We start from the raw sequence: 57,671 nt of genomic DNA, 5'->3' as shown, positions 1-57,671 counted from the left end.
CGCAACGAGACGCTGCGGGATGCGCTGCGGGACATGCTGGGAAAGCCGTTCGGATCGGCGAACGTCGTGTACGTACCCACGGCATCGGTCGCCGAGTCAGGGGACCACGGGTGGTTCGTCGCGGACATGAACCGGCTGTACGGCCTCGGCTGGCGGGAGTTCGACGTCCTGGAGCTGAACGGCCTGCCCCGGCAGACGGTGCTCGACCGGCTGCTCCACGCCGACGTCGTCTACGTCGAGGGCGGCAGCCACTACCACCTCGCGCGCAGCATCACCGGCAACGGCCTGGCCGACGGCTTCCTGGAGGCGCTGGAGAGCCGGGTCTATGTCGGGGTCAGCGCCGGATCGATGATCTTCAGCCGTCATCTCACCGGGCACTCCGCCGACGTCATCGGGGACACCAAGGACCTCCACGTGCTCGGCGCGACGACGGTGGAGCCGCCGTTCGGTCTCTTCGACTGGTATCTCAAGCCCCACCTGTACTCGCCGGATTTCCCCGAGCGGGACGACGCCTGGGCCGATCGCATCGTCGCGCGGGCGGACTTCCCGCTCTACTTCATCGACGACGAGACGGCCGTTCGCGTCCGGGACGGCAAGGTGGATGTCATTACTGAAGGCCGCTGGCGGTTCCATCCGTAACTGCCCACCGCCGACTCGAAGACCGCCCTCACACCTCCCGGTGTGCGATACCCAACAGGCTCGCGGCAGCCCGCAAGTCGGCTGTGTGATGGCCGAGCGCGAGGGACCAGTGGTGGCCCACGCCCGTCGCGCTCCACGCGTCCACCCACTCGCCGGGATCGCGGCCGAAGTCGACGCGGCTGGTGGTGTTGCCGATGGCGAGGAGGGGCCCGGGTACGACGGTGCCTTCGGACGTGATGAACGACAGCGTGCCGTCGGCGTCCTGGCCGAGGCCGACGAGGGTGACCGGGCCGTGCTGGACGTCGAACTCCACGCTGACGCCCCAGCCGCGCTTGCCGTGATAGACGCCCAGCCCGCGCAGCAGCGGGTCGCGGGCGCCGACGGCGAGGTGGGCGGGGCCGTCGTGGCCCATCTCCACCACGCCGGCCTCGAAGTCGAGGGCCTGGATCTCGGTGAAGGAACCTCCGGCGCCGATGCTCTGCGTCGCCAACTGGGCGAGACTGGTGCGGAGTTCGTACTCGCCTGCGGCCGGCACGCCCCGGGCGGTGAGCAGGGAGGCGCCCAGGATCATGCCGGCGCCGAGCCGTTCGTGCAGCTCGCCGTCGAGACCGCGGTGGTAGTAGGCGAGGGTGTCGAGACCGAAGTCCTCGACGAGCCGGTCGAGGGCGACCGACACCGTCGCCCCCCACGCGAGGTCCTCGTTCACCACGCTGTCGTCCACGGCGAAGATCCGCCGGGCGAGAGCCGTGCGCTCTCGGGTCTCGGCCTCGCTCACCTCCTCCACCCGATGCCGCAGATCGTCGAACTCCAGCACCTCGACGTGCGAGCCGAACGTCGCCGGAAGCAGCGTGAGATCGGTCGACACGTCGAGCATGCCCGGATACAGATGGCCCATCAGACCGTGCCGGGCGTGCCGGAGCGCGGCCCGCACCCGTGCGGCCCGGATCCACTGCTCGATGCGCCGCCACGCCGACTCCTGGCGCAGCCAGCCCGACACCGACCGGAAGGGGATGCCGGCCCGGCGGAAGACGTTGCCGACCTCGGGCACCGGGCACTGCCCGCAGTAGGCGAGCCAGGCGCCGGTGTCGAAGGAGGCGTGGTCCATCCGTTCGGACGGCTGGAGGTCGATGACCAGGACGGGGGTGTGCGAGCGCTGGGCGATCGGCAGCACCATCGACGAGGTCAGGTACGTCGTCAGGAACAGGACGATCAAGTCGCAGTCCGCCAGCCTGAGTTGCTCGGCCGCGACCGCTCCCTCCGCCGCGTCGGAGATGAAGCCGACGTCGGTCACCTCCGCGTCCATCCGCTGGAAGCGCTCGGCGACATACGCGGACGACTCCCTCAACTGCGGGAGGAGATCCGGGAATTGCGGCCAGTAGGCGCCGAGTCCGCCCGCCACGAGTCCGATCCGGGTGCGGCGCCGGGGCACCGGTGGAAGCAACTCGCGCAGGGCGGCGGCGCGTTCCGCGCTCACGGTCGTGGATTCGGTCGTAGCCATGGGCGGTGTTCCTTCCGAGGGCAGGCGTCGGCGCCGGTGTGGATTCAGGTCCGGGCCACGCCCAGACCCGGTGCCTGGGCGGTCACCGTGCCGGGGGAACGCCGGATGAGCACGTGGATGACGTACACGCCCGCGACCCCCGACGCCGCCATGCACAGGGTGATCAACCAGAGCAGGAGCGACGCGCTGTAGTCCATCAGGGCGGGCGTGACGAACGCGACGCCCGCGAAGACCCCGCGCGACAGGGCGTAGGTGAGGCCCTGGGTGGTGCCGCGGGTGTCGGGGGGCAGCGTGAGCTGCGACCAGACCTTGTAACTGGCCTCCCCGGCAAAGGGGTTGGAGATCTGGTACAGCACGAAGAAGACCAGCATGCCGACCAGCGCGCCGGCCGTGAGGGAGGCGATGCAGAAGGCGATGACCTGCACGACCGTGAACACGTAGAACAGCCGGTCGCGCCAGGGGGTGTCGGCGATCCGGACGAAGACGAAGGTCAGCACCAACGCGATCGGCAGGAACGCCAGGTTGATGCCGGTGGCCAGGCTCTGGGAGGCACCGCTGACCGTGACCAGCAGGTAAGTGCCGAACTGGCCGAAGGTGTTGGCGCCGATGCCCCAGGTGACGTAGTAGGCGAAGGTCGCGATCATCGGCAGCAGCGCGGCGCGGTTCCACACGTTCTTGAGTTCGATGCCGTGCGGGACGGCCTCGTCCGCCACGGCGGTGTCCGCCGGCTCGGCGGCCAGCTTGAGCCGGGAACGGAGCAGCCAGGTGACCAGGGCCGCGACGACCAGATGGCCGGTGATGAACCGTGCCCCGGTCAGACCCGTGTCCGACAACAGGTAGCCGAGGAAGATGACGACGACGATGCCCAGCACCCACATGACCTGGGTGAACGACACGAGACGCGCCCGGCCCTCGGCGGGTGCGGCATCCGAGACCACGGCGAGGGACGTCGGCAGATCGGCACCGGCCGCAAGACCCGCGACGAGCACGCCGACGAAGAGCGCGATGTCGTTCGGCGCCAGCGTGATGACGATCGCGCCCACCGCGTAGCAGAGGATGTCCAGGTTGTAGACACGGCGGCGCCCGAACAGGTCGGCGAGCCGTCCACCGACGAGGGAACCGACGGCGATGCAGCCGGTGACGATCGCGCTGATCGCCCCGGCCATCCACACGCCCATGTGGTAACTGTCGCGGTAGATGGCCAGGTTGACGGCGATGCTGACGATGAGCGCGGCGTCGAGGTAGGAGGCCATGCCCGAGAGGGCCGCGACCTTCCACAGGTATTTCGGGATGGGCGGTTCCGCGTGTTCCGTGGCAGGTGGGATTCGGATCATGATGCGGCTCCTCGCGGCTCTGGGCCGGGGTCGCAGTGAATATAGGGTTCGAAAAACGTTCCAACAAGTCCTCTTGCGCCATTCGGCGTGAAGAAGTGCCGACTGCCTTCCCGCGGCTCGGAACCGATGCCAACATCGCAGGTGGCAGACGATCGAGCCGACGTAAAACGTTTTTGATCCGTGTGGGTGACCGAGCCGTACTCGGAAGGACCGCCGTCGTGATCTCTCCCGCGCTGCAACAGCTCTTCGACGCCCCGCCCCGGGACTTCGGCCCCACCCCGCTGTGGTGGTGGTCGGGCGCCAAGGTCACCCGCGAGCGCCTCGACCGGCAGCTGCGCAGGTTCGCGGACGGCGGCGTCCACAACCTCGTCGTCATCAACCTGGCCCCGGCAGGCCCGAGTTTCGGCGCCCGCACCGACGACCCGCCGTGGTTCGGCGAGGAGTGGTGGGACCGCTTCACCGACACCTGCCGCATCGCCCGGGACATCGGCACCCGCCTGTGGTTCTACGACCAGATCGGGTTCTCCGGCGCCAACGTCCAAGGCGGCGTCACCCGACGGCACGCGGACGCCACCGGCAGGGCACTCCGCTCCCGCAGCGCCACCGTCACCCACGGCACGGTCGCACTGCGCGGCGCCGAAACCCTCGTCGCCGCCTACGACTTGGCGGGCCGCCGCCTGCCCGTGGCCCTGGACTCCGACCCCCTCCGGATCCCGGCCGCCGACGGGACGGACGTACAGCTCGTCCTCGCCGTCCCCACGGCCTTCGACTACCTCGACCCGCACGCCGTGGCGCTGTTGCTGGACACCGTCCACCACGAGTACGACCGGCGCGTCCCCGAGTACCTGGGCAACGTCATCGCGGGCAGCTTCCAGGACGAACTGCCCGGCACGAACTCCTGGAGCCACCGCTTCCCCGACGAGTTCCGTGCCCGGCGCGGCTACGACCTCCTCGACCACCTGCCCGCCCTGTTCGGCCCGGCGACCGCCCGCGCGGCGAAGATCCGCGCCGACTACTACGCCGTCCGCGCCGAACTCACCGAAGAGGCCCTCTTCAAGCCGCTCGCCGCCTGGCACGACGAACGCGGCATGCTGATCGGAGCCGACCAGAGCAACCCCGCGCGGGCGGGCTTCCCGGCCCAGTCGACGCAGATCTACACCGACTACTTCCGCACCCACCGCTGGTACGGCGCCGTCGGCAGCGACCACCACGGCGACTCCAAGGTCCACTCCTCCATGGCCCACCTCTACGGCCACGAGCGCGTCTGGATCGAGGCGTTCCACTCCTCCGGCTGGGGCGGCACCCTCGCGGACACCTACGACTGGCTCCTGCCGTTCCTGCGCAGCGGCGCCAACCTGTACAACCCGCACGCCAGTTACTTCGGCACCGCGGGCGGCTGGTTCGAGTGGGCACCGCCGTCCACCGACTGGCGCCAGCCCTACTGGCGGCAGTACCCGGCGTTCTCCCGCGCCGTCGCCCGGATCTGCTCGATCATGTCCTGGGGCACCTACAGCGCCCACGTCGCGGTCCTGCACCCCACCGCCACCATGCAGGCCCTCATCCCGCTCGACGCACCGGTCAAGCACTTCGGCGACGGCCGCCTGGGCGACGACCATGCCGACGTCGACGCAACACAGCGCGACTACCTGGACCTGTGCGGCACGAACAACTGGCTCGGCCCGCACGTCGGTTCACTGGACCGGCACCGCATCGCCTTCGACGTCATCGACGACGCCTCCGTGCAGCGCGCCACGGCCACCGACGGAGCCCTGCGTGTCACGGACCTGGCCTACCGCGCCGTCCTGCTGCCTTCGGCGAGCGTCCTGGAGGAGGAGACGGCACGCCGACTGACCCAACTCCTCGACACCGGAGGCCGGGTGGTGGTCGTGGGCCGTGCGCCCGAGTCGGCGGCGGGGCTGTCAGGCGACGACTCCGTCGTCGCGGCGCTGCTGAAGCACCCACGGCTGGAGCGGACGAACGACGCCGAAGCCGGAGCGGTCGCGGTGGCCGACATCGCCGGACACGCGACGGGCGATGTGCCACTGCTGGTCAGGCGCAAGGGAGTTGATGCGGTGGCCCTGGTGACGGGAGCCTTCCCCGACGCGCGCACGCAGCCGGCCGACGCCAACCACGAGGCGGATCCCGAGCGTTACGCCCGCCACTCGACCGTCACCGTGCACGCCGTGGTGACCGAGGCCGAGATCTGGAACCCGGCGACCGGCGCCCGCGGACCTGCCCACGTCACGGTCTCCGGCGGCCTCTCGACCATCGAGGTGCCGCTGGACGGCGCCCCCGCCGCTCTCGTCGTGTGGCGAGAAGGCACCCGGTCCACGCCCCGGACGGTCGCTTCGCCGTCGTTGTCGGAGCGGACGATCGACCTGTCGAGCGGCTGGGAGGGCCGCCTGGTCCCCACCATGGACAACACCTGGGGCGACCTGGCGCTCCCCGCCGGCTCGTCCGTCGCCGAACCCCGGATCTGGACCATGGGCTGGACCGAGACCGACCCGGCCGACGCGAACTGGTCGCAGACACGGGCGACTTACGGCAACCGGGTCCGTGTCCTGCCTCCGACTCCCCTCGCCGAGGCCCCCGTTCCGCTGGACGGGCCCGGCGCCGAACTGGTCCTCGCCGGAGAACTGCCCCTCACCCCCTCCGACGCGAACTGGGGCGTCTCGCTGTACTCGTCGAGCCGTGGAATCCCGGACCCGGACGGTCTGCTCGGCAACAAGGGGCTGGTCACCGAGGAGTTCGTGCGTGTCCCCGTGCCCGGGCCCGGAACGGTCGCCCGGGTCCGTTCGATCGTGGAGACGGACCACCGCGGACCCGCCGATCTGCACATCGGCGCCGCGGCAGCCAAGCGGGTGTGGTGGAACGGCGAGCGGCTGGACATCGGCATCGGGTACATCGCCACCGCCCGGGTGGACGTCCGACGGTCGCGCAACGTGCTGGAGTACGAACTGGGGGAGGCCCAGGACCGGCCGTTGCTGATCTCGGGTAACGCCGGTACCCCGTTGGGCAGTTACTTCTGCCTGACCCGACCGGACGGGTTCGGGCCGCGCCCGCAGTTCATGTGCCTGCCCGACGACGTACGACCTCACGGTGGCGTGACCTACCGAGGGCGACTCCGTGCCTCTGGCCGGGCGGTGCTCGTCGTGGGCGCCGCGGTGGGCGTCACCGTGCTGCTCGACGGGACGGTCGTCGCGCGTCAGGAGAAGGTGGAGTACTACGAGTCCGACTGGGGCGCGGTACCGATGTTCTTCCGCCACCAACTCGCCCTCGGTGAGGGCGAACACGTACTGGAGGTGGTGGCCGACGCCGTCCACCCACGGGAGGCGGTGTTCGTCGACTGCGTGGCCGGCGCGAACTCCTTGGTGAGCGGTGCCGGTTGGGAGGCCGAGACAGGGGAGTGGCACGGTTGCACCCTCGAACACGACGGCCGGTGGGGGGAGTTGCAGCACTGCTACGCGGCCGTACGACCGCATCCGTTGCCCGACACCGAGTGGCTCACCGGTGCGCCGGTGCTCGGCACCGCCGTACTGCCGCTGCGCTCCACGGACACCGTCCGCGAACGCGCCCAGCGCTTCCGCTTCACCGTGCCTCCGGGCACCGTATCGCTGGACCTGCCACTGGAGTTGCCTGCGAGGGTACGGGTCGGCGACGGTGCCGAAAGGATGCTCGACGGTCAGGTCCTGGCGCTGGATCACCCCCTCCCGGAGCCCGCGCAGATCGAGGTCGTGACCGCGCCGACGGCTGTACTGCGGGGCGGCTCCGCCTGGCGCGGACCGGTGCGCGTCCGCACCGTAGCGGCTCAACTGCCGCTGGGGGACTGGCGGTTGATGGGGCTGGGTGGCTGGAGCGGTGGTGTCACGTACTCGCGCGAGGTGGCGGTACCGGCCGGACCTGACCCGGTGCTGGATCTCGGGCGGGTGCGTGGCAGTGTGTCGGTCGCTGTCGACGGGGAGTGTGTCGGGGAGGCGTTCTGTCCGCCTTTCCGATGCGAACTCCCGGGTGCCGCAGGGCGGATGGTCCGCATCGATGTGACCGTCAACAACACCCTCGCCCCCTATCTCGCCGAAGCCACCCCCACCGCCTGGGCGTTCCCGTCCCAGCTCTCGTCGGGACTGATGGGACCCGTGACGCTACGCGTCCCGGTCTGACAGCGGCCGGGTGGAGTCCCGAAGGACGAGGTCGGGCGCGAACACCCTTGTCTCATGGGCGTGTTCGGCGCGGGCCTCCACCTCGTCCAGCAGCATCCCTACGGCGGCCCTGCCCAGCTCCTCGACGGGTTGCCGGACCGTCGTCAGGGTCGTCCCCACGAAGCTCGCGATGTCGAGATCGCCGTAGCCGACCACCTGAATCTCCTCGGGTATTCGCACCCCTCGCTCGCCCAGTCCACGGCACACACCCGCGGCGAGGAAGTCGTTGGTGCAGAAGACCCCGTCGGGGAGTTCATCGAGAGAGCGGGCGATCTCCAGGCCGTAGGACACCGTCATTTCGTCCGCGACGACCTGGCGCAGGCGCGCCTCGCGGCGGGTGCGTACGGCCTGGCGGGCGCCCTGGTAGCGGTCGGCGCACTGCACGATGTCGCGTTCGCCGTTCACGACGAGGAGGTCGCGTGCCCCGCAGTCCAGGAGATGTTGTACGGCGATGCGGCCGCCGGCGATGTCGTCGACGGAGACGGAACAGCCGTCCTGGGCCGAGAGCGCGCGGTCCGCGAGGACCAGGGGGATGCCGCGTTCGCGCAGGCGGGTGAGGCGGGTGGGATCGGCACCGAGTGGTACCACCACGGCCCCGACCGCCCGTTGCTCGATCAGCATCGTGAAGTAGCCCTGCTCCCGCTCGGGAGCGTCTCCGCTGTCGCAGAGCACGAGGGAGTAGCCGTGGTCGTAGGCCGCGTCCGCGGCGCCCCGCGCGATGCGTGAGTAGAACGAGTTGGCCACATCGGGCAGGACCAGGCCGATCGAGGACGAGTGCCCGGTGCGCAGGCCGGCGGCTCCCGGGTGGGGCACGTAGTCGAGTGCGGCGACCGCGTCACGGACCCGCGCGGCGGTGCGCGCGTTGACCCGCTCGGGCCGGTTCAGGACATTCGACACCGTGGACACCGAGACCCCCGCGGCGGCTGCGACATCCTGGATACGGGCGGGGCGAACCCGAATGGCGCCCACCCCCTCGCTGTGACAGCCGTGCGACCAGGCACGACGCGGTTCTCATGGGCGGCGTCAGTGTACCCCGGTGGTCGTTGGAACGTTTTCTGCCGGGTGGCTCGGGGCGGGGGCATGTGGTGCCCAACTGGCCTGTGATCAGCAGGGTTAGCATGGGGTTGTGGCTGAGGGTTCCGGAGCCGATGTCCCGACGGAGGGTGGCCGCCCGCGGAGGCGCGATGCGGCCCTCAACCGGGAGAAGGTCCTTCGTGCCGCGAGGGAGGTTTCCGGTCGGCACGGGCTGGGGGTCACGCTCGATGACGTGGCCCGGCACACGGGGGTCGGGGTCGGGACCGTGTACCGGCGCTTCCCCGACAAGGAGACCCTCGTGCGAGCCCTGTTCGAGCAGGATCTCGGGATGCGGCATGCGGCATGCGGCAGGCGTCCGCGGAGAGGTCGCTCGCTCATCTTCCGACATCCCCGTCGTCGTGCAGATGCTCAGAGCCGCCAGCCAGTTCACCCAGGGCAAGCGGCCCGATATCCGGCGCCGCTATTCGGCCGGCCTCCACGCTGGAGTAGGACGGCGCCGCTTCGGCGGCGACTGATGGCAGGCCGGCAACAGGGTGCGGGCGGCTTCAGCCGCGTGCCTTCGGTGCGCAGGTCTCGGGCATCGTGCCTGGTGGGGAGCGGTGCCTGCCGCTGCGTCAGGAGTGGCCGGGCGGGCGAAGGGTGATCGTCCGGGTTAGTCGAGTCGCGGGGCTTCCCGGGCCGCAACGGGGGGTGGAGGTGTCCTCGGGAGTCGCGCGGAGGCCGCTGGCCATCAGCCCGAGTCCGAACTCGAAGCGGTCGTCGGAGCTGAGGAGCTCCTCGACGGGGGTGGGAACAGTTGGGGGGTACGTCTCGCGCACGCCGGGGACCGTGAGCCTGTCGAGGGCGTCGTCGGTCAGGGCCCGCTCTTCCAGGACTTCCCCGAGGACCTAGCGGAAGACAGTGGACGTGGACGTGGCCCGGAGGGCGGTGACCCCGTTGCAGCCCGCGCGCCGCAGGACGTCGACGAGGCGGAGGACGCGTGGTTGACGCGTGCGGCCCAGTCGGGTGAAGTCGCCGCGCTGGGGCTGCTGTTGGAGCGTCACGGGCGGGGATGCGCGCTGTCGCGTCGAGCGTTCTGGGGTCGGGCGTGGACGCCGACGACGTGATGCAGGACGCGGCTCTCACGGCGTTGCCGCGGATCGGTGACGTCCGTGAACCGGAGGCGGTGGGCGCGTGGCTGCGGATGATCGTGCGCAACGGCAGTCGGCTGGTGCTGCGGCAAGCTGAAGCGGTCCGGCCGGTGGGCGATCTGCCCCGGGAGTCAACGCGCTTGGGCCCGGAGCAGTGGTCGGAGCGGAACGCGTCGCGCGACTGGGTCCGGGAGGCTGTGGACGGGCTGCCCCCGGCGTTGCGCATGCCGTTGGTGCTGCGCCACCTCACCACCGGGGTCACCTCGTACGAACGGATCGTGGACGTCTTCGGGGCTCCGGTGGGCACGGTGCGCAGCCGACTGAGCCGGGGCCGGGCCCGGATGGCGTCCGCCCTTGCCGCCACGGCGGACCCTCCGCACGGGGATGCCGAACTGCGCTTGTGTGCCACGCGAGTTGAAGCACGTGCGCTGCTGGCCGCCGCCCGGCAGAGGCCGGTTCGGCAGGCGGCCGACAGCACGGTGGCCTCCTGAGGGCTGTGGCCCAGGAGGGGACCGGATCAGGCTTCCGTGCCGGACTCCTCGAAGTAGTGGCCCTCCTCGATGTCCGGGACCAGCGCGGGGTGCGTCGGCCGCCACTCCATGCGCCGCTGCGTCAGCGCGCTCGACGCCGGGTTGTCGAGCGCGACCAGCGGGGCGAGGAAGCCGACGAAGTGCTGGCCCGCCTCCTCGGGGGTCATGCTGATGGCGGGGACCTTCAACTGGCGGCCGATGGCCTGCGCGATCTCCCGGAACGGCACCCCCTCCTCGCCGACCGCGTGGAGGGGCGTGCCGGCCGGGGCCGATTCCAGGGCCAGTCGGTACAGGGTCGCCGCGTCGAGACGGTGCACCGACGGCCACCGGTTCGCGCCGTCGCCGACGAAGGCGGACACACCCGTCGTGCGCGCGACGCCGATGAGGGTCGAGATGAATCCGCGGGCGTCCCCCCGGCCGTGCACGGTGGGCGCCAGCCGTACCGAGGACGACCGCACTCCGCGCTCGCCCAGGGCGAGGACGGACAGCTCGACCGGGAGCCGTAGGGCTGTGACGAGGTTGGGCACGGCGGGGGTGTCCTCGGTGAGCAGCTCTCCCGGTGTACGGCCGATGACCCCGGAGGTGACCACGAAGGGTTTGCCCGTGCCCTCCAGCTCGGCGCCGATCGCGTCCACCGCGTTCAGCTCGGCCTTCGCGCGTGCCGCCGAGTCGGTGGTCTCGGAGATGTGCTGGTTCGCGGCGTAGATCACGCCGTCCGCCGCCGCCGCTCCGGCACGGAGGCTGTCGCCGTCGTCGATGTCACCGCGCTGCACGTCGACGCCGGCTCGCGTCAATGTGTCGGCGGCCGAGTCCGAGCGGGCGAGGCCGAGGACCTGATGCCCCGCTTCGAGAAGTTCGCGGACGACCGCGGATCCGATGTAACCCGTCGCGCCGGTAACGAAAACACGCACTGTGGAGATCCCCCAGGTCGGTTCGAGTCAACCCGGCGGCAGCGGCCGACGGGTTCGTGAACCACGCTAGGAAGGGCCCCTGCGGGTGTCCAACGCCTGTGTCGTATACGGCGATACGTCTGAGGCATCACCCCAGACGGCACGGTGCCGGGACCCGTACCCACGGGTCCTGACGCCGTGCCGTCCACGCGAACCGTGGGATCGTCACCGCGGGGCCGGCCGCCCAACGCACCGACAGGACAGGTCAGTTGATTTTGTAGCTGTCCCCGTAGACCTTCCAGGACAGCGGTGTGTTGAGGTCGAGGTTGCCGTTGCGGAGGAAGACGCGCTGTTCGGTGTCGACACGGGTGGTGTCGCTGTGGGCCTCCTCCTGCTTCATGGCCCATACGCGCGCGTCGAGGAAGGCGTTGAGATACGTCGTCTCGTTGCCGCCCTGGGCCGGCGGCTTGGCCGAACGCAGGGCGCGGGCACGGATGTTGCGGAAGCTGGTGGGGTCGTCGCCGTCGCCGTGCATGACGATGGCGTCGTAGTAGGTGAACTGGCCCAGGACGCGCAGCCCGTCGGTCTTGCCCTGGCTGACGGCCGGGTTGAAGTACACGCGGTCGCGTTCGTCGTTCTGCGCCTGCTGGAACGCCGTGTCCTTCGCGGCCGTGCGCCAGTCCTTGGGGAAGTTCGGGTCGAGGCCGGAGTGCGAGTCGGTGCCGTTCACCGAGCGGAGCGCGGGCAGGTACTTGGCGAGGACGTTGCCTGGCTTGCGGGTCGTGTAGAGCTGGACGAGGTCGAGCATGTCGCCGGTGCCGGAGCAGAATCCGATGATGCCGGCGGTGTAGCCGCGGCCGTCGCCTATGTCCTCGATGTACTTGTACTGGGCCTTCCAGTCGAGCGAGGAGTTCTCCGCGCTCGACACCAGCTTCATGGCGATCTCCTTCTTCGCCGGGTCGTCGAGGCCGATCGCGGCGGCGGCCGTCGTCGCTGCCGAGGCCTGCGAGGTGCGCAGCAGAGGTGCCGCCGCGACCGACACGCCGAGGAGCGCGAGGAGGGTGCGGCGAGAGGGGCTCGCCGGCTCGGAGGTCGCAGGGTCGTGGAACGGGTGGACCACGGGGACTCCAAAGGGTGGTGGGGGGTGGGGAGTTGGTCGTACCGCCGAACTGATAGGAAACTTAACTATCAGAGGTTCGGCGAGGAAGGCACCCATCGGGAGCCAAGTTCGTAGCTATGAACGATAGTCGCGTGTCTGTACGAGGGTGATGCTTGACGGTTTGCCCGCCCTTGTCGGCCGGTCGCGGTGTCCGGTGCCGCGCGGGTGCCGTCGTATTTCGCGGATGTTGCGCGAAGTCTTGACGCGCCCCGCGTCGTTGCGTAGATATGACTGCGCAGTCATGACAGCGCAGTCATACACCGGACTGGAGCTAGGATTCGACTGCCGGAGATCGGGAGACACCATGACACCAGTGGCAGGACGCGGCGCGGGAGCCGCGCCGCGCAGTGTGGACGTGGCGCGCCTGGCGGGCGTGTCGCAGAAGACGGTGTCCCGGGTCATGAACGACGAGCCGTACGTCTCCGAGGACGTACGCCGTCGTGTCCTGGCGGCGGCCGAGGAACTCGGCTACCGCTCGAACAACGCCGCCCGCGCGCTCGCCTCCGGACGCACCCGGTCCATCGGCGTCGTGACGCTCGGCACCGCCCTGTACGGCCCCGCCTCGCTGCTCATGGGCGTCGAGCGGGCCGTACGGGACACCGGCTACGCGCTCCGTGTCGTCAACACGATGGAGGGCGAGTCGGCGGGCATCGCCGGAGCCGTCGACTCGCTCCTGGACCAGGGCGTGGACGGCATCGTCATCTCCGAGCCGATCGACGAGGAAGACGGTGCGGAACTGTCCGCACGGGTCGATGTGCCGGTCCTCGTCCTCGGCGCGCCGCCGCCGTTCGTCGCCCCTCATGTCGTGACGGCCGGGATCGTCTCCAGCCAGATGGCGCAGGCGGCCACCGAGCATTTGTTGGAGCTGGGCCACACCACCGTCCACCACCTGGCGGGGCCCCAGCGTTGGTACTCGGCCCGGGACCGTCTCGCGGGCTGGCGTGCCGCGCTCGCCGCGTACGGCCGGGCGGAACCACCGGTCGTGCGGGGTGACTGGTCGGCCGCGTCCGGTTATGCGGCCGGTCGTCGGCTGGTCGCCGATTCCGGTGTCACCGCGGTGTTCGCGGCCAACGACGACATGGCGATCGGTCTGATTCGCGCGCTGACGGAGGCCGGGCGGCGCGTCCCGGAGGATGTCAGCGTGGTCGGCTTCGACGACACGCCGGTCGCCGCGTATGTGACGCCGCCGTTGACGACTGTGCGTCAGCCGTTTGACGCGATGGCTCAGGACGGACTGAAGCTCCTGGTGCATGCCATCGAGAACCCTCAGTCGGAACCGTTGCCGATGGCTGATCCGCCGGTCGAACTCGTTGTCCGCGCGTCGACGGCGGCGCCGGCGCTCCGCTAGATCCGCAGTTCGTATTCCGCGCGCCGGTGGGGGCTGGTCGCGCCCACGCGGCGGAGCCGCATATCGATACAGCCCCGCGCCCCTGGAGGGGCGCTCACCTCACCGTCTGTTCCAGCACGCCGTCGCCCGGTGTGCCGGTTCCTCACACCCTTCCGCAGGAGTTCACCATGTCCGGAACCTTCTCCAACTCGCCCTCGTCCCTGAGCCGTCGGGGCTTCCTCGCCGCCACCGGCGCCGTGTCGCTGGCCGCCACTCTGTCCGCCTGCGGCGGTGACAGCGGTGGTACGAGCGGCTCGTCCAGCAAGCCGGTCGGTCAGGCCGACATCGACAAGGCCATGAAGACGCCGACCGAACTCACCTTCTGGACCTGGGTCCCGAACATCGACAAGGAGGTCGCGCTCTTCGAGAAGAAGTACCCGGCCGTCAAGGTCAAGGTCGTCAACGCCGGTCAGGGCACGCCCCAGTACACCAAGCTGCGCACCGCGCTGAAGGCGAACAGCGGCGCACCGGACATGGTGCAGATCGAGTTCCAGGCGATCCCGACGTTCACCATCACCGACAGCCTGCTGGACCTGCGTCCCTACGGCGCTTCCGCGCTCAAGTCGACGTTCGTGGACTGGACTTGGGGCCAGGTCAGCGGCAGCGGCGGGGAGGTCTGGGCGATCCCGCAGGACACCGGCCCGATGGGCATGCTGTACCGCAAGGACATCTTCGACCAGCACGGCATCCAAGTCCCCACCACCTGGGACGAGTTCGCAGCCGCCGCACGCAAGCTGCACAAGGCCGACCCGAACGTCTACCTCACCAACCTCGCAGCCAACCAAGTCGCCGCCTGGCACGGCCTGTTGTGGCAGGCGGGCGCCAAGCCGTACGTCACCTCCGGCAAGAGCGACATCACCGTCAGCGTCGACGACGCGGTCTCCCAGAAGCTCGGCCAGTACTGGGGCACCCTCGCCAAGGACGGCGTGATCGGTGTCGAGCCGGACTTCACCGACTCCTGGTACGCGGCCCTCAACAAGGGCAAGTACGCGACCTGGCTCACCGGCGCCTGGGGCCCGGCCTTCCTCTCCGGCTCCGCCAAGGCCACCTCCGGCAAGTGGCGTGCCGCCCCGCTTCCGCAGTGGGACGCGGCCAAGCCCAGCTCCGGCAACTGGGGCGGCTCGACCACCGCGGTCATCCGCTCCACCAAGAACCCCATCCAGGCAGCTGTGTTCGCGCAGTTCCTCAACAGCGACCCCGCCAGCGCCAAGATGTTCGCCACCGAGCAGTTCTTCTTCCCGGCGACCAAGACCCTGCTCTCCGAGGCCAGTTTCCTCGCTGACGCGCCCGCCTTCTACGGCGGCCAGAAGGTCAACCAGGTCTTCGCCGACATCAGCGCCCAGGTCGACCCCGCCTTCCAGTGGCCGCCGTTCCTCGACCGGGTGGCCACCGACTGGACCGAGACCGTCGGCAAGTCCCTCGCCGACAAGACGGACACCGTCCGCGCGCTCGGTTCCTGGCAGTCGCGCATCACGACCTTCGCCAAGAGCCAGGGCTTCACGGTCAAGGGAGGCTGACGATGGCCACCACCACAGCGACGGTGCGTCCCAAGGCCCCACCCCGCCGACGTCAACTCGGCACCACGGGAGTCCTGTTCATCGCCCCCTTCATGGTGCTGTTCCTGCTGCTCTTCCTCGCCCCGCTCGGCTACGCCGCCTACCTGAGCCTCTTCCAGGAGAAGCTCATCGGTGGCTCGACATTCGTCGGCCTGGACAACTACGTGACCGCCCTCAAGGACCCCCAACTCCTCAAGGGCATAGGACGCGTGGCCCTGTTCTTCGTCATCCAGGTCCCCGTGATGCTGCTGCTCGCCCTGTGCTTCGCCCTCGCCCTGGACAGCGGCCTGCTCCGCCTGGCCCGGGTGATCCGGCTGGGCATCTTCGTCCCGTACGCCGTCCCCAGCGTGATCGCGACCCTCATGTGGGGCTACCTCTACGGCCCCGACTTCGGCCCCTTCGCCCAGATCAGCCGTCACCTCCATCTGCCGGCCCCGCACTTCCTCTCCGGCAGCTGGATGCTCGGCAGCCTCGCCAACATCGTGACCTGGGAGTTCGTCGGCTACAACATGATCATCCTGTACGCCGCGCTGCGCACCATCCCCGCCGAGCTGTACGAGGCCGCCGCCATGGACGGCGCCGGCGCCTGGCGGATCGCCTGGTCCGTCAAACTCCCCGCGCTGCGCCCGGCGTTGACCCTCACCCTGCTGTTCTCGGTGATCGGCAGCTTCCAGCTCTTCAACGAGCCGAACCTGCTGATGAAGGTCGCCCCGGACGTCATCTCCAGCTCCTACACCGCCAACCTCTACGCCTACTCCGTCGCCTTCATCAGCCAGCAGACCAACTACGCGGCCACCGTGTCCTTCATCCTCGGACTGGTCATCGTGATCGTGTCGTACGCCTTCCTGCTCACGGCGAACCGCAGGAGGACCGCATGACCACCGTGACGCCCACCGCCTCAACCACCGTGACGGCGAAGCGAGTTGCCGCCGGGACGCGCGCTCCGCGCCGTTCGTCGGTACACCGCCGCAGCACCCCGCTGACCATCGCCATGCTGGCCGTCCTGGCGTACTTCCTGCTGCCCCTGTTCTGGCTGCTGATCGCCTCGACGAAGAGCACCCAGGACCTGTTCAACAGCTTCGGCCTCTGGTTCTCCCACGCGCCCCGACTCCTGTCGAACATCGAGGCCACCTTCACCCAGGACGACGGGGTGTTCGGCCGCTGGCTGCTCAACACGGTCCTCTACGCCGGAGTCAGCGCCCTCGGCGCCGCACTCCTCGCGGCAGCCGCCGGCTACGGCTTCGCCAAGTACCGCTTCCGCGGCCACGGCGCGGCCTTCAACCTCGTGCTGGGCGCCATCATGATCCCGACCACCGCCCTGGCGATCCCCACCTACCTCCTCTTCGCCAAGGCGGGCCTGGTGAACACCCCTTGGGCGGTCATCCTGCCCTCCCTGATCAGCCCCTTCGGCCTCTACCTCATGCGGATCTACGCCGAGGACGCCGTCCCCGACAGCCTCATCGAGGCCGCCCGCATGGACGGTGCCGGAGAGCTCCGGATCTTCACCACGATCGCGCTGCGGCTCCTCGCCCCCGGCCTGGTGACCGTCGTCCTCTTCACGCTCGTCGCCACCTGGAACAACTACTTCCTGCCGCTGATCATGCTCAACGACCCGAACCTGTACCCCATCACGGTCGGGCTCGCCTCCTGGTCCGACCGGGCGCAGAACGGCGGCGCGGGAGCAAGCAGCGACATGCTCGCCCTCGTCGTCACCGGCTCCCTGATCTCGATCGTCCCGCTCGTCGCGGCCTTCCTGCTGCTCCAGCGGTACTGGCAGAGCGGCCTGGCCACCGGTGGCGTCAAGCAGTAACACCCACCGAGCATCCCCCCAACACCCCCTGTATTCCGGAGGTTTGTCCATGGCGGATCTGCCCGCCCGCGTTCTGTTCGGCGCCGCCTACTACCACGAGTACCACCCCGCCTACGGCCCGGACGTACGACCCGACGAGCAGCTCAAGACCGACCTCGACCTGATGGCCGAAGCACACTTCACCGTGATCAGGATCGGCGAGTCGGTCTGGTCGACCTGGGAACCGGAGAACGGCCGCTTCGAACTCGACTGGCTGCGACCGGTGTTGGACGGCGCCCACGAACGCGGCATCTCCGTCATCCTCGGCACCCCCACGTACGCCGTACCGCCGTGGCTGGCCCGCCAGTACCCGGAGATCACCGGCGAACGGCGCACCGGCGAACGCATCGGCTGGGGCGCCCGGCAGGAGGTCGACTTCACCCACCCCGCGTTCCGCTTCCACGCGGAGCGGATCATCCGGAAGATCGTCGCCCGGTACGCCGACCACCCGGCGGTCATCGGCTTCCAGGTCGACAACGAACCGGGCCTGGAACTGTTCCACAACCACGGCGTCTTCCAGCGCTTCACCGACCACCTGCGCGCCAAGTACGGGGACGTCGAGACCCTCAACCGCGAATGGGGCCTGGTGTATTGGTCCCACCGCCTGTCCACCTGGGCCGACCTGTGGACGCCCGACGGCAACGTACAGCCCCAATACGACGTCGCCTGGCGGGAGTTCCAGGCCCGCCAGTGCACCGAGTTCATCGGCTGGCAGGCCGACATCGTCCGCGAGTACGCCCGCCCGGAGCACTTCGTCACCACCTGTATCTCCTACACCCGCCCGGCAGTCGAGGACGACGAACTCACCGACCGCCTCGACATCGCCACCGGCAACCCGTACTACGACATGCAGGACGGCCTGCTCCTGCCCGACCCGACCCCGGACACCCACCAGCAGCAGTGGAAGACCACCGGCGTCTGGTCCCTCTACCAGACCGCCGACTGGATGTTCTCCTCCCGTCAGGAGCCGTTCCTGGTCACCGAGACCAACGCCTCCTCCATCGGCTTCGCCTGGGACAACCGCCCCGCCTACGACGGCCAGTGGCGCCAGGCCGCGTGGGCCCTCGTCGGCCGCGGTGCCCGCATGATCGAGTACTGGCAGTGGCAGACCCTGCGCTTCGGCGCGGAGACCTACTGGGGCGGAGTCCTCCCGCACAGCGGCCGACCGGGCCGCACCTACGCCGAACTCGCCCGACTGGGGGAGGAGTTCGAGGTCGTAGGTCCGCTCGTCGCGGGGCTCGAACCGGACGCCGACATCACGATCGTCTACTCCACTCCCAGCAAGTGGCTGATGCAGAAGCACCCGCCCCTCGCGACCCCGGACGGCGAACCGGACCCGGCCGCCTACCACCGCATCCTCGACCCGTTCTACCGTGGCGCGTTCGACGCGGGGCGGCAGGTCCGGGTCGTCCACGCCCGCCAACTGCACGACCCGCGCGGCGAACGGGACGGGACGACCCCGGAGGAGGCCGTCAGCCGCCACCCCGTTCTCGTCGTCCCCGCGCTGTACCTCGCCGACGACTCCACGCTCGACTGGTTCGCCGCCTACGCGCAGGCCGGCGGCCACCTGGTCCTCGGCCCCCGCACCGGTTACGCCGACCTCGAGGCACGGGCCCGGCACGAGTCGGCGCCCGCCCGTCTCACCGGCGCCGCGGGAGTGTCGTACGACGAATTCAGCAATCTCACTGGATCCGTGCCCGTCCGGCCCGTGCCCGGCAGTCCTCTCCCGTTGCCGGAGACCGCGACGGCGACGCACTGGGCGGACGGCCTGACCGTCGCCGACGCCGAGGTCCTCGCGACCTACGAGCACCCGCACTTCGGCCGCTGGCCCGCCGTGACCACCCGCCGTCACGGGGAGGGCCGGGTCACGTACGTCGGTACCGTCCCCGGTCGCGACCTCGCCCGCGCCCTGGCCGAGTGGCTGGTGCCGGTCGCCCGCAGCGGGTGGGGCGACCTGCCGGTGTCCGTCACGGCGACGAGCGGTACGTCGCCCGACGGCCGCCGGGTGCACATCGTCCACAACTGGAGCTGGGAGCCCGCCGGTTCAGCGGTGCCGGTCGACCTCACCGACGCCGTGAACGGCACGCGCCTCCCCGCCGGCACGGTGCTGGAGCTCGGCCCGTGGGACGTACGCGTACTCGTTTCCCCGAACGACCCGAAGGAGTAACTGTGCGAAGAAGCAGAGCAGTACAGGCGTTGGGCACGTTCGTCGGTGCTGCCGCGATGCTGGCGATACCCATGGCGGCCGGCGCGCAGGCGTACAACCCGACGGGCGGAATCCTCTACCAGCTGGGCGGCGACCCGTGCTTGAAGGGGCGGGGCAACTGCGCCGTCTACCCGAAGTCCGCGCAGCTGCCGAGCGGGCGTCTGGTCGCGTCGTTCGAGAAGTCCACCGTCGTACCGGCGACGGGCAGCGCCGACGGACAGACGCTCCCGGTCTACAAGAGCGACGACCGCGGAACGAGCTGGCAGCCGCTGTCGGAAGTGAAGGCTCCCGCGTACCTGTCCAAGGATCCCAAGTACGCGAAATACACGAGCAATTGGACCAACCCCTACCTCTACACGCTTCCGCAGGACGTCGGGAGACTGAAGCGGGGCACGCTGCTCCTGGCGAGTGTCGTGTCCGGCGACGACCAGTACTACAAGGAACACAAAGCGGCCGACCCCACCTGGACGCCCTCCAATGACGGTGACCGTGGCGACCTGGCCATCGCGCTCTACTCCAGCACCGACGAGGGCGCGTCCTGGAAGGTCGTCAACGTCATCGCGACGGGCGGCTGGCAGGGCGGCAGCGCGGGCGCGATCGGCCAGAACGTCGCCACGGCCAACACACACCAGCAGGTGGACCCCGTCTGGGAGCCGTACTTGATGGTCTACAAGGGGCAACTCGTCTGCTATTACTCCGACGAGAACGACTACACCGGCTTCGACGCGACCACCGGTGTCCCGACACTCGACCCCGCCAACACCACCGCCACGGACTCGCACGGCCAGATCCTCGCCCACCGGACCTGGAACGGGCGCAGCGCCGAGTGGAGTGGACCCGTCGTCGACATCGCGGGGCTGACCCAGGACATGGGCGGCGGCAAGACGGAGATCGGGGGCGGTCGGCCCGGCATGGCGAACGTCGTGCGGACCACGGACGGCAAGTGGCTGCTCACGTACGAGTATTGGGGCGGCGGAGCCAACATCCGGTACGTGCTCGCCGCCAACCCGCTCGAGTTCTACCGGGGTTCGCCGACCGGCGACGCCGTCACCTCGCTGCCGGTCGACACTGGTTCCCGCCCTCTCGCGACGGGCGGCAGCCCGGTCGTCATCGGGTTGCCCGGAGGACGCCTGGTCTACAACGCGGCGGGCAGCGGCGACGTCTGGGTCAACGAGAGCGGTCGTGGCGACGGAGTCTGGAAGGAGTACCAGACGACCTCGCGCGCCGGCTACAGCCGCGACCTCCAGTACGTCGAGGGCACCGGCCGGATCGCGATCCTCAACAACCAGGACACCTCGACGATCGCCTACGCCGAGGTCGACCTCGGCCGATCGAGCGGAGCCTACCGGCAGTTGGTGAACCGGAAGACCGGCCAGGTGATCGGCACCGGCGGCAGGACGAACGACGCGAACATCGGCAACGGGGACGTTCCCGATGTCGTCCTGGAGGACCGCGGCTCCGCCTCGAACCCGGACACCCAGTACTGGCACGTGGTGACCGAGCCGAACGGCGGAGTGACCCTGCTGAACAAGTCGGGCGGACGTGCGGCGGCGATCTGGACCGGCAACGCGACGGTCGGGCAGCGGATCGGCCAGTGGGTCGACAACAGTGCCACCGGCAGCTGGAACCTGATCAAGACCGGTGAGGGGTTCTACGCGTTGCAGTCGGTCAAGAACACCGGTCTGTATCTGACCGGTACGTCCGCCGGGGCGCCGCTGACCCTGCAGAACGCGGTGACGGACGGCTCGCAGGACTGGACGCTCGTCCCCTAGGCTCCGGCCCATGAGGGTCCGTCACAAGGCGCGTGTCGTTCTGCTCGACGAGGGTCATCTGGTGTTCCTGAGGCGCGGCTGGCCGGGCGGTGATCCCTACTGCACGACCGTAGGCGGGAACGTCGAGCCCGAGGACGCGGACCTCGAAGCGGCGCTGTGCCGGGAGGCGATGGAGGAGATCGGTGCCACGATCGGTCCCGCCACCGAGTTCCTGACCCTGACCGAACCGCGCGGGACGACCACCGTCGTGCAGCACTACTTCCTCGCCGCCCTGCTGGACATGGACCTGGACCGCCGCCACGGTCCCGAACTCGACGACCCCGACACCGGTGACTTCGAACCGGTCAGGGTCGCGCTGAGCCGTCCGGCCGTGGCGGCACTCAACCTGCAACCGGCCGAGCTGGCCGCATACGTGCTCGCGCATGTCGAGGAGTGGGGGTGATGGAAGGGCCGGGTCACGGCGTCAGTACGACCTTGCCGGCGACCGTGCCGGACTCGGCCAGGCGTACGGCGTCGGCGACACGGGTGAGCGGCAGTTGGGCGGCGATCCGGGCGTGGACCTCGCCGCGCTGGAGGGCCGCGAAGACCTGGGTGAGGTCGGCGCGCAGCTGAGCGCGGAACCGGTTCTTGCTCAGGGCGCGGCCGGCCCAGACGTTGAAGAAGTAGGCGTGGCGGCCGTTGGGCAGCGCGTTCCACGTCCAGACCCGGCCCAGCAGCTTGAGCACGGGCAACTGCTTCGAGCCCTCGTCGTCGCGGGTGGAGGCGCTGCCGTAGGCGACGAGCGTGCCGCCCGGTGCGAGGAGGTGCCAGGACTGGATGATGCCGGGGCCGCCGACATGGTCGAAGACGGCGTCCACCCCGCGAGGGGCGAGCGCGCGGACCTGTGCGGCGAGGTCGGGGGCGCGGTAGTCGACGGGCTCGACGCCCTGGTCGCGCAGCGTGTCGTGGTGGCGCGGGGATGCCGTGCCGATCACGCGCACGCCCGCCGCGTGGGCGAGTTGGACCAGGACGGTGCCGACGCCGCCGTTGGCGCCGTGCACCAGGATCGTGTCGCCGGCGCGGACGCGGGCCTTGCGGTGCAGCATCTGCCAGGCGGTGATGCCGTTGACGACCACCGTCTCGGCCTCGGCCGCGCTGATCCCCTCGGGCACCGGCACCACGTCGGCCGCGTCGACGCGCACATGGCTGGCCCAGGCGCCGACCTTGACCAGCGCGGCCACCCGGGTGCCGACCAGGCCGGGCTCGACGCCCGCGCCGATGGTGAGGACGGTGCCGACCAGGTCGTAGCCGGGGACGAACGGGAACAGCGGCTGGTCGTAGTACTTGCCCCGCCGCATCTGCTGCTCCGCGAAGGAGACCCCGGTCGCCTCCATCCGGATCACGACCTGGCCGGGGCCCGTGACGGGGACGGCTCCGTGCCGGACCTCCAGGCCCTCCGGCTCCACCTTGCCGGGCAGGACGACCTCGACGAGTGAGTCGGCGGTGTTGTCGGTGCTGTCTGTGTTGTTCATGGCGACCTCCATCGGCGTCCGTTGCTGTCCGCAGTGAGCTATGTGCTTTCGTGTTCGTTATAAGTTCTAACTCACGCCAGAAGGGGTCGTCAAGAGCGTTCGTGATACCTTCTAACTGAAGCTTGAGTGTGTAGTCCTGTGAGGGTGGAAGGCGGCCGGCCATGACGGAAACGGGCACGAAAACCCCGCGTGAGCGCTATCGCGACCAGGTGCGCGCGGAGGTCAAGGAACACGCGTGGGAGCAGATCGCGACGGCGGGCGCCTCCGCGCTCTCCCTCAACGCGATCGCCAAGCGCATGGGCATGAGCGGACCCGCCCTCTACCGCTACTTCGCCAGCCGCGACGACCTGATCACCGAGCTCATCCGGGACGCGTACCGAAGCCTCGCCGACACCGTCCGCACGGCCGCCGAGTCCGGCGCCGACCTGCTCGGCCTGGCCCGCGCCCTGCGCGGCTGGGCCCTCGACGACCCCCAGCGGTACTTCCTCATCTACGGCACACCCGTCCCCGGCTACCACGCGCCGGACGACGTCACCGGGATCGCGTCCGAGATCATGGCGGCCCTGCTGGACGCCTCGGCGGCGCTGCCGTCGGACGGCCCCACGGCACCCTTCGCCGCGCATCTCGAAAACCATCGGGACTGGGCGGGCGACCACCCCGCTCCGCCCGCCGCCCTCCACCGCGCCCTGACCTTCTGGACCCGCCTGCACGGCGTCCTGTCCCTGGAACTCGCGGGACACTTCACGGGCACCGGCTTCGACCCCGCCCTGCTGTTCGAGTCCGAACTGGCGGGCCTGGCCGAGTAGTTGGCACGGCGAGGCCGATCGGCCTGTCACGTACTGGAATTGGAGCCCCGAGGGCCGCCCGGATCAGGGCCGTAAGCGCCTTCGAAGGGCCCTCGGGCACCTTCCGGAGGCGGTGCGCGGCAGCCGGGCCACCCGCTTCCCGGCACGCCGCCGCCCGCCCGTCTACGGTCTTGTCGAAACGTCTCTGACCTGGTGTTTTCCCGGATTCCACCTAGGCTGTGGAGATCAACCGGATGTCATGGGAGGGGTCTTCGTGAGCGCGGAAGGCATGGAGTACGACGCTGCCCGGATCGAGGTGCTCGACGGGGTGCGGGTCGTCAGGAAACGGCCCGGAATGTATGTCGGGTCGACCGGTGAACGCGGCCCGCGGCACATGGTGTTGGAGGTCGTCGGCCGGGCCGTGAACGAGGTTCTGGCGGGCCGTGCCGGCTCCGTCGAGGTCACGCTCACGGCGGACGGCGGCGTACGGGTCGCGGACGACGGAAGCGGGGGTTCGTCCGAGGCCGACGGGGACACCGGCGGCCCGGACCTCGAAGCCCAATTGACCAGTCTCCAGGACGAGTTCGAGACCCGTGGTCGGCACATCGCTGCCGCGTACCCTTTCGGCGTGGGGCTCTTCGTCGTGAACGCCCTGTCGAGTCGGATGACGGCCGAGGTGCGGGGCGAGGGGGCCCGCCGGGTGTACGCGTACGCGCGCGGTGTCGCCGTCGAACCGCCCGCTGCCGTAGGGCCGGCGACCGGATGCGGCACGGCCATCTCCTTCTGGCCCGACACCGAGATCTTCGAGACGACGTCGTGCTCGTTCACCGAACTGGCGGAGCTCTTCCGGCAGGTCGCCTTCCTCAACCGGAGCCTGAAAATCTCCCTGACCGACGAACGCCCCGCGGACGGACCCCGGTCGGTGCTGTACCAATTCCCGGACGGAGTACGGGACTTCGTGGCAGCCCTCGGCGCGGAGAGGGGTGCGGCCCTCGATCCACACGTCATCGGTTTCGAGCGGGAGGACCCGAGAATGGCGGGGACGATGGAGGTGGCCCTGCTGTGGAACGGCGCCCACAAGGATTCCCACGAGGACTCCCACGAGGAGTCGATACGCGGCTTCGCCAACAGCCGGGCCACTTCTGAGGGCGGCACGCACGTGGACGGCTTCCGGGACGGAGTCGCGGCAGCGGTCACCGCGTACGCGCGGAAACGGGGGCTGTTGGCTTCGGCGGACCCCGATCTCCGCGCCGACCGGATCGGAGAGGGCCTCACCGCGGTGGTGTCGGTGAAGCTCGACCGTCCCGAATTCCTCGGCTGCACGCGCGGGCTGCTGGGCAACACCGACGTGCGGGTCTGCGTGGCGGAGGCCGTTCAGGAGTACCTCGCCGACTGGTTCGAGGAACAGCCGGAGCGGGCGGCGGAGGTCGTCGACCGTGTCGTCGGGGGCAACCACCAGGACTGAACAGCCCCGGACGGTCTGTCAGGACGGCCCGTACTCGCAGCGGTGCCGCCGCCCGCACGTGGCCCGCGGCACGTCCCGACAGGTGGGGGAGTGCTGACCCGACCGGCTGGTCCTCGCGTCCGGACGGTGTGGCGGCACGGGAGCGGAGGCCGTGTTGGGGAGACTCGCGGTCCGGCGCCGCGCGGGCGGCGGGTTCCCTGTCTGGCTGGAGAAACGTGGTGCGACTTCCCCTGCTTCGGGCCGTGCTGGCGGCCTCGGTGCTCGTGGCGACCGGGGCGGCCGCCGCCCCGGTCCGGGCGGACGGGACGTCCCGGCCCCGGGCCGTCGACGACCTCGCGCGGTACGTCAACCCCTTCGTCGGCACCGCCCCCGGCGGCCCCGACTTCGGACACGGCGGCGGCGCCGGCAACACGTTCCCCGGGGCCTCGGCGCCGCTCGGCGGGGTGCAGTGGAGCCCCGACACGGTGACGTACCAGCACGGCGGCTACTCCTACGGCGACAACCGCATCCGGGGCTTCAGCCTCGCGCACATCTCCGGAGCCGGCTGCGCCGCCTACGGCAACGTGCCCTTCATGCCCACCCAGGAGACCGTACCGCCGGCGTACGCCACGTTCTCGCACGCCAACGAGCAGGCGGCGCCCGGCAGTTACCACGTCACCTTCGACAACGGCATCGGCACCGACCTGACCGCCACCCAGCACTCGGGCATCGCCCGCTTCACCTACCCGGCGACCGACACGCGCCCCGCCGCGCTGAGCATCGACGCAGCGAAGGCGTTCACGGCGGCGACCGGATCGGTCGACATCGGCACTGACACGCTGTCCGGGTACAGCGACAGCGGTGCCTTCTGCAAGTCCAAGAACCGATACCGGCTCTACTTCCACGCCACCTTCGACCAGCCCTTCGCCCAGAGCTCCCACCCCGACGGCAAGGCGGGCGCGGCCATGGTCACCTTCGCGCCCGGCGTGCGCACGGTGACCGCCCGGGTCGGCGTCTCCTTCGTCGACGTCGAGGGCGCCCGCCGCAACGCGCTCACCGAGCAGGAGGCACGGTCGTACGACACGATCCAGCAGGCCGTGCGCGCCGACTGGAACCAGTGGCTCAACCGCGTCACCGTCGGCGGCGGCACGGACGCCCAGCGCCGTGTCTTCTACACCGCGCTCTATCACGCGCTCCTGCACCCCAGCGTCTTCAGTGACACCGACGGCCGCTACACCGGCATGGACGGGCTCGTCCACCGCACCCGCGCCGGGCACGTCCAGTACGCGAACTTCTCCGGCTGGGACGTCTACCGCTGCCAGGTCCAGCTCCTGGCCCTGCTCGCGCCGCGCGAGGCCTCCGACATCGCCCAGTCCGTCCTCAACCAGGGCCTGCAGGCAGGCTACTTCGACCGCTGGACCCTCGCGAACGGCGGCAGCGGCGTCATGGTCGGCGACCCGCTGCCCGCCGTCGCGTCCGCGATCCACGCCTTCGGCGGCACCGACTTCGACGCCGCCACCCTGCTGCGCACGGCCCTCGCGGACCGCCAGGACGACCGCCAGCGCCCCGGCCACCAGCAGTACGACACCCTCGGCTACGTCCCCGCCGGCACCAAGGGCGTCTGGGGCTCGGTCTCCACCACCCTCGAATACGCCGTCGCCGACTACGCGCTCGCCCAACTCGCCCACCGGCTGGGCGACTCGACCGCGTACGCCACCCTGCTGCGCGCCTCCGGGAACTGGCGCAACCTCTTCAACCCCGCCACCGGTTACCTCCAGCCGCGCGCCGCCGACGGTACCTGGCCGGCTTTCACTCCGGCCCAGAAGACGGAGTACGTGGAGGGCAACGCGGCCCAGTACACCTGGATGGTTCCGCAGGACCTGCCGGGCCTGTTCGCGGCGATGGGCGGTGACGCCGCCGTCACCGCCCGCCTCGACACCTTCTTCAGCAGCCTCAACGCGGGCGCCGGTGAGCCCTACGCCTACCTCGGCAACGAGCCCTCGTTCGGCACCCCTTGGGCGTACACCCACGTCGGCCACACCGACCGTGCCGGGGCCGTCGCACACCGCGCCCTGTCCACGCTGTTCAGCGACGCCCCCGGCGGACTCGTCGGCAACGACGACCTCGGCGCCATGTCGTCCTGGGCGGTGTGGGCGAGCCTCGGCCTGTACCCCGAGGTCCCCGGCAGCGCCCAACTCGCGCGCAGCGCACCGCTGTTCCCCACGGCCACTGTCCACCGGGGCGACGGCACCTCGCTCACGGTCGGTTCGGCCGCGCCCAAGCACTCACTCCGGTAGCTGACTTCGTACGGGACGGGCCGCGGGGCCGGGGGCAGCCGTCACCTCGGTCGGCGCCAGTGCGCCGTGCGGCCCGTCGCACTCCACCACCACACGTACCGGCGCGCCGCACGCGGTGTGCCGGACGTCCAGGACCGGTCCCTCGGGGTCGGCGGCGTACGTCTCGCCCCACTGCCGCAGCGCCATGAGGATGGGCCACAGATCGCGGCCCTTGCTGGTCAGGCGGTACTCGTGCCGGGTCCGGCTCCCCGCCTGCTGGTAGGGCACGGTCGTCAGGACACCGGCCGCGACCAGCTTGCGGAGCCGGTCGGCGAGCACCGCGTCCGAGAGCCCGATATGGCGCCGGAAGTCGTCGAAGCGCCGGACCCTGATGAAGGCGTCCCGCAGGATCAGCAGCGTCCATTTCTCGCCGACGAGATCGAGCGCGCTCTGGACCGGGCAGTTCTCCGTGCTCACGTCGAGCCATTCCATGCGGCCACCTTAGCCACCTGGCTCTGTCATTGACAGCCAGCTGTCGCCGGACCTAATTTTCATCTAGCTTTGATGGAAGAAGTCAGCCGGGAGGTGGCGCCGTATGGGTCGGTCACGCACGTACGAGTGGGAGGACCCGGGGGTCTCGGCAGCCGCCGTAGGACAGGCCACGGGGCTGGAGTTCCTGCGGGAAGTGATGGCCGGACGCCTGCCCGCACCGCCGATCGGCGCCACCGTGAACTTCGCCCTCGACGAGGTGGAGTACGGGCACGCGGTGTTTTCCCTGATACCGGGGGAGGAGCACTACAACCCCATCGGCAGCGTGCACGGCGGGGTCTTCGCCACCCTGCTCGACTCGGCGGCCGGGTGCGCGGTGCAGTCGACTCTGCCGCAGGGCATGGGATACACGTCGCTCGACCTGAGCGTGCGGTTCCTGCGCCCGGTCACCGCCGACACCGGGCGGATCCGCGCCGTCGGCACCGTCCTGAACGCGGGCCGGCGCACCGCGCTCGCCCAGGCCGAGCTGTTCGACGGGAAGGACCGGCTCCTCGCGCACGCCACGAGCAGCTGCCTGCTGTTTCCCGTCGCGGGTGCCTGACCCGCGACGTCCGAAATCCGCCTGTCCCCCGCGCAGGCGGATCCGTACCGTCAACTCCCCTGATCCTCACGGTCGCAGGCGTCGGCGGAACGCTGTGAAGTTTGCCGGGCGCCGTGACCGTGGTGGTATGGGGAGAAGTACGTACGTGGGTGTGGGTACGTGAAAGTGACGCACGCGGGATCGTGAGGGCGTATGACGGGCGGGCCGGCCGGGGCGTACGAACGCATGCTGGCGGTGGCGGTGGCCGCTCTGCACGAGCGGGATCCCGAGCGGCTGTGGCCGTTGGTCGCCGCGGCCCTGCCGGGCCTGTGCGGGGGAGAGGCGCTGATCTACAAACTCGGCGAGTGGACGGACCGGACCGGCGCGATGGGTCTCTCGCCCGCCGCCGCGGCGCACTTCGGGCGGATCGACGACCTCGGGGACGAGGCGATGACGGTGCTCCGCCGGGGCTACCCCTTCGCGGACCACTACGCCACGGCCGGTGCCGTCCGCCTCCCCGGCACCGCGCACCGGATGGCCGGGAGGGGCTGGGCGCACAGCAGGACCGCGGGCACGATCAGCCGGTTGATGGACGCCGACCACGTTCTCGCGATCCCGCTGCCGGGCACGGCCACCCCGGTCACCGGCTGCCTCGTCTACCGCGCCGGATCCGACTTCACCGAGGACCACGTCCGGGCCGCCGAGCAGATGCAGCCCCTGCTGGCCGGCGTGGAACAGCAACGGCAACTCCTTGAGCAGTGGCGCGCGACCACCGCCCCGCCCGAGGCGACGGAGGCGACGGCGGACTCCCGGCTCACGCCCCGCCAGGTCACCGTCCTCCTCCTGCTCGCCGACGCCCTCACGGCCGCCGCCATCGCCCACCGCCTGGGCATCTCCGTACGCACGGTGCACAAGCACGTCGAGAGCCTGTACCGGAAGCTGGGGACGCGGGACCGGGTGAGTACGGTGTTGCGGGCGCAGGAGATCGGGTTGTTGCCGCGGCGGTCGGGGCGTTGAGGTTCTGGGGCGCCCGGTGGCCGGGAGCCGGTCGGTGTGCGTCTCGGGCGGGGCGCCGAGGTGCCGGGCCGTTGGCTCGCGGCCGGTCGATGTCCGTGTCGGGCGGGGTGGTGAGACCTCGGGCTGCTGCCTCACGGCCCGGCGGTACGCGCGCCCAACGGGACACGGAACCCCGCCCACTGCCCCGAATCCCCTCGATGTCCGATGATCGTCCTGGACACCCGGGTCCCCGAGGCCCGCACTCGGCACCGACAGGAGCTCACTTCCGTGGCCTACGACATCACCGCCCTGCGCGCCCTGTTCCCCGCCCTGAGCGGCGGCACCGCCTACTTCGACGGTCCCGGCGGCACCCAGACCCCCCGACCGGTCATCGAGGCGATCACGCGGGCGCTGGCGAACCCGCTGTCGAACCGCGGCCGGGTGACCGCCGGAGAGCGCAACGCCGACACCATCGTCACCGGAGCCCGCGAGGCCATGGCCGACCTCCTCGGCGCGCGGCCCTCGGGGATCGTCTTCGGCCGCAGCGCCACCCAGCTCACCTACGACTTCGCCCGCACCCTCGCCGCGACCTGGTCGGTCGGGGACGAGGTCGTCGTCACCCGCCTCGACCACGACGCCAACATCCGCCCCTGGATCCAGGCCGCCGAGCGGGTCGGCGCCACCGTCCGCTGGGCGGACTTCGACCCGGCGACCGGCGAACTCACTCTCGACCACCTCCGCGCCGCCCTGTCCGACCGCACCCGGCTCGTCGCCGTCACCGCCGCCTCCAACCTCATCGGCACCCGGCCCGCGGTCAGCGAGATGTCCCGCCTGGCCCACGAGGCGGGCGCCCTGGTCCACGTCGACGGCGTCCACTACACCGCGCACGCCCTGGTCGACATCGGGCAGCTCGGGGCGGACTTCTACGTCTGCTCGCCGTACAAGTTCCTCGGCCCGCACCACGGCGTCCTCGCCGCCCGGCCCGAGCTGCTCGCCACCCTGCGGCCGGACAAACTCCTGCCGTCCTCCGACGAGGTACCCGAGCGCTTCGAACTCGGCACCCTGCCCTATGAGTTGCTCGCGGGCACGAGTGCCGCCGTCGACGTCCTCGCCGGCCTCGACACCGAGGCCACCGGCAGTCGCCGCGAGCGCCTGACAGCCGGCCTCGCGGCACTCCACCGGCACGAGGAGACCCTGCGCACGCGCATCGACCAGGGACTCGCCGGCCTGGACGGGATCACGGTCCACTCGAACGCGGCCGACCGCACACCCACCGTGCTGCTCACCTTCGACGAGTCCTACGGCGCACACGGCACACAGGACGCCTCCCGGTTCCTGGCCGAACGCGACGTGCACGCACCCTCCGGCTCCTTCTACGCCATCGAAGCCTCCCGCCACCTCGGCCTGGGCGACACCGGCGGCCTGCGCATCGGCCTCGCGCCCTACACCAGCACCGAGGACGTCGACCGTCTCCTGGCCGGACTGGCGCTGTTCCTGAAGCAGCCACGTCAGTCCTGCTAGAGGTGGCCTCGGAGACGGGCGGCGAGGAGGTGAACGGCGACGACGTGGACGAGCCGCGGATGAGGGAAAAAAGATGTATGCAATGACGGGTTAATGATGGATTCCGCTCTTCAACATTGCCCCGCACTCCCTCTACCGTTGCGCCCATGTGAACGGCCTGGCCGTCGGCTGATCAGTACCGCGTCAGCCTGGACGGCTTCTGGAGGGAGAAGGCAATGGCGCCTGCGGAACTGCTGATCGGAAGCCGATGGCAGGCATCCCGTCTGTTGGGTATGACGCGCCGGGCGACGACCTTCACCTTGCCCCTCGCCCCGCAACCCCCACTGAACCCCGGAAAGGCCACAGCATGACCACCTCCCCCCTGAACAGGATCGCCGGTGCTCCCATCTCCTGGGGTGTGTGCGAAGTGCCGGGCTGGGGCTACCAGTTGACGCCCGAGCGGGTGCTGAACGAGATGCGCGAGGTCGGTCTGGCCGCCACCGAGTTCGGCCCCGAGGGCTTCCTGCCCGCCGCGCCGGACGCCATGGCCCGGACACTCGCCGACCACGACCTGCACGCCGTCGGCGGCTTCACCCCGCTGCTGCTGCACGTGCCCGGCCACGACCCGCTGCCCGAGGCCGAGCTGCTCCTGGAGGGCTACGACGCCTCGAAGGCGGAAGTGCTCGTCCTGTCGGCCGTCACCGGCCAGGACGGCTACGACTCCCGCCCCGAACTCGACGCCGACGGCTGGAAGTTGCTGCTGTCCAACCTCGACCGGCTCGCCGCGTTGGCCGCCGAACGCGGTGTACGCGCCGTCCTGCACCCGCACGTCGGCACGATGATCGAGAACGGCGACGAGGTCCGACGCGTCCTGGAGCACTCGGCGATCTCGCTCTGCCTCGACACCGGCCACCTGCTCATCGGCGGCACCGACCCGGCCGAACTCACCCGCCAGGCGCCCGAGCGCATCGCCCACACCCACATGAAGGACGTGGACGCCTCCCTCGCCGCCAAGGTCCAGTCGGGACAGCTCAGTTACACCGACGCCGTGCGCAAGGGCATGTACCGCCCGCTGGGCGCGGGCGACGTGGACGTCCAGGCCATCGTCAGCCACCTCAGCGCCCGCGGTTACGACGGCTGGTACGTCCTGGAGCAGGACACCATCCTCACCGAGGAGCCCACGACCAAGGGTCCGGTCGAGGACGTGTGGGCCAGCGCCGAACACCTGCGCTCGGTGCTGCGCGGCGTCGTCGCGCAGTCGTAGTCGCGTCGCGCAGTCGTATACGGGTCTGGTGCGGTGGACGAGGAAACCAGACCTGGCACGTCGGCGGACCGGAGTGCCGCGGCACTCGTGAGGTAGGGGCGAGCGGCGCGGCTTGGCGGGTCAGCGTTCGAACACCCCGGTGCGGCGACCGCGGCCGAGGACGGGTGCCGTGATGGTGGGCAGGAGGGCGCGGGGTCGGGCCCGGTCCACCGGTGGGGCGCCGGAGGCGTTCTCCACGGGAGCCGCGAGGGCGAACAACTGGAAGACGTAGCGGTGTGGCCCGTGGCCTTTGACGGGCGCCGGGCCGTGGTAGCCCCGTCCGATGGTGGAGCGGAGCACCCGCACCCCCGGGCCGGGCTGCCGTGCGGACAGGGCGCCGGGCTCCAGGTGTCCCGTCGCCGGGTCGATCAGCGCGAGGCAGTGCACGGCCGGCTTGGCCATGGGGACGTCGATGTCCTCTACGACCAGGAGGAGTTGTGCGGTGCCGGGTGGGAGCGGGGTCCAGGCCAGGTGAGGGGACAGGTCGGCGCCGCCGATCTGCTTCGCGCAGTGCTTCAGCGGCATGGTGTCGCCGTCCCCGAAGTCCTCGCTGGTGAGGGACAGTTGGTCGGGTCCCCGCAGGTTGGCCAGGTTCCACGCCGTGTGGGTCTCGCCTGCTCTGCGGTTGCGCAGGAGTCGGCCCAGGAGAGTCATCGGGTCCCTTCCATCATGTCGACGACCTCGGCGGTGGTCGCGGTCTCACCGAGCTTGGGGAAGACGCGCTCGACGCTGTGGCGATGGGCCTCGGCATCGGGATCGCCCATGGCGTCGGTGGCCAGGACGACGTGGTAGCCGTGGTCGGAGGCCGAGCGCGCGGTCGACTCGACGCCCGAGCCGGTCGCGATGCCGCAGAGCACGACCTGCGTGACGCCCAAGTCCCGCAGGAGCGTGTCGAGTCCGGTGTCGTGGAACGCGCTGCGCCGCCGCTTGGTGATCAGGTGGTCGGTCGGCTGTACGTCGAGTTCGTCGATGAGGTCGGCCCAACCGGCGGGCGGCGCCACGCTGTTGGCGGACCGACCGGTGTCGGTACGGCCCCGCGGGCGTCCGGTGACGTTGACCAGGACCACGGGAAGACCGTGCCGTCGGAACTCGGTGGCCAGGTGGGTCGCCTGCTTGACGGCGGTGGTGATCGGATCGTCGGTGAGGGCGGGGACGAGGCCCTTCTGCAGGTCGACCACGACGAGCGCGGACACGGGGTCGATCGTTGTCAGTGGCATGGGAGTCGCTTCTCCTGTTGTCTGTCGTTGTCTTATCTGTCCGGTCGTGCGAGGGCGTCGCCGGTGGCCGCCTCGCGCGGTCCCGGGGTCTTGGCCGTGGGGCCGGTACCGGTGCCGCGCAGCAGAGAGGCGATCGCGGCGAGGAAGGCGAGGGCGGCGCCGAAGGCGAACACGATGACCAGGCCGGAGTGGAAGGGCCCGGATATCAGGGTCGGGAAGAACTCGCTTCCGGTCAGGGTGTGTTGCTGCGCCGCCGTCAGATGAGTGAGGACGCCGCTGGGCTGGAGCAGGTGCTGGATCGGGTTGACGCCCAACTGCGCGGCGAACAGGGACGAGACCGGGGGCAGGCCGCCGACCTGGGTGGCCAAGTGGGCCGGTACGCCCTGCTGTCGCAGTCCCGCGGTGAGCGTGTGCGGGAGACTCCCGGCCAGCCCCGCGATCATGAGGGAGAAGAACACACCGATGGAGACGGCGGTGCCGGAGTTCTGGAAGGTCGCGCGCATGCCGGAGGCGACACCGCGCGACCGGGCGGGCACACTCCCCATGATCGAGGAGGAGTTGGGGGAGGCGAACATCCCGCTGGCGATCCCGTTGAGCGCGATCAGCACCGCGAAGATCCAGTAACCGAAGTCGATCGGCAGGCACATCAGCCCCAGGAAACTGGCGCCGAACAGCAGCGCGCCGCCGGTGGCCAGCCCCCGGGAACCGAGCCGGTCCGACAGATAGCCGGACACCGGGCCCGCGGCGAGGAAGCCCGCGGTCAGCGGCAGCATGAAGATGCCGGCCCACAGGGGAGTGTCGCCGTAGGCGTAGCCGTGCAGCGGGAGCCAGATGCCCTGCAGCCAGATGATCAGCACGAACTGCATCCCGCCCCGGCCGATCGAGATGGCAAGACCGGCCAAGTTGCCGAAGGTGAAGGCCCGTTGACGGAAGAGGCTCAGCTGGATCATCGGCGCGGAGACGCGGTTCTCGATGACGACGAAGGCCACAAGGAGGAGCAGTCCGCCGGCTGTCAGCACATCGACCAGGGGGTTGGTCCAGCCCATGGTGTGGCCGCCGTAGGGCTGGAGGCCGAAGGTGATCGCGATCAGGGTGGAGCTGAGGCCCACCGCGAAGGTGATGTTGCCCCACCAGTCGATACGGCCGCCGTCGTGCTTCGCGGTCTCGCGCAGGGTGCGGTACGCCCACACCGTGAAGAACACGCCGATGGGCACGTTCACCCAGAACACCGCCCGCCAGTCCCAGGCCGACAGCAGACCGCCGGCGACCAGACCGATGAACATCCCGCCCAGGCCGGCGACCTGGTTGATGCCCAGGGCGAAGCCGCGCTGCTCCTCGGGGAAGGCGTCGGTCAGGATCGCGGCCGAGTTCGCGGTCAGCATCGAGCCGCCGACGGCCTGGAGCACCCGCCAGGCGATCAGCCACATCGCTCCGTGGCCGCCGTCGAAGGGGTCGAAGGACAGCAGGACCGAGGCGAAGGTGAAGACCGCGAACCCGGAGTTGTAGATCCGGACCCGGCCGTACATGTCGCCCAGGCGCCCCACCGTGACCACCAGCACGGCCTGGACCAGCCGGTAGCCCATGATCATCCACAGCAGGTAGGCGATGTTGCCCGGCGCGAGCGGGTCCAGGTGTACGCCTCGGAAGATCGTCGGCAGGGCGATCAGCACGATGGAGCCGTCCAGCGCGGACATGAAGACCGCGGCGGTCGTGTTCGTCAGCGCCGTCCACTTGTACCGGTCGCCGACGGTCGGGCGGCGCGGGGCGCGCGGTTGGGGAGGATCTGTCATCGTTCCGCTTCCTCGTGGCTCCGTCGACGTCAGATGTTCTGGGCGAGTCGCTCCAACAGCGCTGTGGTCGCCGCGAGTTGCTTCAGCTCCGCCGGGGTGAACGCCCCGCTGGTCATGGCACGGGCGAGGAGTTCGGCCCGCGCGTTGCGCTTGTCCTTCAGCGCCTGCCGGCCCGCGTCGGTCACCGTCAGCACCACGCGCCGGCCGTCGTCCGGGTCCGGGCGGCGCTCCACCAGGCCGCGGGCCCGCAGCGCGTTGAGCGTCGCCCCCATGGCCTGCGCGGTGATCTGTGCCTCGCGGGCCAGCGCCGAGGAGGTCGTGGGGCCCGCTCGGTCCAACTGGGACAGGGCGGTCCGCTCGGGCATCGTGAGTCCGCCCTCGACCGGTACCTGGCGGGCTCGTCGTACCAGCACGCCGATGCTCGCCAGCAGGGCAGAGGCGACCGTGTTCGGGTCCGGGTCGTCGTTCATGTACTAAGGCTACTTTATAAAGCTGCCTTAGTAAATTCGCCTGGGCCGGCTCCGCACGAGCGAGGGCTCCGAGGGGAGCGGTAATCGCCTTTCGCAGCGGGCATCCACGGGCTACTGTCCGAACAGCGAGTGATCGACGAGGAGTTGGAGCCCAGAGATGCCCGGTCGTCCGGGCGCGCGTTGACGTCGTAGGCCGTGATCGGCCCGTCATCGCGTGCCGCCCTCGATGCTGCGGCACAGCGAGCCTTTCCCCGCCCGAACCCCGGGCGCGCCTTCCGCGTGCCGGGTCGCGGGTCTCGTTGTCGGCAACGCAAGGGATCTCTGTGCCGTCCACTTCGAACAACGACTTCCGTCGGCTCTGGCTGGGCCAGACAGCCTCCCAACTCGGCGAGCAGACAAGCCTGGTGGTGCTTCCGCTCTTCGCCGTGCTGACACTCGACATCGGTTCCGGCGAGTTGGGCACCCTGCGCGCGACGGGACAGGCACCGGTCCTGTTGCTCTCGCTCTTCGTCGGAGCCTGGGTGGACAGGTGGCGGACGCGCACGGTGATGTGGGTGGCGGACCTCGGCCGGACGATGGTTCTGGGCGCCGCAGCGGCAGCCGCACTGCTCGACCGGATCGGACTGCCCGCGTTGTTCGTGGTGGTCGCCGCCTCCGGGGCCCTGTCCGTGTACTTCGACGTGGCCTACCAGGCCTCTGTCGTACGGCTGGTGACACACGATCAACTGGTGCGTGCCAACAGTGTGTTGGAGGGCAGCCGGTCGGCGACCCTGATCGGCGGCCCCGCTCTCGGCGGCGCGTTGGTGACCCTGCTGTCGGCGCCGATCGCCGTCGCCTCCGGAGCGTTCTTCTTCGCGCTGTCGTTCCTGTCGGTCCGCCGGATCCGTCGTACCGAATCCTTCCCGGCACGTATGGAGTGTCCCCCTCGGGTGTGGCGGCGGATTCATGAGGGCCTGCGCTTCGTCGTCGGCGACTCCTCGCTGCGTACCGTGTGCCTCGCCGCCGCCCCCTTCCAGTTCTTCTTCGCGGCGACGATGACCGTCTACCTGCTCTTCCTCCCACGCGAACTGCACCTGTCGGGCACCGCCGTGGGCCTGGCGCTCGCGGCGACCGGTCCGGGGGCGCTCGTCGGCGCGATGCTGGCCGCCCGGCTGCCGAGGCGCTTCGGCCACGGCACGGTGCTCGTCGTCGCGGCGGCACTCGGCGACGGCGTCTTCCTGTGGGTGCCCGCGCTGCACGGATCGTCCGCGACGACGATTCCCGTACTCCTCGCGGTCAACTTCGTGTTCGGGATCGGCGGGCAGCTGGTGAACGTCACGGTCATGGCCGTCCGGCAGGCCGTGACCCCGCACGGGATGCAGGGTCGTGCCGCCGCGACGATCACGTTCGTCGGCATGGGACTGAGCCCGCTGGGATCTCTGCTCGGCGGCTTCCTCGCCCAGGAGTTGGGGCTGCGCACCAGCCTCCTGGTGACTGCGGCAGGCATGATGCTGTCCCCGGCGGTGATCGCGCTGTCTCCTCTCGCACGCCTGGGACGGGACCTTGGTTAATCTGCACCGGTGACCATTGACCTGACCCTGCTGCCGCGAGTCGCCCATCGAAGACAGGAGGTCACCGCGCCCCGGCTGCGCGGACTCCTCGCACTGCTCGCGGGCGACCTGCGCACGGGCTGCAGCACCGAGCGGCTGGTGGCGGGGCTGTGGCCGGACGAGCTGCCGGAGCGGCCGGGAAAGGCGTTGCAGGTCCTCGTGTCCCGGGCCCGGTCGCAGCTGGGCGCGGACCTCATCGTGAACACGCCGACCGGATACCGGCTCGCCCTCGCCGAGGACCAGGTCGACAGCTCGGCCCTGCTGCTGCACGCCGCCGCGAGCGCGGACCGGGCAAGGGCCGGGGACCACGCGGGATCGCTGGCGGCGGCCGAGTCCGGACTCGCACTCTGGGAAGGCACCCCCGACGAGGGCGGCGACACCGACGACCCCGTGGCCGCGTTGTGCGCCGAGCGCGCCCCCGTCCGCGACGCGCTCGTCCGCGCGCAGGCGCTCGCGCTCGCCCGCCTCGGGCGGCACGCGGAGGCCGCCGGGCCGCTGGCCGTGGCCGCCGTAGCGCATCCGCGCGATGAGGAGGTGCTCGCCGAACTGCTGCGCGGCGAGGCGGCGACGGCCGGTCCGTCCGCCGCGCTGACCCGGTACGAGGCCTACCGCCGTGAGTTGCGCGACGACCTCGGCACGGATCCCGGTGCCGGACTGAAGGCCGTACAGCAGGAGTTGTTGCGTGGCGAGGCGCCCGTGGCCAGGCACGGTGTGCCGCACGAGCCGAACCCGTTGCTGGGCCGGGACGAGGACATCGCCGCGGTGGAAGGGCTGTTGCGTGTCTCCCGTGCCGTCACCGTCGTAGGCCCCGGCGGTCTCGGGAAGACCCGGCTCGCGCATGCCGTAAGCCGCCGGGCCGAGCAACGGGTGGTGTATTTCGTGCCGCTCGCCGGTGTCACCGCGGACGCGGACGTGGCCGCCGAGGTGGCCTCCGCGCTCGGTGCCGGTGCCCTGGGCGGGCCCGCCTCGGGAGACCCGGTGACCGGCATCCTCGGCGTGCTCGGCGCCGGGCCCGCACTGCTGGTCCTCGACAACTGCGAGCAGGTCGTCCGGGGCGCCGCCGACCTCGTACAGGCCCTGGTCTCGTCCTCCAAGGACCTGCGGGTCCTCGCCACCAGCAGGTCCCCGCTGGGCCTCACCTCGGAGGCGGTGTACGCGCTGCCGGAACTCGGTCTCGCCACCTCGGTCGAGCTGTTCACCCAGCGGGCCCGGGCCGCCAGAAGCGGCGTGGAACTGCCGCCGGACGCGGTGGCCGAGCTCTGCCGCCACCTCGACGGGCTGCCGCTCGCCGTGGAGCTGGCGGCGGCGCGGGTACGCGTCCTGTCGGTTCCGGACATCGCCCGCCGCCTCGGCGACCGGTTCGCGCTGCTGCGCGGCGGGGCACGCGACGTACCGGAACGCCACCGCACCCTGCACGCGGTCGTCGAGTGGAGCTGGAACCTGCTCGCCGAGGACGCCAGGGCCGCGCTGCGCACCCTGTCCGTCTTCCCCGGCGGCTTCTCCGGCGAAGCGGCGGAGCGAGTGCTCGGCGACGACGCGCTGTTCCTGCTGGAGCAGCTGGCCGATCAGTCACTGCTCACCGTCGCCGACACCCCGGCCGGCGTCCGGTTCCACATGCTGGAGACCGTACGGGAGTTCAGCGCGGCCCGGCGTACGGAGGCCGGCGAGGACGACGAGGCCGTAGGCCAATTCCTCGACTGGGCGCGGGAGTTCGGGCTCGCGCACCACGACGTGCTCTTCGGCCCGGACGCGCAGGGCGCCTGGGAGCGGATCAAGTCCGAGCAGGACAACCTCGTGTCGGCCCTGCGCCACGCCCTGGCCCGCGACGACGACCCCGCCACCGCCGCCACCGCCGCCGTCCTCGCCAGTCTGTGGTCCACCGGCACCAACTACCCCCGCCTCGTCGCCCTCACCGCGGACACCGGACCGGCGCTGTCGCACTACCACCCCGCGCCCGCATACGTCGAAGTCGCCCGCACCGCCGCCGTGTTGGGCACGGTGACCGTGTTCATGGGCCCGGGCCCCCGCGCCGTACGCCAACTCGTCACCCTCCGACGGCTGCCACCGGCCCCACCGGACACACTGATGCGCGCCACCGCGATCGTGCTGAGCGCGGTCCCCGAGATACGGCCTCCCGACTACGACGTGCTGCGCCGGCTCTGCGAAGGCGAAGGCGAGGGAGAGCGGGCTCTGCTCTCCGGCATCGCCGAGTGCCTCGCCTGCTACGTCTGGGAGTTCGAGCACGACATCGACCGCGCGCTCGTCTCGGCCCGCCGGACGGTCGTCGGACTGGCACCCGTCGACAACCCGTCGGTGCAGCTCATGGTGCACTCCCGGCTGAGCGAGCTGTGCCTGCGGACGGGGCGGGGCGAGGAGGCGTACGAACATCTCAAGGCGTCCCTCGATGTGCTGCCGAGGCTCGGCGACGGGCACGACTACATCGGCATCCGCTCGCTCCTCGTCCTGGCCTGTCTGCAGCGCGGCGACGCCGACGAGGCCGAGTACTGGCTGCGGCAGGCGGAGAGCGACAACACCGCTATGGAGGACGACTTCTACCGGCCCGACCTCGGCGGGCGCGCCGAGATCGCCCTCGCGCGCGGACTGACGGAGGTCGGACTCGGCCTGTGGCGCGGGGCGGTGGAGCGCATGCTCGCGGCCGGCCCGCGCGACGCCGACGCCGGGCTCGACCCGTGGGCGTATCTGATCCAGTCGGTGGCGGTGACGGCCCACGCGCGGGCCGGCCGACTGGAGTTGGTCGCGAACGTGGTCGACCGGCTGCGCGGGCGGCTGCGGGCGATGCTCGCCGAACCGGTCGGCTCACCCGCCGAACTCCCCATGTTCGGGACGATGTTGCACGCTCTAGGCATGGCGGGGCTCGCGTCCGGCGACACCGGTGCCGTACGGATGCTCGCGCTGGCCGAACGGCTGCGGGTGATGCGGGAGTTCCAGCCCACGATGTCGGCGGACAGTGCCAGGGAGGCGGCCGAGGACGCCGACAGGGCGGCGTACGCCGACGCGGTGTCGGAGTACGCCGCCCTGGGGCGGGACGAGTTGCGGGACGCGGCCCGCGCTGTCATGGCGGTTACTTCGGGTCGCGGTTGAACGACGCCGTCGACCAGCGGTAGCCGAGCACGGTCAGACCGACGCACCAGGCGAGCGCGATCCACCAGTTGTTGCCGATCCCGGTGCCGAGCAGCAGGCCGCGCAGGGTCTCGATGGCCGGGGTGAAGGGCTGGTACTCGGCGATCGGCCGGAACCAGCCCGGCATCGTGTCGGCCGGGATGAACGCGCTGGAGATGAGCGGGAGGAGGATCAGCGGCTGCGCGCTGTTACTGGCCGCCTCCGCGTTCGGGCTGGCCATGCCCATCCCGACGGCGATCCAGGTGAGCGCCAGGGAGAACAGGGCGAGGAGCCCGAACGCGGCCAGCCATTCCAGGGCGGTGGCGTCCGTGGAGCGGAAGCCGATGGCCACGGCGACGGCACCGACGAGGACCACGCTGGCCACGCACTGGATCACACTGCCGACGACGTGCCCGACGAGCACGGACCCGCGGTGGATCGCCATCGTCCGGAAGCGGGCGATGATGCCCTCGTTCATGTCGGTCGCGACGGACACCGCCGTGCCGATCACGGTGCCGCCGATGGTCATCATCAGGATGCCCGGCACGATGTAGGCGACGTAGTCGGAGCGGTCCGCGCCACCGATGCCCGTGCTCATCACATCGCCGAAGATGTAGACGAAGAGCAGCAACAGCATGATCGGGGTGAGCAGCAGGTTCAGGGTGAGGGACGGGTAGCGGCGCGCGTGCAGCAGGTTGCGGCGCAGCATCGTGGACGAGTCGCGGACGGCGAGGGAGAGGGCGCTCATCGGACGTTCTCCTTGGGCTGGTTGGCCTGGTCGGTCTGGCTGGGGACCTCGGTGGCGCCGGTGAGGGCGAAGAACACGTCGTCGAGGTCGGGGGTGTGCACGGTCAGTTCGTCCGCCTCGATGCCGGTCGCGTCCAACCAGTCGAGGATGGAACGCAGTTCGCGCTGGCTGCCGCCGCTGGGGATCTGGAGCGAGAGAGCCTCGTCGTCGCGAGTGACTTCGCGCAGGGCGACGGCCGCGGACTGGTAGGCGGCCGGGTCGGTGAAGCGGAGCCGGACGTGTCCGCCCGGGACGAGCCGCTTCAACTCCGCGGCGCTGCCCTCGGCGGCGATCCTGCCGTCGTTCAACACCGCGATACGGTCGGCGAGTTCGTCGGCCTCTTCCAGGTACTGGGTGGTGAGGAAGACGGACACGCCACCGGAGACCAGCTCGCGGATGATGCCCCACATGGTGTGCCGGGAGCGCGGGTCGAGACCGGTGGTCGGCTCGTCGAGGAAGATGATCCGGGGGTCGCCGACCAGCGTCATGGCGAGGTCGAGGCGGCGCTTCATGCCGCCGGAGTAGGTGGAGGCGGGCTTCTTCGCGGCCTCGGTGAGGTCGAAGCGCTCCAGCAGCTCGGCGGCGGCCCGCCGTCCCTCCCGCTTGGACAGGTGGTGCAGGTCCGCCATGAGGAGCATGTTCTCCTCGCCGGTGATCAGGCCGTCCACGGCGGAGAACTGCCCGGTGACACCGATCCGGGCCCGCACGGCCTGCGCGTCGGTGGCCAGGTCGTGACCGCCGACGCGCAGCTCGCCGGCGTCGGCGGTGACGAGGGTGGAGAGGATCTTCACGGCGGTGGTCTTGCCGGCGCCGTTCGGACCGAGCAGGGAGAAGACGGTGCCGGTCGGCACCGCCAGGTCGATGCCGTCGAGGACCGTCTTGTCCCCGTAGGCCTTGCGCAGCCCGGTGGCTGAGATCGCGAGTTCGTCGGTCGTTGTCGTCATGCCGCAGAGCGTGCGGCAGGGCGCATTCAGCGCGGTTTCACGAGGGTTTCAGCGCCCTGGAACCGGGCGGCTGAGGGCGACGGAACACGGATCAGGTGGTTCTGGACAGGCTCGGGCGCAGCCTCACCGGTGATGCGGAAGCGGAGGGCGCGTTCCTGGTCGGAGAGGCGCAGCGCACGGGCGATGCCGGGTCAGGACGGTGTGCGAGGGATGACCTGCCCGTGTCCGTTCCAGGCTGCTGTAGCGGTTCACGGAGATGTGCGCGAGCTGGGCGACCTCCTCGCGGCGCAACCCGGGGGTGCGGCGCCGGGACCAGTGCGGCGGGCCCACGTCCTCGGGGCGTACGCGTTCCCGTTCGCCGTGCGGGAACGCCGAGAGCGTGCTCTCCCACGCTCATGAGGAGCACGGGCGGAGCCGCGCCGATAGGCTGGGAGTGCTCGGCGGATCAGCGGGTACCCAGCCGGAACTCCAACCGCAGCACAGGAGGAATCGTGGCCGGTCAGTTTGAGGCTACAGCCGAGATCAACCGCCCCATCGAGGAGGTTTTCGCCTTCCTCGCCGCAGGCACGAACGACCCCAAGTTCAGCCCGAGGGTCCAGGAGATCACCAAGACTCCGGAGGGCCCGACGGCCGTAGGAACGATCTTCACCAGCACGGTCAAGGACGCCGGGATGAAGACCGGCCGGAAATTCCGGATCACCGAACTCGATGCACCCCACCGCATCCGCTGGACGGAGACCTCCAAGAACGTCGTCACGGCGGACGAGGGCGGCTACGACCTGGAATCCACCGGTCCGGGCACGACCAAGGTGCGGATCTTCAACGTCCTCGAAGGCCACGGCATCGGCAAGCTGCTCGTGGGCTTCGCGCTGAGTGCGGCACGCAAGGACGGGCCCGGGTTCGGGCAACGGATCAAGACGGCGGTGGAGGCCTCCTGAAGGGCCGGTCCCTGTGAACGCGCCGTCGAGGGGCGGCTGTTGTACGCCTCCACCGTCAGCAGCGGATGACCTGAGGCCAGGGCCCCGGCCGGCCATGGCGACGTGACGGTCTGTGTCTTGCCGGGCAGCAGCCACAGGTAGTTGTGGCTGTACGGCGTCGGCAGCACGCGATGCCCGGTGGAACGCGCGCTGCGGCTGGGGCACAGCACGGCGGCTTCGGCGCTCAAGGTGACGGCCGATCAGGGTCCTGTGCCGGACCGCGCCCGGATCGAGCGCCTCCTTTACCTCCCGACACACGAATGGGCCGCAGGGGCAAGGCAGTTGGCCTCCTCGAAGAACCTCTTCTCCTGGTGGGGCTGCGGGTTGGCCCTACATGTCCAGGACGCTGTCCGATCCTGACACCAGTGCGGACGTGCCTGCCCTGCCAGGCAACGTCCTTCGGCATACCGACATTCACCGACAGGAGCGTGGACACGGGGAACTCCTTCCCACGGGGACGACCGGGGCGGTCGCGCCGGGACGGCAGTCGTTCCTTCCCATACTGAGGGCGCGGTCGCCGCCGTGCGGGACCGCGCCCTCAGCCGCGCACGCGCCTAGTGCGGTGCCGTGATACGGAGCCTGATCGTCCGGGACTCCGGGCGCAGCGCGAACTCGGGCCACACGTCCGGACCGCAGGCCCGTGAGCCGAGCCCGTGCTGGGCGGCGTCGACGAACAGGTGGCTCGTCGACGATTCCGGCAGCTGGTACGGGTGCCCGGCCCGGGCGATCTCCTGCGGGGTGTGGCGGCTGAGCGTGAAGCCCGGACGGCGTCCCTGCGTGTCGGGCAGCGCCACGATCCGCAGCACCTCGGCGCCGCCGCTGGTCAGGTCCAGCCGACGGAGCGCGGAGCGGTGTCCGGTCTCCTGCGGGCGCGCGTAGTCCACGGAGAGGTCGCCGACAGTGGCGGCGAAGCGGCCGGTGCGGGCCGCGCGGACACTGTCGGGGTAGGACTCCAGCGGGCCGAGACCGAACCACTCGGCGCCGTCGACGGGAGACGAGCCGCCGTCGGGCAGGTCGAAGCGCACCCCGATCCGCGGCCACACCGTCCGCCAGCCGGCCGAGGGCTGGATCTCCACCCGCAGCTCCACCTCGCCGTCGCTCTCCCGCGACCAGACGGACTCCACCAGCACCGACAGGCCCGAGTCGGCGGCCGAGACCCTGTCGACCGTGCGCAGCGCGTCCTCGGTCTGCTCCACGGACACCCGTCGCGAGGTCAGCCGGTCCAGGCCGTCGCGACGCCACAGCTCGGCGTTGGACACCCCGGAGACGCTCGCGTCGCTCTCGTGGACCTCGCCCCACGCGCCTTCGTCGTTGTCGGTCGGCGCCCGGAACAGCTCCAACCGGGGCCCCGCCGCGGCGCGTTCGCCCAGCTTCACGAGAGACCCGCCGACGAACTCCGCGATGCCGAGCGTGAGTGTCCCGTCGCCGGGCTGCCAGCCGCCTCGGTGCCGGGCACCGGGAACAGGACGGCGAAGTGACCTGTCCAGCTGGGCAGTTGCGATGACATGGCCCTCGGGTGCCCAAGCTGTCTCCGTCGCCGACTCCGCGTCGATCGTCAGCCAGGTCTCCGCGTCGTGCGACACCGGGATCGCCGGCAGCGGCACCTGGACCGACTCGCCCGCCGCGACGCGCGGGACCTCCAACTCACCTGAACCCACCGGGACTCCGTCGTGCTCGACGCGCCAGCGGAAACGCAGGTCCGACGTGTCGGTCGTATGGCGAAGGTTGGCGATCGCGACCTTGTCGCCGGCGAAGGCGAAGTGCACCGGTGCCACGACGGCCTTGAACTCGTGCAGGCTGGGAGTCGGGACGTCATTGCTCAACAGCATGCCGTCCATCACGAAGTTGCCGTCGTGGATGACCTCTCCGAAGTCGCCGCCGTACGCGTAGTACGGCGTCCCGTCCGGGGTCGTCGCCAGGATGCCGTGATCGCGCCACTCCCAGACGAAGCCGCCGTGCAGGCGCGGATACCTGTGCACCAGTGCCTCGTACTGGTCGAACGCGCCCGGCCCGTTGCCCATCGCGTGCGCGTACTCGCACAGCAGGAACGGCTTGGTGCGCTGCCTGGCGCCTTGTGCGGGCGTGCAGTTGAGGAGCGGGGCGCGTGAGCCGTCGGTGCCGATCTGCTCGGTCTCCAGCACGGACGCGTACATGCGCGAGTAGACGTCGGTGTACTCGCCGGTGTAGTCGCCCTCGTAGTGCACGGGGCGTTCGGCGTCCCGGGCGTGGACCCACGCCGACATGGCGGCGAGGTTGCTGCCGGTGCCCGCCTCGTTGCCGAGCGACCACATCACGATGCTGGGATGGTTCTTGTCCCGCTCCACGGTGCGCTCGATACGGTCGAGGTACGCCGTGCGCCAGGCCGGATCGTCACTGGGGTTGCCGACCCAGCCGACCTTGTCGAAGCCGTGCGTCTCCAGATCGCATTCGAGGATCACCCAGAACCCGAGCTCGTCGGCGAGGTCGAGCAGCCGGGGATGCGGCGGGTAGTGGCTGGTGCGGATCGCGTTCACGTTGAACCGCTTCATCCGGGCCAGGTCCTCGCGCGCGTGCTCCTCGTCGAAGACACGGCCGCGCTCGGGATGGGCCTCGTGCCGGTTCACGCCGTGGAACACGACACGGCGCCCGTTGACCAGGAACTGGTCCCCCCGGATCTCGACGGTACGGAACCCCACCCGCAGGGTGACTGTCTCCGCGCCCGTCGACACCGTGGCGTCGTACAGGCGAGGCCGCTCGGCCGACCAGGGCTCCACGTCGGCGATGTCGAAGGGGGCCACGTCGTCCGGCGCGGCCCAGACCCGCTCGACGCCGAGTTCCGGGATGCGCAGGGTGACCGGGAACGCCGTGGCGGCGGCGGTGATCTCCGCCTCGACGCGCCCGTGCCCGTCGCCGAAGCCGGTCCGCAGCCAGACGTCCTCGATGCCCCCGGCCGGGCGGGCGACGAGGGTGACATCGCGGAAAATGCCCGGCAGCCACCACTGGTCCTGGTCCTCGACATAACTGGCCGCCGACCACTGGTGCACCCGCACGGCGACGACGTTCTCGCCAGTCCGTACGGCGGCTGTCACGTCGAATTCGTGGGCGAGCCGGCTGCCGCTCGCGCTGCCGATCTCCACGCCGTTGACCCACACGCGGAAGAGGGACTCGACACCGTCGAAGCGCAGCACGACCCGCTCGGCGTCCGACCAGCCGGCGGGGACGTCGAAGGTGCGGCGGTAGTCGCCGGTCGGGTTCTCGTCCGGGACGTACGGCGGGTCGATCGGGAACGGGAACTGGATGTTCGTGTAGATCGGGCGGCCGTACGCCCCGTCCCCCTCAAGCACCCAGTGGGAGGGCACGGGAATGCGGTCCCAGCCGTGGGCGTCGTAGCCCTCGGCCGCGAAGTCCTCCGCCACCGACGCCGTGGGGGACAGGCGGAAGCACCAGGACCCGTTCAGGGAAAGGGACTCCGCGTCGGAGTGCAGCCAGGAGCGGGCCGGGCGCAGTGCGCCACGGCCGGGTGCGAGGTCGAAGACATGGGGGGAGAACTCGGGGAGCAAGAGGTCACAACGCTTTCGTGAGAGCGGAACGGGGGCATTGCATTCGATCATGGCGGCCTACCGGAGCACGACTGTGCGGATCTCCCAGGGACCGAGGTCGAGGTCGAGCTCGTCCTGGACCCGGGTGCGGGAGATCGGCCGGCCCAGCAGATCGACGGTGACGGACTCGGTGAACGCTCCCGTCACGCGGACGGTCGACGCGGTGTCGCGCATCGCGGTCAGCCGGACCTCGGTGCCGGGTCCGTGTTCGTCGTCGGTGACACGGCGGACGGCCGAGACGAGGACGTCCTCGCCGTCGACCCGCAACCCGGCCGCATCGGGCGGGAGTTGGTGATCTGCGGGCGCGGTTCCACGAGTGACCAGTACGTCGTTGCGGAACTCCTCGGCGAGAGCGACCGCGTTCGCCCCCTGCCAACCGGTCGCCGAGGGGACGACCGCGAACCGGTTCTCGATACGCGTGCCGAGGTCCTGCGCACCGGGTACGGGGATCTCGCTCGCCGCCGGTTCGTCACGCAGGGGGTGGATGTTGACGCTGATCGAGCCGATCGCGCGCAGCAGCGTGAGCGCGAGTTCGGCGCCGTCGCCGACGAGTTCGTACTCACCGGAGTGGTCGAGCAGGACATGGGCGGCACCGGCCGACACGAACGAACCGGCAGGGAAGGTCGGCAGCGGGTACTCGCCCCAGCCGCCCTCAGCGGTCAACCCGCGCTCGGTGACGGCGAATTGACCGGCCGACGCGGAGGTGGTCACCGGCTCGGGCAGCGGCACGTGGAAGCGCAGCCGGTGATCGGCGGACTGGTTGAGGAAGGACGTGGAGACCCGCACGAAGGGCTCGCCCGCGCGCACTTCCACGAGCGTGTCCACCGGTGTCGGCACGGTCCGGTCGCCGCGCACATCACGATCGGCGGAGAGGGCGGCGGGCCACTCGTAGACACGGGTCACCCGCAGCCGTGAACGCAGCGGGCCGGTTTCGAGGAGCTCGACGGTGACCTCCGTGGGCTCCGACACGAGCAAGTCCCGCGCCGGGGGAGCGTAGTTGTAGCTGTCGCCCCGGTCACCGCCGTCGACGAGCCGGCCGACGCCGTGCAGCACCGTGCCGTCGGGGCCGGTCAGGTCCAGGGTGCCGTCGGCGGCGACGGTGACCTCGACCAGGCCGTTGGAGACGGTGCGGTCGGTGGCCGTAGCGGATGAGTACGAGGTCGAGGCGGCGGTCCTGCCGGGCTCGACCCGGAAGCCTGCCAGCCCGGAGGCGGGAACGTGCACGGGTACGAGCGCGGCGGCGCGGGCTTCCGCCAGCGTCAGTACGCGCCACTCGCCCGGATACGTGGCTGCTGCTGCGGCGACCTCGCGGCGCAGCATCAGCAGGTCGAAGGGGCCGGTGGTCGGTACCTCGGCGAGGTGGAAGACGAGGTCACCCGGGGTGAGTCGGTAGTGGTCGAGCTGGCGGCCGAACAGTTCGCGGCGATGGATGCGACGCAGGACGCGTTCGAGCTGCGAGGCGTCCATGCGCTCGTCGCTGAGGACGGTCGGGGATTGGGAGATCAGCTGCACGGGAGCGGTTGAGCCGTCGGCCGCGGTCGCGAGAAGTGCGGTTCCCTCCGGCGGGGCTACGACGTCGACCTCGACCAGCGCGGTGCGGTCGAAGGGGAGCGGGTTGGCGACCAGGTAGCCGTCGCTCGGCACTCGGGCGGCGGGCTCGGCGAGCGCCGCGTCCCGTACGGCACGCGCTGTCTGTGCGGTTTCGGCGAGGCGGGCGGCCACCTGGTCGCAGGTCTCGTCGGTGCCGGAGCCGACGACAGAGTCGTGCGCGGTCGACTCGATGATCTTGTGCCAGGCGAGGTCGAGGAACGGTGAGTCGTCGCGCCGGGACCACAGGGCGTTCATGCGTTCGGCGTGGTCGATCGTGCGCTCGGCGAGGGCCATCCGCTGCTTGAGCCCGAGCCGCACGGAGAGCACGCCCGGGAGGATGTTGCCGCGTACATGGCTGCGCAGCTCACCGGTGACGACCGCGGACACCTCGTCGCGGATGTGCTTGCGGAGGTACTCGTCGAGGGTGGCGATGGTGAGGGCCCGCCCGTCGCCGGAGGTGCTGCCTTCGCCGGAGGCCCACCCCTCGCCGGAGGTGCTGCCTTCGCCGGAGGCGCTGCCTTTGTTGGATGCGCGTCGCAGCCAGGACGCGAGCAGCGGATCGGGCGCGCTGTGGTCGGTGCCTGCCATCGCCAGTACCGGATCGCCGCCCCACCGCTCGGCCGTCATCTCCGCGTAGTCGCCGAGGGCGCGGCCGATCCGGTCCGGTACCAACAGGACGTCGAGGCCGTTGTCGTAGCCGTCGAAGAGGAACTCGGTGCGGACCTGGGAGCCGTCCGGCGCACGCCAGTTGAAGGCGTGGCCGTCGACGGAGCCGGGCACTCCGCGCCACAGTGCCGCGTGTTCGATGCCGGCGCGCGCGAGGATCTGCGGCATCTGCGCGATGTGGCCGAACATGTCCGGCAGATAGCCGACCGGCATCGCGCCGCCCAGCTCAGCCGCTGCCGCCCAACCCATCCGCAGATTGCGGACGATGGTCTCGCCCGAGCAGAGGAACTCGTCGAGCAGGATCAGCCACGGTCCGACGGCGAGACGGCCCTCCTCGACCAGGGCCGCGACGCGCTCGCGGTTCTCCGGACGCATCTCCAAGTAGTCCTCGATCGCGGCCATTTGGCCGTCGACGGTGAACCGGAAGTCCGGGTCCGACTCGGCCGTCTCCAGCACGGTGTCCAGGGCGGCGACGAGCCGGTGCCGGAACACCTGGAAGGGCTCGTACCACTCCCGGTCCCAGTGGAAATGGGGCACGAAGACAGCGGAGTTGGGCATAATGCGCGGCACCTTCTGTGCGGGGGCGGTCACTTGAGGGAACCGGCGGCGAGTCCGGTGCGCCAGAACCGCTGGAGCAGGATGAACACGATGATCACGGGCACGATCGACACCAGTGAGCCGGTGATCACGGACTCCTGGAGGAGCGGGGCGCGGGCGGTCTGGCCGTTCCACTCGTAGAGGCCGAGCGTGATCGGGAAGAGGGACTCCTTCTGGAGCATCACCATCGGCAGGAAGAAGTTGTTCCAGATGGCCACGAACTGGAACAGGAAGATCGTCACCAGCGACGGCGTCATCAGCTTGAACGCCACCGAGAAGAACGTGCGGAACTCGCCCGCGCCGTCCAGCCGTGCCGACTCCAACAGCTCTTGCGGGACAGCCGCGTTGGCGAAGATCCGCGCGAGATAGACGCCGAACGGGCTGACGATGCTGGGCAGGAACACCGCGAAGTACGTGTTGACGATGCCCGTCGCCGAGAAGAGCAGGAACAGCGGGAGCGCGAGCGCGGTGGTCGGGACGAGGACGCCGCCGAGGATGACGGAGAACAGGAACTCCCGCCCCCGGAAACGGAATTTGGCGAGCGCGTAGCCGCACAGCGCGGAGATCAGCGTGCCGACGGCCGCGCCGAGCGCCGCGTAGACCACGGTGTTGAGGGCCCACCGGCCGAAGACGCCGTCGCTGCGGGTGAACAGGACGCGCAGGTTCTCGAACAGGTTGAAGTGCGAGAACGTCAGCCCGTTGGTGGCGGCGAGGTCTCCCTGCGGCTTGGTGGCCGCGACGATCAGGAAGTAGATCGGCAGCAGGAAGTAGACCGCCAGGAGAAGCATCAGGGCCATGGCGGCCGTACGGCTTACCTGGCTTTCGCGGTGCACGGAACGGTCGTGCACGGAACGGCTGTTGATGGACCGGGCGCTCATGGATCGGTTGCTCACAGGCCGGCCCTCTTCGACGTCAGTCGCATGAACCCGAAGCTCAGGACGAAGGTGATGACGGCGATGACCACGGAGATCGCCGCGGCCTGCTGGTAGTTGTTCCCGGAGGCCACCGCGTAGGCGAGCATGTTCGGCGTGAACGTGCTGGAGATGTTCGAGGAGATCTGCCGCAGCACGGCCGGTTCGGCGTAGAGCTGGAGCGTGCCGATGATCGAGAACACCGTGGTGAGGACAATCGACGGGGCGATGATCGGGACCTTGATCTGCCACGCGATGGCCCAGTTGCTGGCGCCGTCCAGCTTGGCGGCCTCGTACAGCTCCTGCGGGATCGACTGGAGCGCCGAGAACATGATGAGCATGTTGTAGCCGGTCCACAGCCACGTGGAGATGTTCGCCGCCGACCACAGCACGGCACCGGGGCCGAGGAAGTCGGGGTGGAGGCCGATGCCGTTCAACAGGTCGACGACGGGGCTGAGTTGGGGTGAGTAGAGGTACGACCACATGATCGCGGCGATGACACCGGGTACGGCGTACGGCATGAACGCGGTGATGCGGAAGAACGACGTGAGCCGCAGCAGGGGAGTGTCGAGGAGCAGTGCGATGACGAGAGCGACGAACAGCATGACCGGCACCTGCACGATGCCGAACAGGCCGATGCGGCCGACGCTGGACCAGAACTCGTCGTTCTGGAAGACCTTTCCGTACTGCTCGAAGCCGCCGAAGGCCGTGTACGAGGTGCCGTACTGCCCGCCGGTGCGGCGGACGACGCGGAGGCTCTGCCACAGCGCGTAGCCGACCGGCACCAGGTAGAACAGCAAGAACGGGAGGAAGAACGGGACCACGAACGCGACGATGGTGCCGGCCCGGGGGCCGCCGCCGTTGAGACGACGACGGCGGCCCCCGGGTGCCGCCACCACGCGCGTCGCGCGGGTTGCGATGTCGGTCATCGCGCGGTCACTTGCCCGCCGCGGCCGGGATCGCCTGGTCCTTCATCGACTTCAGCGCGGACGCCTGGGCCGCCGACAGTGCGTCGCCGAGTGTGCCGTCACCGGCCGCCGCCTTGGCCATCGCGTCCTGGAGCGCGAGGTTCACCGTCTTCTGGGTGGGGCCCCAGGCGAAGCTGGTGTTGATCTTCTTGGACGAGCCGGCGAAGACGTCGAAGATCTTCTCGTTGTTGTAGTACGGAACTCCCTTGGAAAGAGCGGGGAGTTGGAGCCCGGCGGTGGCCGCCGGGTAGAGGCCGCCCAACTGGTTCTCCAGCGCGAGGGCTTCGGGGTCGGTGTTGAGCCAGGTGTTGAACTTCACCGACTCGTAGAGGTGCTTGCCGCCCTTCATGAACGCGACGGTCGAACCGCCCCAGTCACCGGACGCGCCGTTCGAACCCCACGTCGGCATCGGGACGATCGTCCACTTCCCGGCCTGCTGGGGCAGGTTGTCGCGGAACATGCTGTAGCCCCAGGCGGCGCCGATGTAGCTGGCGATCTGGTTCTGCTGGTACGCGGCGTACATCTGCGTCGAACCGTGGGCGAGGTCGGTGCGCACGAGCTTGCCGGAGATCAGCTTCTGCCAGTAGTCGGCGACCTGCCTGCTCTGGTCCGAAGCGACCGTGACCTGCCACTTGTCACCCGAGTAGCTGTACATCTGGGCGTTCTTCTGCCACAGGAGCCCGTTGAACCACTCGGCGTTGTTCGGGTCGAAGAACGTGATGTCGAGCTGGGAGTCCGCCTTGTGCAGCTTGGCGGCGGCGGTCGCGTACTCGTCCCAGGTCGTGGGGATCGCGATGCCGTACTTCTTGAAGATGTCGCTGCGTACGTAGAGGGCCATCGGGCCGGTGTCCTGCGGCAGGGCGAACACGCCGGTGCCGCCGAAGCTGGTCTGCGACCAGGTCCACGGCACGAACTTCGACTTGGCGGCGGTGGCGGCCGAGCAGGCGGAGGCGTCCACGAAGGCGCTCTGGGTGCGCAGGTTGGGGAGTTCGTCGTAGCCGACCTGGGCCAGGTCGGGCGCCTTGCCCGCCTTGAGGGCGTTGCCGAGGGTGCCGTACTGGTCGTTGGAGATGTTCTTCGTCTCGACCTGGATGGCCGGGCTCTTCTTGTTCCACAGGGCCACGACCTTGTCCATGCCCGGAACCGTGTTCCAGTACTGGAGGGTGACCTTGCCCTTCGCGGGCGCGCAGGAGGCGGTGGACGTCTTCGCCGACGGCGTGGATGACGAGCATCCGGCGAGTACGGCGACACTGGCGGCCGCGGCGACGGCGCCGAGGCGGATGCGCGTGACTGTGCTGCTCATGGTTTCCGTTCCGGACAACGACTAGCGGCGGTGCTAGGCGGCTCGATGCTGATCCCTCGGGCGGGATGCCTTCTGGGTGGAAGGGACGTGGGCACACCATTCGTCGCGGGGTCCAAGAGCGTCCCGTGAGCGCTCCCGTGAGCGCTCACGGAACTGCCTGCGGATAGACCTGTCGAAGGGTGCTGCGAATGTTCGGAAGTTTGCGCTTCGGCGCGGGGGAGTGTCAAGACATTCGGACCGGCCGCGCACGCGTGAGGTCAGGCGGAGCCGCTCAGGCGCAGTTCGGCCCGTACGACCAGCTCGTCGGCCGCAAGCGCTTCCCCTCCCGACAGCAGGCGCGCGACCTGCTCGATGGCGAGTGCGCCGAGCTGTCGCGTGTCCAGGGCGACGCTGGTGAGCGGGGGTTCGACGAGTGCCCCGAGCTGGAGGCCGTCGAAGCCGATGACCGCCAGATCCCGCGGGACGTTCCGGCCCAGCCGGCGTGCTTCACGCAGCGCGCCGATCGCGATGATGTCGTTGAACGTGAAGACCGCGGTGACCTCGGGGTGGTCGCCGAGCAGGGCCCTGAGCGCCGCTCCGCCGCCGTCGGCAGTCTGGTCCGCGCCGACCACGATGCCGGCGTCGATCCCGAGTGCCGCCGCGGCCGTCGTGAACCACTCGTGCCGGACGCTCGGTTCGGCGCGGGTGTGGTGGTCGAGCATGCCGATCCGCGTGTGCCCCCGCGCGACCAGGTGCGCGACCGCGGCGTGGACCCCCGCCGCGCCGTCGATCCGGATCGCGCTGAACCGCGTCCGCTGCTCCCGGCCGATGAGCACCACCGGCATGCCGCGGGTGAACTTCTCCAGTTCGCCCTCGGGGCAGCTGAAGTAGCCGATGACCGCGTCCACTTGGGAACTGATCACCTGGAGTGTGCCGAGTTCCTCCTCCGCCCTGTCCCCGGTGTCGTACACGACGACCTGCCAGCCCCGGGTCCTGGCCGCCTCCAGCGCGGCGGCGGCCACCTCGGTGAAGAACGGGTTGAGCAGATCGGGGATGACCAGCCCGATCGTCATGGTGTCCTGCCGGACCAGACCACGGGCGAACCGGCTCGGCCGGTACCCGAGCGCACGCGCCGCGTCGAGCACCCGCTGCTTCGTCTCGCCGTCGATCTCGCCCTTGTCGTTGAGCGCCCGCGACACGGTCTGCCGGGACACCCCGGCCGACTTGGCGACGTCGTTGATCGTGATTTTCCGGGGCTCGGTCCCCGCTGCCGACGGCAGCACCATCGCCCACCTCCCGCTTCTCGCGAACGCCGGTGCGCGCGCAGAGCCCGAGTATGCCTGTAGCGAGCCGGGCACACGAAGCCTCGACTCGGGATTCCGGCACGTAGGCGGGCCGCAGGGGCCCAGAGCGTTCCGCTACGGCAAAGGTGTGGCGACCGGCGCCCGGGGGAGCGCCGGAACACTGGTGGGGTCGTCGAGCGAGGAGTGCGCGGCAGGTCTGGAACGCGCCGGGCAGGATCGTCTCGCGGCCGAGGACGCCGAGGGTGATGAGCGACCGGTTGCGTGTCGGGTGTCAGGGCACGGGGTCTGGCCAGCCGTGCGTCGAAGCCCGGCATGAGCCATGCGGCCCAGGTGGCGGGGTATCCGTCGAGGTTGATCTCGTCGGCGTCGGCATCGGCGTCGGTGACACCGGAGACGCCGAGGACGGCCGCACCGAGCGCGTGCCCGGCCGCACCGATCGAGGCGGTCGCGTCCGGATCGTCCGCGCTAAGACGACGGTCCAGCTCGGCGAGTGCCGCTGCGCCGCCATGCGTCCCGACGACCGGTCCGGCCATGGCGACGGCGAGTTGGGCGAGGTGGGCATGGGAGCCGGGCAGATGGCATCGACTGGCAGTGCCCGAGCTTCATCCCAAGGCGCCGTCGGCCGATGCCGATGCCGATGTCGCTGACGCGGCCGACGGCGCAGTTGGCTCAGGCTCGGTTCGGGCTCGGATCCCTTACCGTACCCGGCAGTTGAGTGCCCCTCTCAGTCGGTGAACCGGGTGACGATTCCGCCGAGCGATTCCCAGTCCTTGATGCCCGGTCCCCAGGCGTTCCCGTCCCACCACTTGTGGTAGAGCGCGGAATCCGTGCCGGTGAGGAAGAGATCGAGGCGGTTGGGTTCCCAGGAAACGGCGGAGGGCGGGCTGGTGCAGATTCCGCCGAGCGATTCCCAGCTCTTGATGCCGGGACCCCAGGCATTTCCGTCCCACCACTTGTGGTAGAGCGCGGAATCCGTGCCGACCACGAACAGGTCGAGCCGGTCGACGCCCCAGGAAACGGCGGCGGGTGTCCCCATGCAGGTTCCGCCGAGGGATTCCCAGCCGGTGAGGCTCGGGCCCCAGGCGTTACTGTCCCACCATTTGTGGTACAGGGCGGAGTCCGTACCGACGACGAAGAGATCCAGCCGGTTCTGCCCCCACGAAACCGCCGCAGGCTTACCCATGCAGATTCCGCCCAGCGATTCCCAGCCCTTGAGGCTCGGGCCCCACGCGTTTCCGTCCCACCACTTGTGGTAGAGCGCGGAGTCCGTACCGACCACGAAAAGATCCAGCCGGTTCGCACCCCAGGAAACGGCCACCGGGTCGCCCATGCAGATTCCGCCCAGGGATTCCCAGCCCGTCACGCTCGGACCCCAGTTGCTGCCGTCCCACCATTTGTGGAACAGCGCGGAATCCGTGCCGATCACGAACAGGTCGAGCCGGTCGGGTCCCCACGACACGGCCTCGGGCGGACTGGTGCAGATTCCGCCGAGGGATTCCCACCCCTTCACGCTGGGGCCCCAGTTGCTGCCGTCCCACCACTTGTGGAACAGCGCCGAGTCCGTGCCGATCGTGAAGACGTCGAGCCGGTCGTGCGCCCAGGCCAGCGACGTCGGACGGCTCCTGCAGATCCCGCCGAGGGACTCCCAGTCCTTGACACCCGGACCCCAGGCGTTTCCGTCCCACCACTTGTGGAACAGCGCCGAATCGGTCCCGATCCCGAAGACGTCCAGCCGGTCGGACTCCCACGACACCACGGGTCCCGAGGCCGGCGACGGGCCGTACATCGCGTGCACGGCGGCGATGTCGTCCGTGCTCAGGCCCGTGCGCTGGCCGATCGCCGCGCCCTGCACGGTGGGCACGATGGTGGCCTGACCGTTCTTCGAGAAGGCGTCACGCGGGTAGTGCATGATCGACCCGTAGTCGTACGGGCCGATGTCGTCGCCGTCCGAGATGTGCTGGTCGAAGTTGTGCTCGAAGCCGGTCTGGATGTTGGCCCAGACGATCGACACGAACTTGTCGCGGTCCTCGCGGCTCTGCTCGTGCCAGAGCCCGACCGCGTGCCCGATCTCATGGATGCAGTTGCCGGCCGTACAGCCGCTGCCGAGGGTGAGGTCCTGACGGCCGCCCTGGCGCCCGACGAACGAGGAACATCCACCGCCCGACACGAACCGCACATAGTCGGGGAACTGACCCGAATTCGCGGCCGTCCGCGACACGAAACGGATTCGTGTACGCGACTGCCAGTGTGCGATCGCGTCGGTGACCCGCTGCTGGTCCGGCAGCGCGCCGTCGATCTCGTACGGCACCAGACCGCTGGGCCACCGGAATTGACTTCCGGTGATGATGACCGCCGACTCCGGTACCTTTCCCTCCGACTCCGCCTTGAGTTCCGACGTACGCCGTTCCACTTCCGCGGCCGTACCGAGAACGATGTCTCCCTCGAAAACGGCGAGACCGTCGATCTCCACGTACTGGACGGGCTTGGCCGAGAAACTGATCCCGTCGATCAGCGCGGTCCTGACCCCACCGGAAGACCGGAATTCACCGTGACCCACACCCGTACCACTGGACTCTGTTCCGGACACGTGATTCCCCCTGGTTTTCGACTTTCCGCGCCCACTCACGGGGCGCTATTTTGCGGAAAGTAGTGGGGGAGATGCCGACCGACAAGGCCTGGGTGAGCGTATGCGCAACGTAGAAATCGCCGTCTCCCTCGCGCCCGGCACCCCGCTGCCCGACGCGACCGTGACGTTGCGGGCACGGATCGAGGAGGTCACCGCCGTCGACGCCCCGTCCCGCGTCGTCTCCCGCACCGTCGCCCACGATGTCGACCTGACCGGCACCACACGCCTCAGGCTCGCCGTCCCGTCACCTGATCCCGGGGCGCGCTACACCGTGCGCGTCCACGCTGATGTGGACGGCTCCGGGACGATCGCCCCCGGGGACCTCGTCTCCACCAGCAGCCACCCCGTCCTGACCCAAGGGCAACCGGACACCGCCGAGGTGGAGTTGAGGCCCGCCTGACCGAGCGGCGGGTACGCATCAGGAAGCACATCAGCCCGAGGACGCAACCCCGTCCCCAACTGCGCCTTCCTGGAAAGGGCTTGCCGCTGTGTCCCCGAGCCTGACACGATCGCTGCTCCCATCACCCCGAGCAACGGGTGGCGGCCGTCAAGGAGGTCCGGTGTCGAAGCGGTGGCTGTTCCTGTCGGCGGCCGCGGTGCTCATCGTCGTGTCGCTGGTCGTCGTAGTGCTGCCCGGCCACAAGAGCAGCGCCGAGGACGTCAAGTCCGAAGCGGGACGCGCCGCGACCGAGCCCTCCGCCACCGGCTCCGCGTCGAACTCGCCGTCCGCGACCGGCACTTCGACTCCCTCCGCGAAGCCGGCCACCGCGTCGAAGAAGCCGTCGGCGACACCGTCCGCCCGCGCGACCACCGCCTCCACCGCGCCGTCGGCCACGAGGACCCGCCAACAGGCGTCCAGCACCGGTTCGTTGGCGGGACGCATCCGGCCCGGCGCCACCTACCGCGGAGTCGCCACCTTCTACGACGCGGACGGCGGCGGCGCCTGTATGTACGACCCGAGCGGCGACGTCCTGACCGGCGCGATGAACACCGCCGACTACGAGTCGTCCAAGGCGTGCGGGGCGTACGTGAGCGTCCACGCGGCAGGCGGCGCCACCGTCACCGTGCGCATCACCAACGAATGCCCGGGAGACTGCGCACCCGGCCAGATCGATCTCAGCGCCCAGGCCTTCGCCAAACTCGCCAGCCCCTCGGCCGGCCGCATCCCGATCACCTGGAACCTGGTGAGC

44 protein-coding genes and 1 pseudogene (2 of these 45 only partly in view) are annotated in these 57,671 nt (G+C 70.2%); 23 read left to right on the top strand and 22 right to left on the bottom strand.

The window, feature by feature from the left end:
- Positions 1–639, top strand: the 3' portion of a protein-coding gene (locus ACIQBL_RS31645; RefSeq protein WP_401947529.1) for a Type 1 glutamine amidotransferase-like domain-containing protein. It extends 30 nt beyond the left edge of the window; only the last 639 of its 669 coding nucleotides appear in the window; its start codon lies beyond the left edge, outside the window; its stop codon occupies positions 637–639.
- 28 nt (positions 640–667) lie between these two features.
- Here the strand turns inward: ACIQBL_RS31645 and ACIQBL_RS31640 are convergent, their stop codons facing one another.
- Both ACIQBL_RS31640 and ACIQBL_RS31635 read right to left on the bottom strand, forming a co-directional pair.
- Positions 668–2,137: an arabinose isomerase gene (locus ACIQBL_RS31640; protein WP_401947527.1), complete on the bottom strand. Its 1,470-nt coding sequence runs from the start codon at positions 2,135–2,137 to the stop codon at positions 668–670.
- A gap of 44 nt (positions 2,138–2,181) precedes the next feature.
- On the bottom strand, positions 2,182–3,471 hold the full coding sequence (locus tag ACIQBL_RS31635; protein ID WP_401947525.1) for an MFS transporter: 1,290 nt from the start codon (positions 3,469–3,471) through the stop codon (positions 2,182–2,184).
- A 218-nt stretch (positions 3,472–3,689) separates the two neighbouring features.
- On the opposite strand from ACIQBL_RS31635, the gene ACIQBL_RS31630 reads away from it, so the two are divergent.
- Complete coding sequence (locus tag ACIQBL_RS31630) at positions 3,690–7,628, top strand: glycosyl hydrolase (protein ID WP_401947523.1); 3,939 nt, start codon at positions 3,690–3,692, stop codon at positions 7,626–7,628.
- On the opposite strand, the gene ACIQBL_RS31625 is transcribed toward ACIQBL_RS31630, so the two are convergent.
- The gene (locus ACIQBL_RS31625; RefSeq protein WP_401947520.1) at positions 7,611–8,636 is read right to left on the bottom strand and encodes a LacI family DNA-binding transcriptional regulator; all 1,026 of its coding nucleotides are present in this window, start codon (positions 8,634–8,636) and stop codon (positions 7,611–7,613) included. The two genes, ACIQBL_RS31630 and ACIQBL_RS31625, sit on opposite strands and share 18 nt — an antisense overlap.
- A gap of 157 nt (positions 8,637–8,793) precedes the next feature.
- Here ACIQBL_RS31625 and ACIQBL_RS31620 point away from each other — a divergent pair, with 157 nt between their 5' ends.
- Positions 8,794–9,345, top strand: coding sequence for a TetR/AcrR family transcriptional regulator (locus ACIQBL_RS31620; protein WP_401947517.1), 552 nt, complete (start codon positions 8,794–8,796; stop codon positions 9,343–9,345).
- 244 nt (positions 9,346–9,589) lie between these two features.
- On the opposite strand, the gene ACIQBL_RS31615 is transcribed toward ACIQBL_RS31620, so the two are convergent.
- Positions 9,590–9,745, bottom strand: a complete 156-nt coding sequence (locus ACIQBL_RS31615; protein ID WP_401947514.1) for a hypothetical protein — start codon at positions 9,743–9,745, stop codon at positions 9,590–9,592.
- Positions 9,746–9,789: 44 nt separating this feature from the next.
- On the opposite strand from ACIQBL_RS31615, the gene ACIQBL_RS31610 reads away from it, so the two are divergent.
- Positions 9,790–10,323: an RNA polymerase sigma factor gene (locus ACIQBL_RS31610; RefSeq protein WP_401947511.1), complete on the top strand. Its 534-nt coding sequence runs from the start codon at positions 9,790–9,792 to the stop codon at positions 10,321–10,323.
- Between the two features lie 26 nt (positions 10,324–10,349).
- Here the strand turns inward: ACIQBL_RS31610 and ACIQBL_RS31605 are convergent, their stop codons facing one another.
- Together ACIQBL_RS31605 and ACIQBL_RS31600 are read right to left on the bottom strand one after the other, a co-directional pair.
- Entirely contained in the window at positions 10,350–11,273 is a 924-nt protein-coding gene (locus tag ACIQBL_RS31605) for an SDR family oxidoreductase (protein WP_401947509.1), read from the bottom strand.
- A gap of 244 nt (positions 11,274–11,517) precedes the next feature.
- Positions 11,518–12,372, bottom strand: coding sequence for a chitosanase (locus tag ACIQBL_RS31600; RefSeq protein ID WP_401947507.1), 855 nt, complete (start codon positions 12,370–12,372; stop codon positions 11,518–11,520).
- 343 nt (positions 12,373–12,715) lie between these two features.
- Here ACIQBL_RS31600 and ACIQBL_RS31595 point away from each other — a divergent pair, with 343 nt between their 5' ends.
- The 7 genes from ACIQBL_RS31595 (at position 12,716) to ACIQBL_RS31565 (ending at position 21,623) form a co-directional block, all read left to right on the top strand.
- Entirely contained in the window at positions 12,716–13,759 is a 1,044-nt protein-coding gene (locus tag ACIQBL_RS31595; protein WP_401947504.1) for a LacI family DNA-binding transcriptional regulator, read from the top strand.
- 167 nt (positions 13,760–13,926) lie between these two features.
- On the top strand, positions 13,927–15,315 hold the full coding sequence (locus ACIQBL_RS31590) for an ABC transporter substrate-binding protein (RefSeq protein WP_401947502.1): 1,389 nt from the start codon (positions 13,927–13,929) through the stop codon (positions 15,313–15,315).
- Between the two features lie 2 nt (positions 15,316–15,317).
- Entirely contained in the window at positions 15,318–16,232 is a 915-nt protein-coding gene (locus ACIQBL_RS31585) for a carbohydrate ABC transporter permease (protein WP_401947499.1), read from the top strand.
- The gene (locus ACIQBL_RS31580) at positions 16,229–17,164 is read left to right on the top strand and encodes a carbohydrate ABC transporter permease (protein WP_401947497.1); all 936 of its coding nucleotides are present in this window, start codon (positions 16,229–16,231) and stop codon (positions 17,162–17,164) included. The genes ACIQBL_RS31585 and ACIQBL_RS31580 overlap by 4 nt, the downstream gene beginning before the upstream one ends.
- 49 nt (positions 17,165–17,213) lie before the next feature.
- Positions 17,214–19,370 carry a beta-galactosidase gene (locus ACIQBL_RS31575; RefSeq protein ID WP_401947494.1) on the top strand — a complete coding sequence of 719 codons (2,157 nt, stop codon included), beginning with the start codon at positions 17,214–17,216 and terminating at the stop codon, positions 19,368–19,370.
- A gap of 56 nt (positions 19,371–19,426) precedes the next feature.
- Complete coding sequence (locus ACIQBL_RS31570) at positions 19,427–21,181, top strand: RICIN domain-containing protein (RefSeq protein WP_401947883.1); 1,755 nt, start codon at positions 19,427–19,429, stop codon at positions 21,179–21,181.
- A 10-nt stretch (positions 21,182–21,191) separates the two neighbouring features.
- A complete protein-coding gene (locus ACIQBL_RS31565) occupies positions 21,192–21,623 on the top strand; it encodes an NUDIX domain-containing protein (RefSeq protein ID WP_401947491.1) in 432 nt (143 codons plus the stop codon).
- A gap of 13 nt (positions 21,624–21,636) precedes the next feature.
- Here ACIQBL_RS31565 and ACIQBL_RS31560 read toward each other — a convergent pair whose 3' ends face one another.
- Positions 21,637–22,704: a medium chain dehydrogenase/reductase family protein gene (locus ACIQBL_RS31560; protein ID WP_401947488.1), complete on the bottom strand. Its 1,068-nt coding sequence runs from the start codon at positions 22,702–22,704 to the stop codon at positions 21,637–21,639.
- A 149-nt stretch (positions 22,705–22,853) separates the two neighbouring features.
- Here ACIQBL_RS31560 and ACIQBL_RS31555 point away from each other — a divergent pair, with 149 nt between their 5' ends.
- The 3 genes from ACIQBL_RS31555 to ACIQBL_RS31545 all read left to right on the top strand — a co-directional run bounded on the left by ACIQBL_RS31555 (position 22,854) and on the right by ACIQBL_RS31545 (position 27,218).
- A complete protein-coding gene (locus ACIQBL_RS31555; protein WP_401947486.1) occupies positions 22,854–23,498 on the top strand; it encodes a TetR/AcrR family transcriptional regulator in 645 nt (214 codons plus the stop codon).
- A gap of 253 nt (positions 23,499–23,751) precedes the next feature.
- Complete coding sequence (locus ACIQBL_RS31550; protein WP_401947484.1) at positions 23,752–24,942, top strand: DNA gyrase subunit B; 1,191 nt, start codon at positions 23,752–23,754, stop codon at positions 24,940–24,942.
- A gap of 218 nt (positions 24,943–25,160) precedes the next feature.
- Complete coding sequence (locus tag ACIQBL_RS31545) at positions 25,161–27,218, top strand: GH92 family glycosyl hydrolase (protein ID WP_401947481.1); 2,058 nt, start codon at positions 25,161–25,163, stop codon at positions 27,216–27,218.
- Here the strand turns inward: ACIQBL_RS31545 and ACIQBL_RS31540 are convergent.
- Positions 27,207–27,689 carry a winged helix-turn-helix transcriptional regulator gene (locus ACIQBL_RS31540; RefSeq protein ID WP_401947478.1) on the bottom strand — a complete coding sequence of 161 codons (483 nt, stop codon included), beginning with the start codon at positions 27,687–27,689 and terminating at the stop codon, positions 27,207–27,209. The two genes, ACIQBL_RS31545 and ACIQBL_RS31540, sit on opposite strands and share 12 nt — an antisense overlap.
- Positions 27,690–27,792: 103 nt before the next feature.
- Between ACIQBL_RS31540 and ACIQBL_RS31535 the strand changes: the two genes are divergently transcribed.
- From ACIQBL_RS31535 to ACIQBL_RS31520, 4 genes are all read left to right on the top strand, one after another.
- Complete coding sequence (locus tag ACIQBL_RS31535; protein WP_401947476.1) at positions 27,793–28,287, top strand: PaaI family thioesterase; 495 nt, start codon at positions 27,793–27,795, stop codon at positions 28,285–28,287.
- 192 nt (positions 28,288–28,479) lie between these two features.
- Positions 28,480–29,283 (top strand): response regulator transcription factor, encoded by an 804-nt coding sequence (locus ACIQBL_RS31530; RefSeq protein WP_401947474.1) that lies wholly within the window; start codon positions 28,480–28,482, stop codon positions 29,281–29,283.
- Between the two features lie 267 nt (positions 29,284–29,550).
- A complete protein-coding gene (locus tag ACIQBL_RS31525; protein WP_401947471.1) occupies positions 29,551–30,783 on the top strand; it encodes a cysteine desulfurase-like protein in 1,233 nt (410 codons plus the stop codon).
- A 346-nt stretch (positions 30,784–31,129) separates the two neighbouring features.
- Positions 31,130–32,026 carry a sugar phosphate isomerase/epimerase family protein gene (locus ACIQBL_RS31520; RefSeq protein ID WP_401947469.1) on the top strand — a complete coding sequence of 299 codons (897 nt, stop codon included), beginning with the start codon at positions 31,130–31,132 and terminating at the stop codon, positions 32,024–32,026.
- Between the two features lie 120 nt (positions 32,027–32,146).
- Here the strand turns inward: ACIQBL_RS31520 and ACIQBL_RS31515 are convergent, their stop codons facing one another.
- The 4 genes from ACIQBL_RS31515 to ACIQBL_RS31500 are packed head-to-tail and all read right to left on the bottom strand — an operon-like array spanning position 32,147 to position 35,542.
- Positions 32,147–32,719, bottom strand: a complete 573-nt coding sequence (locus tag ACIQBL_RS31515; protein ID WP_401947466.1) for a YbhB/YbcL family Raf kinase inhibitor-like protein — start codon at positions 32,717–32,719, stop codon at positions 32,147–32,149.
- Positions 32,716–33,282: a cysteine hydrolase family protein gene (locus tag ACIQBL_RS31510; protein ID WP_401947464.1), complete on the bottom strand. Its 567-nt coding sequence runs from the start codon at positions 33,280–33,282 to the stop codon at positions 32,716–32,718. Before ACIQBL_RS31510 ends, ACIQBL_RS31515 begins: the two co-directional genes overlap by 4 nt.
- Before the next feature lie 32 nt (positions 33,283–33,314).
- A complete protein-coding gene (locus ACIQBL_RS31505; protein WP_401947462.1) occupies positions 33,315–35,072 on the bottom strand; it encodes an MFS transporter in 1,758 nt (585 codons plus the stop codon).
- A 29-nt stretch (positions 35,073–35,101) separates the two neighbouring features.
- Entirely contained in the window at positions 35,102–35,542 is a 441-nt protein-coding gene (locus tag ACIQBL_RS31500; RefSeq protein WP_401947459.1) for a MarR family winged helix-turn-helix transcriptional regulator, read from the bottom strand.
- A 323-nt stretch (positions 35,543–35,865) separates the two neighbouring features.
- On the opposite strand from ACIQBL_RS31500, the gene ACIQBL_RS31495 reads away from it, so the two are divergent.
- Together ACIQBL_RS31495 and ACIQBL_RS31490 are read left to right on the top strand one after the other, a co-directional pair.
- On the top strand, positions 35,866–37,092 hold the full coding sequence (locus ACIQBL_RS31495; protein WP_401947458.1) for an MFS transporter: 1,227 nt from the start codon (positions 35,866–35,868) through the stop codon (positions 37,090–37,092).
- A 9-nt stretch (positions 37,093–37,101) separates the two neighbouring features.
- Entirely contained in the window at positions 37,102–40,233 is a 3,132-nt protein-coding gene (locus ACIQBL_RS31490; protein ID WP_401947456.1) for an ATP-binding protein, read from the top strand.
- Here ACIQBL_RS31490 and ACIQBL_RS31485 read toward each other — a convergent pair.
- Both ACIQBL_RS31485 and ACIQBL_RS31480 read right to left on the bottom strand, forming a co-directional pair.
- Complete coding sequence (locus ACIQBL_RS31485) at positions 40,214–40,999, bottom strand: ABC transporter permease (protein ID WP_401947454.1); 786 nt, start codon at positions 40,997–40,999, stop codon at positions 40,214–40,216. The two genes, ACIQBL_RS31490 and ACIQBL_RS31485, sit on opposite strands and share 20 nt — an antisense overlap.
- Positions 40,996–41,982 carry an ATP-binding cassette domain-containing protein gene (locus ACIQBL_RS31480; protein WP_401947452.1) on the bottom strand — a complete coding sequence of 329 codons (987 nt, stop codon included), beginning with the start codon at positions 41,980–41,982 and terminating at the stop codon, positions 40,996–40,998. The genes ACIQBL_RS31485 and ACIQBL_RS31480 overlap by 4 nt, the downstream gene beginning before the upstream one ends.
- A gap of 491 nt (positions 41,983–42,473) precedes the next feature.
- Between ACIQBL_RS31480 and ACIQBL_RS31475 the strand changes: the two genes are divergently transcribed.
- A complete protein-coding gene (locus tag ACIQBL_RS31475) occupies positions 42,474–42,920 on the top strand; it encodes an SRPBCC family protein (RefSeq protein ID WP_401947449.1) in 447 nt (148 codons plus the stop codon).
- A 98-nt stretch (positions 42,921–43,018) separates the two neighbouring features.
- Here ACIQBL_RS31475 and ACIQBL_RS31470 read toward each other — a convergent pair.
- The 8 genes and pseudogenes from ACIQBL_RS31470 to legP all read right to left on the bottom strand — a co-directional run.
- Positions 43,019–43,087, bottom strand: a pseudogene (locus tag ACIQBL_RS31470) (hypothetical protein); the annotation flags it as partial.
- Positions 43,088–43,513: 426 nt separating this feature from the next.
- Positions 43,514–46,498, bottom strand: coding sequence for a glycoside hydrolase family 2 TIM barrel-domain containing protein (locus tag ACIQBL_RS31465; RefSeq protein WP_401947446.1), 2,985 nt, complete (start codon positions 46,496–46,498; stop codon positions 43,514–43,516).
- 57 nt (positions 46,499–46,555) lie between these two features.
- Positions 46,556–49,351: an alpha-mannosidase gene (locus tag ACIQBL_RS31460; protein WP_401947443.1), complete on the bottom strand. Its 2,796-nt coding sequence runs from the start codon at positions 49,349–49,351 to the stop codon at positions 46,556–46,558.
- A gap of 29 nt (positions 49,352–49,380) precedes the next feature.
- The gene (locus tag ACIQBL_RS31455; RefSeq protein ID WP_401947440.1) at positions 49,381–50,268 is read right to left on the bottom strand and encodes a carbohydrate ABC transporter permease; all 888 of its coding nucleotides are present in this window, start codon (positions 50,266–50,268) and stop codon (positions 49,381–49,383) included.
- An 11-nt stretch (positions 50,269–50,279) separates the two neighbouring features.
- Positions 50,280–51,230 carry a carbohydrate ABC transporter permease gene (locus ACIQBL_RS31450; protein ID WP_401947438.1) on the bottom strand — a complete coding sequence of 317 codons (951 nt, stop codon included), beginning with the start codon at positions 51,228–51,230 and terminating at the stop codon, positions 50,280–50,282.
- A gap of 7 nt (positions 51,231–51,237) precedes the next feature.
- On the bottom strand, positions 51,238–52,572 hold the full coding sequence (locus tag ACIQBL_RS31445) for an ABC transporter substrate-binding protein (protein WP_401947435.1): 1,335 nt from the start codon (positions 52,570–52,572) through the stop codon (positions 51,238–51,240).
- A 257-nt stretch (positions 52,573–52,829) separates the two neighbouring features.
- A complete protein-coding gene (locus ACIQBL_RS31440; protein ID WP_401947433.1) occupies positions 52,830–53,837 on the bottom strand; it encodes a LacI family DNA-binding transcriptional regulator in 1,008 nt (335 codons plus the stop codon).
- Positions 53,838–54,579: 742 nt separating this feature from the next.
- Positions 54,580–56,442 carry a Dot/Icm T4SS effector Zinc-dependent metalloprotease LegP gene (gene legP / locus ACIQBL_RS31435; RefSeq protein WP_401947431.1) on the bottom strand — a complete coding sequence of 621 codons (1,863 nt, stop codon included), beginning with the start codon at positions 56,440–56,442 and terminating at the stop codon, positions 54,580–54,582.
- A gap of 100 nt (positions 56,443–56,542) precedes the next feature.
- Here legP and ACIQBL_RS31430 point away from each other — a divergent pair, with 100 nt between their 5' ends.
- Complete coding sequence (locus ACIQBL_RS31430) at positions 56,543–56,881, top strand: YbaY family lipoprotein (RefSeq protein WP_401947429.1); 339 nt, start codon at positions 56,543–56,545, stop codon at positions 56,879–56,881.
- A gap of 160 nt (positions 56,882–57,041) precedes the next feature.
- Positions 57,042–57,671: the 5' portion of an expansin EXLX1 family cellulose-binding protein gene (locus ACIQBL_RS31425; protein WP_401947426.1), read on the top strand. Its footprint extends 294 nt past the window's final position; only the first 630 of its 924 coding nucleotides appear in the window; it begins with the start codon at positions 57,042–57,044; its stop codon lies beyond the right edge, outside the window.

The organism is Streptomyces sp. NPDC088350, assembly GCF_044753545.1.
Lineage (GTDB): Bacteria > Actinomycetota > Actinomycetes > Streptomycetales > Streptomycetaceae > Streptomyces.
The sequence above is the reverse complement of the archived record's forward strand: the minus strand, read 5'-3'. Positions and strand labels throughout refer to the sequence as shown.

What these genes read in the sequence shown, in the direction of transcription:
- ACIQBL_RS31640 (WP_401947527.1), bottom strand. Translation starts at nt 2,137, where the DNA reads ATGGCTACGACCGAATCCACGACCGTGAGCGCGGAACGCGCCGCCGCC.
- ACIQBL_RS31635 (WP_401947525.1), bottom strand. Translation starts at nt 3,471, where the DNA reads ATGATCCGAATCCCACCTGCCACGGAACACGCGGAACCGCCCATCCCG.
- ACIQBL_RS31595 (WP_401947504.1), top strand. Translation starts at nt 12,716, where the DNA reads ATGACACCAGTGGCAGGACGCGGCGCGGGAGCCGCGCCGCGCAGTGTG.
- ACIQBL_RS31590 (WP_401947502.1), top strand. Translation starts at nt 13,927, where the DNA reads ATGTCCGGAACCTTCTCCAACTCGCCCTCGTCCCTGAGCCGTCGGGGC.
- ACIQBL_RS31585 (WP_401947499.1), top strand. Translation starts at nt 15,318, where the DNA reads ATGGCCACCACCACAGCGACGGTGCGTCCCAAGGCCCCACCCCGCCGA.
- ACIQBL_RS31580 (WP_401947497.1), top strand. Translation starts at nt 16,229, where the DNA reads ATGACCACCGTGACGCCCACCGCCTCAACCACCGTGACGGCGAAGCGA.
- ACIQBL_RS31575 (WP_401947494.1), top strand. Translation starts at nt 17,214, where the DNA reads ATGGCGGATCTGCCCGCCCGCGTTCTGTTCGGCGCCGCCTACTACCAC.
- ACIQBL_RS31570 (WP_401947883.1), top strand. Translation starts at nt 19,427, where the DNA reads ATGCTGGCGATACCCATGGCGGCCGGCGCGCAGGCGTACAACCCGACG.
- ACIQBL_RS31565 (WP_401947491.1), top strand. Translation starts at nt 21,192, where the DNA reads ATGAGGGTCCGTCACAAGGCGCGTGTCGTTCTGCTCGACGAGGGTCAT.
- ACIQBL_RS31560 (WP_401947488.1), bottom strand. Translation starts at nt 22,704, where the DNA reads ATGGAGGTCGCCATGAACAACACAGACAGCACCGACAACACCGCCGAC.
- ACIQBL_RS31555 (WP_401947486.1), top strand. Translation starts at nt 22,854, where the DNA reads ATGACGGAAACGGGCACGAAAACCCCGCGTGAGCGCTATCGCGACCAG.
- ACIQBL_RS31540 (WP_401947478.1), bottom strand. Translation starts at nt 27,689, where the DNA reads ATGGAATGGCTCGACGTGAGCACGGAGAACTGCCCGGTCCAGAGCGCG.
- ACIQBL_RS31535 (WP_401947476.1), top strand. Translation starts at nt 27,793, where the DNA reads ATGGGTCGGTCACGCACGTACGAGTGGGAGGACCCGGGGGTCTCGGCA.
- ACIQBL_RS31530 (WP_401947474.1), top strand. Translation starts at nt 28,480, where the DNA reads ATGACGGGCGGGCCGGCCGGGGCGTACGAACGCATGCTGGCGGTGGCG.
- ACIQBL_RS31520 (WP_401947469.1), top strand. Translation starts at nt 31,130, where the DNA reads ATGACCACCTCCCCCCTGAACAGGATCGCCGGTGCTCCCATCTCCTGG.
- ACIQBL_RS31515 (WP_401947466.1), bottom strand. Translation starts at nt 32,719, where the DNA reads ATGACTCTCCTGGGCCGACTCCTGCGCAACCGCAGAGCAGGCGAGACC.
- ACIQBL_RS31510 (WP_401947464.1), bottom strand. Translation starts at nt 33,282, where the DNA reads ATGCCACTGACAACGATCGACCCCGTGTCCGCGCTCGTCGTGGTCGAC.
- ACIQBL_RS31505 (WP_401947462.1), bottom strand. Translation starts at nt 35,072, where the DNA reads ATGACAGATCCTCCCCAACCGCGCGCCCCGCGCCGCCCGACCGTCGGC.
- ACIQBL_RS31500 (WP_401947459.1), bottom strand. Translation starts at nt 35,542, where the DNA reads ATGAACGACGACCCGGACCCGAACACGGTCGCCTCTGCCCTGCTGGCG.
- ACIQBL_RS31485 (WP_401947454.1), bottom strand. Translation starts at nt 40,999, where the DNA reads ATGAGCGCCCTCTCCCTCGCCGTCCGCGACTCGTCCACGATGCTGCGC.
- ACIQBL_RS31480 (WP_401947452.1), bottom strand. Translation starts at nt 41,982, where the DNA reads ATGACGACAACGACCGACGAACTCGCGATCTCAGCCACCGGGCTGCGC.
- ACIQBL_RS31460 (WP_401947443.1), bottom strand. Translation starts at nt 49,351, where the DNA reads ATGCCCAACTCCGCTGTCTTCGTGCCCCATTTCCACTGGGACCGGGAG.
- ACIQBL_RS31455 (WP_401947440.1), bottom strand. Translation starts at nt 50,268, where the DNA reads ATGAGCGCCCGGTCCATCAACAGCCGTTCCGTGCACGACCGTTCCGTG.
- ACIQBL_RS31450 (WP_401947438.1), bottom strand. Translation starts at nt 51,230, where the DNA reads ATGACCGACATCGCAACCCGCGCGACGCGCGTGGTGGCGGCACCCGGG.
- ACIQBL_RS31445 (WP_401947435.1), bottom strand. Translation starts at nt 52,572, where the DNA reads ATGAGCAGCACAGTCACGCGCATCCGCCTCGGCGCCGTCGCCGCGGCC.
- ACIQBL_RS31440 (WP_401947433.1), bottom strand. Translation starts at nt 53,837, where the DNA reads ATGGTGCTGCCGTCGGCAGCGGGGACCGAGCCCCGGAAAATCACGATC.
- ACIQBL_RS31430 (WP_401947429.1), top strand. Translation starts at nt 56,543, where the DNA reads ATGCGCAACGTAGAAATCGCCGTCTCCCTCGCGCCCGGCACCCCGCTG.